The sequence below is a fragment of the Parahoeflea olei genome (assembly GCF_001703635.1).
Lineage (GTDB): Bacteria > Pseudomonadota > Alphaproteobacteria > Rhizobiales > Rhizobiaceae > Hoeflea > Hoeflea olei.
Window position 1 is genome coordinate 255,718 of the sequence record NZ_LQZT01000048.1, and the last position, 53,575, is coordinate 309,292.

The 53,575-nt window shown below is 65.3% G+C and carries 50 protein-coding genes (1 of these 50 cut by a window edge); 31 read left to right on the forward strand and 19 right to left on the reverse strand.

What is annotated here, in order from left to right; genetic code table 11:
• From AWJ14_RS19610 to polA, 3 genes are all read right to left on the reverse strand, one after another.
• Positions 1-280: the 5' end (the start) of an ABC transporter permease gene (locus AWJ14_RS19610; protein ID WP_066183406.1), read on the reverse strand. Its footprint begins 1,415 nt before the window's first position; 280 of the gene's 1,695 nt are visible here — the first part of the coding sequence; it begins with the start codon at positions 278-280; its stop codon lies beyond the left edge, outside the window.
• Positions 281-313: 33 nt separating this feature from the next.
• Positions 314-1,546, reverse strand: coding sequence for an ABC transporter substrate-binding protein (locus AWJ14_RS19615; RefSeq protein WP_425349662.1), 1,233 nt, complete (start codon positions 1,544-1,546; stop codon positions 314-316).
• Positions 1,547-1,688: 142 nt separating this feature from the next.
• Entirely contained in the window at positions 1,689-4,640 is a 2,952-nt protein-coding gene (polA, locus tag AWJ14_RS19620) for a DNA polymerase I (protein ID WP_066183410.1), read from the reverse strand.
• Positions 4,641-5,121: 481 nt separating this feature from the next.
• On the opposite strand from polA, the gene AWJ14_RS19625 reads away from it, so the two are divergent.
• The 12 genes from AWJ14_RS19625 to AWJ14_RS22465 all read left to right on the forward strand — a co-directional run bounded on the left by AWJ14_RS19625 (position 5,122) and on the right by AWJ14_RS22465 (position 18,601).
• The gene (locus tag AWJ14_RS19625; RefSeq protein ID WP_066183413.1) at positions 5,122-6,513 is read left to right on the forward strand and encodes a M20/M25/M40 family metallo-hydrolase; all 1,392 of its coding nucleotides are present in this window, start codon (positions 5,122-5,124) and stop codon (positions 6,511-6,513) included.
• A gap of 228 nt (positions 6,514-6,741) precedes the next feature.
• Positions 6,742-8,934, forward strand: coding sequence for a transglycosylase domain-containing protein (locus AWJ14_RS19630; protein WP_066183416.1), 2,193 nt, complete (start codon positions 6,742-6,744; stop codon positions 8,932-8,934).
• Between the two features lie 285 nt (positions 8,935-9,219).
• Positions 9,220-11,130 carry a molecular chaperone DnaK gene (gene dnaK / locus AWJ14_RS19635; protein ID WP_066183419.1) on the forward strand — a complete coding sequence of 637 codons (1,911 nt, stop codon included), beginning with the start codon at positions 9,220-9,222 and terminating at the stop codon, positions 11,128-11,130.
• 211 nt (positions 11,131-11,341) lie between these two features.
• Positions 11,342-12,478, forward strand: a complete 1,137-nt coding sequence (locus AWJ14_RS19640; protein ID WP_171904908.1) for an acyltransferase family protein — start codon at positions 11,342-11,344, stop codon at positions 12,476-12,478.
• 154 nt (positions 12,479-12,632) lie between these two features.
• Complete coding sequence (gene dnaJ, locus AWJ14_RS19645; RefSeq protein WP_066183425.1) at positions 12,633-13,766, forward strand: molecular chaperone DnaJ; 1,134 nt, start codon at positions 12,633-12,635, stop codon at positions 13,764-13,766.
• Between the two features lie 118 nt (positions 13,767-13,884).
• Positions 13,885-14,472 carry a phospholipid N-methyltransferase PmtA gene (gene pmtA / locus AWJ14_RS19650; RefSeq protein WP_083220388.1) on the forward strand — a complete coding sequence of 196 codons (588 nt, stop codon included), beginning with the start codon at positions 13,885-13,887 and terminating at the stop codon, positions 14,470-14,472.
• A 134-nt stretch (positions 14,473-14,606) separates the two neighbouring features.
• Positions 14,607-15,188: an NADPH-dependent FMN reductase gene (locus tag AWJ14_RS19655; RefSeq protein WP_066183430.1), complete on the forward strand. Its 582-nt coding sequence runs from the start codon at positions 14,607-14,609 to the stop codon at positions 15,186-15,188.
• Positions 15,189-15,269: 81 nt separating this feature from the next.
• A complete protein-coding gene (gene pyrF / locus AWJ14_RS19660; protein ID WP_139112711.1) occupies positions 15,270-15,998 on the forward strand; it encodes an orotidine-5'-phosphate decarboxylase in 729 nt (242 codons plus the stop codon).
• 11 nt (positions 15,999-16,009) lie between these two features.
• Positions 16,010-16,303 (forward strand): DUF1330 domain-containing protein, encoded by a 294-nt coding sequence (locus AWJ14_RS19665; RefSeq protein ID WP_066183433.1) that lies wholly within the window; start codon positions 16,010-16,012, stop codon positions 16,301-16,303.
• A gap of 140 nt (positions 16,304-16,443) precedes the next feature.
• Positions 16,444-17,424 (forward strand): complex I NDUFA9 subunit family protein, encoded by a 981-nt coding sequence (locus AWJ14_RS19670; RefSeq protein ID WP_066183437.1) that lies wholly within the window; start codon positions 16,444-16,446, stop codon positions 17,422-17,424.
• Positions 17,425-17,444: 20 nt separating this feature from the next.
• Entirely contained in the window at positions 17,445-18,206 is a 762-nt protein-coding gene (locus tag AWJ14_RS19675) for a sulfite exporter TauE/SafE family protein (RefSeq protein WP_342587274.1), read from the forward strand.
• Positions 18,207-18,445: 239 nt separating this feature from the next.
• A complete protein-coding gene (locus AWJ14_RS22465) occupies positions 18,446-18,601 on the forward strand; it encodes a hypothetical protein (RefSeq protein WP_171904909.1) in 156 nt (51 codons plus the stop codon).
• Between the two features lie 6 nt (positions 18,602-18,607).
• Here the strand turns inward: AWJ14_RS22465 and AWJ14_RS19680 are convergent, their stop codons facing one another.
• Positions 18,608-19,411 carry an undecaprenyl-diphosphate phosphatase gene (locus tag AWJ14_RS19680; RefSeq protein WP_066183439.1) on the reverse strand — a complete coding sequence of 268 codons (804 nt, stop codon included), beginning with the start codon at positions 19,409-19,411 and terminating at the stop codon, positions 18,608-18,610.
• A gap of 211 nt (positions 19,412-19,622) precedes the next feature.
• On the opposite strand from AWJ14_RS19680, the gene AWJ14_RS19685 reads away from it, so the two are divergent.
• The 17 genes from AWJ14_RS19685 (at position 19,623) to AWJ14_RS19765 (ending at position 37,916) form a co-directional block, all read left to right on the forward strand.
• On the forward strand, positions 19,623-20,315 hold the full coding sequence (locus AWJ14_RS19685; RefSeq protein ID WP_066183442.1) for a glutathione S-transferase family protein: 693 nt from the start codon (positions 19,623-19,625) through the stop codon (positions 20,313-20,315).
• Between the two features lie 3 nt (positions 20,316-20,318).
• Positions 20,319-21,512, forward strand: a complete 1,194-nt coding sequence (gene queG, locus AWJ14_RS19690; protein WP_066183444.1) for a tRNA epoxyqueuosine(34) reductase QueG — start codon at positions 20,319-20,321, stop codon at positions 21,510-21,512.
• Positions 21,513-21,525: 13 nt separating this feature from the next.
• Entirely contained in the window at positions 21,526-22,389 is an 864-nt protein-coding gene (locus AWJ14_RS19695) for an SDR family oxidoreductase (protein ID WP_066183446.1), read from the forward strand.
• 183 nt (positions 22,390-22,572) lie between these two features.
• Complete coding sequence (locus tag AWJ14_RS19700; RefSeq protein WP_066183451.1) at positions 22,573-22,944, forward strand: septal ring lytic transglycosylase RlpA family protein; 372 nt, start codon at positions 22,573-22,575, stop codon at positions 22,942-22,944.
• 63 nt (positions 22,945-23,007) lie between these two features.
• Complete coding sequence (locus AWJ14_RS19705) at positions 23,008-24,354, forward strand: acetylornithine deacetylase/succinyl-diaminopimelate desuccinylase family protein (protein WP_066183454.1); 1,347 nt, start codon at positions 23,008-23,010, stop codon at positions 24,352-24,354.
• The gene (locus AWJ14_RS19710; protein WP_066183456.1) at positions 24,351-25,841 is read left to right on the forward strand and encodes an ABC transporter substrate-binding protein; all 1,491 of its coding nucleotides are present in this window, start codon (positions 24,351-24,353) and stop codon (positions 25,839-25,841) included. Before AWJ14_RS19705 ends, AWJ14_RS19710 begins: the two co-directional genes overlap by 4 nt.
• Before the next feature lie 70 nt (positions 25,842-25,911).
• Positions 25,912-26,862: an ABC transporter permease gene (locus tag AWJ14_RS19715; protein WP_066183459.1), complete on the forward strand. Its 951-nt coding sequence runs from the start codon at positions 25,912-25,914 to the stop codon at positions 26,860-26,862.
• Positions 26,859-27,722, forward strand: a complete 864-nt coding sequence (locus AWJ14_RS19720) for an ABC transporter permease (RefSeq protein ID WP_171904910.1) — start codon at positions 26,859-26,861, stop codon at positions 27,720-27,722. The genes AWJ14_RS19715 and AWJ14_RS19720 overlap by 4 nt, the downstream gene beginning before the upstream one ends.
• Entirely contained in the window at positions 27,719-29,332 is a 1,614-nt protein-coding gene (locus tag AWJ14_RS19725) for an ABC transporter ATP-binding protein (RefSeq protein ID WP_066183461.1), read from the forward strand. The genes AWJ14_RS19720 and AWJ14_RS19725 overlap by 4 nt, the downstream gene beginning before the upstream one ends.
• 16 nt (positions 29,333-29,348) lie before the next feature.
• Positions 29,349-30,815: an aldehyde dehydrogenase family protein gene (locus tag AWJ14_RS19730; RefSeq protein WP_066183463.1), complete on the forward strand. Its 1,467-nt coding sequence runs from the start codon at positions 29,349-29,351 to the stop codon at positions 30,813-30,815.
• Between the two features lie 22 nt (positions 30,816-30,837).
• A complete protein-coding gene (locus AWJ14_RS19735; RefSeq protein WP_066183468.1) occupies positions 30,838-31,584 on the forward strand; it encodes an SDR family oxidoreductase in 747 nt (248 codons plus the stop codon).
• A gap of 200 nt (positions 31,585-31,784) precedes the next feature.
• Positions 31,785-33,077 (forward strand): RsmB/NOP family class I SAM-dependent RNA methyltransferase, encoded by a 1,293-nt coding sequence (locus AWJ14_RS19740; protein ID WP_066183470.1) that lies wholly within the window; start codon positions 31,785-31,787, stop codon positions 33,075-33,077.
• Between the two features lie 59 nt (positions 33,078-33,136).
• The gene (locus AWJ14_RS19745) at positions 33,137-33,601 is read left to right on the forward strand and encodes a TspO/MBR family protein (RefSeq protein WP_066183474.1); all 465 of its coding nucleotides are present in this window, start codon (positions 33,137-33,139) and stop codon (positions 33,599-33,601) included.
• Positions 33,602-33,677: 76 nt separating this feature from the next.
• Positions 33,678-34,127 (forward strand): PaaI family thioesterase, encoded by a 450-nt coding sequence (locus AWJ14_RS19750; protein ID WP_066183476.1) that lies wholly within the window; start codon positions 33,678-33,680, stop codon positions 34,125-34,127.
• A complete protein-coding gene (locus AWJ14_RS19755; protein WP_066183478.1) occupies positions 34,124-34,756 on the forward strand; it encodes a 5'-methylthioadenosine/S-adenosylhomocysteine nucleosidase in 633 nt (210 codons plus the stop codon). The genes AWJ14_RS19750 and AWJ14_RS19755 overlap by 4 nt, the downstream gene beginning before the upstream one ends.
• A gap of 9 nt (positions 34,757-34,765) precedes the next feature.
• A complete protein-coding gene (guaA, locus tag AWJ14_RS19760) occupies positions 34,766-36,340 on the forward strand; it encodes a glutamine-hydrolyzing GMP synthase (protein ID WP_171904911.1) in 1,575 nt (524 codons plus the stop codon).
• A 319-nt stretch (positions 36,341-36,659) separates the two neighbouring features.
• Positions 36,660-37,916, forward strand: a complete 1,257-nt coding sequence (locus tag AWJ14_RS19765) for a tyrosine-type recombinase/integrase (RefSeq protein WP_066183481.1) — start codon at positions 36,660-36,662, stop codon at positions 37,914-37,916.
• Here AWJ14_RS19765 and AWJ14_RS19770 read toward each other — a convergent pair.
• The 12 genes from AWJ14_RS19770 to trbB all read right to left on the reverse strand — a co-directional run bounded on the left by AWJ14_RS19770 (position 37,906) and on the right by trbB (position 47,962).
• Positions 37,906-38,178 (reverse strand): helix-turn-helix transcriptional regulator, encoded by a 273-nt coding sequence (locus AWJ14_RS19770; RefSeq protein WP_066183631.1) that lies wholly within the window; start codon positions 38,176-38,178, stop codon positions 37,906-37,908. The genes AWJ14_RS19765 and AWJ14_RS19770 overlap by 11 nt on opposite strands.
• 301 nt (positions 38,179-38,479) lie before the next feature.
• Entirely contained in the window at positions 38,480-38,695 is a 216-nt protein-coding gene (locus AWJ14_RS19775; protein ID WP_066183483.1) for a DUF2274 domain-containing protein, read from the reverse strand.
• 2 nt (positions 38,696-38,697) lie between these two features.
• The gene (locus AWJ14_RS19780; RefSeq protein WP_066183485.1) at positions 38,698-39,846 is read right to left on the reverse strand and encodes a TraB/TrbI/VirB10 family type IV secretion system protein; all 1,149 of its coding nucleotides are present in this window, start codon (positions 39,844-39,846) and stop codon (positions 38,698-38,700) included.
• Entirely contained in the window at positions 39,843-40,802 is a 960-nt protein-coding gene (gene trbG / locus AWJ14_RS19785; RefSeq protein ID WP_066183488.1) for a P-type conjugative transfer protein TrbG, read from the reverse strand. Before trbG ends, AWJ14_RS19780 begins: the two co-directional genes overlap by 4 nt.
• Positions 40,799-41,488, reverse strand: a complete 690-nt coding sequence (trbF, locus tag AWJ14_RS19790; protein ID WP_066183490.1) for a conjugal transfer protein TrbF — start codon at positions 41,486-41,488, stop codon at positions 40,799-40,801. Before trbF ends, trbG begins: the two co-directional genes overlap by 4 nt.
• Entirely contained in the window at positions 41,485-42,840 is a 1,356-nt protein-coding gene (gene trbL / locus AWJ14_RS19795) for a P-type conjugative transfer protein TrbL (RefSeq protein WP_066183494.1), read from the reverse strand. Before trbL ends, trbF begins: the two co-directional genes overlap by 4 nt.
• Positions 42,841-42,842: 2 nt before the next feature.
• Positions 42,843-43,130: a putative entry exclusion protein TrbK-alt gene (gene trbK-alt / locus AWJ14_RS19800; protein WP_066183496.1), complete on the reverse strand. Its 288-nt coding sequence runs from the start codon at positions 43,128-43,130 to the stop codon at positions 42,843-42,845.
• A 10-nt stretch (positions 43,131-43,140) separates the two neighbouring features.
• Positions 43,141-43,911 carry a P-type conjugative transfer protein TrbJ gene (gene trbJ, locus AWJ14_RS19805; protein ID WP_066183499.1) on the reverse strand — a complete coding sequence of 257 codons (771 nt, stop codon included), beginning with the start codon at positions 43,909-43,911 and terminating at the stop codon, positions 43,141-43,143.
• Positions 43,908-46,358, reverse strand: coding sequence for a conjugal transfer protein TrbE (gene trbE / locus AWJ14_RS19810; RefSeq protein ID WP_066183502.1), 2,451 nt, complete (start codon positions 46,356-46,358; stop codon positions 43,908-43,910). The genes trbJ and trbE overlap by 4 nt, the downstream gene beginning before the upstream one ends.
• 13 nt (positions 46,359-46,371) lie before the next feature.
• Positions 46,372-46,650 carry a VirB3 family type IV secretion system protein gene (locus AWJ14_RS19815; protein ID WP_066183505.1) on the reverse strand — a complete coding sequence of 93 codons (279 nt, stop codon included), beginning with the start codon at positions 46,648-46,650 and terminating at the stop codon, positions 46,372-46,374.
• The gene (locus AWJ14_RS19820; protein WP_066183507.1) at positions 46,650-46,982 is read right to left on the reverse strand and encodes a TrbC/VirB2 family type IV secretion system protein; all 333 of its coding nucleotides are present in this window, start codon (positions 46,980-46,982) and stop codon (positions 46,650-46,652) included. The genes AWJ14_RS19815 and AWJ14_RS19820 overlap by 1 nt, the downstream gene beginning before the upstream one ends.
• Entirely contained in the window at positions 46,979-47,962 is a 984-nt protein-coding gene (gene trbB, locus AWJ14_RS19825; protein WP_066183509.1) for a P-type conjugative transfer ATPase TrbB, read from the reverse strand. The genes AWJ14_RS19820 and trbB overlap by 4 nt, the downstream gene beginning before the upstream one ends.
• Before the next feature lie 237 nt (positions 47,963-48,199).
• On the opposite strand from trbB, the gene AWJ14_RS19830 reads away from it, so the two are divergent.
• Together AWJ14_RS19830 and AWJ14_RS19835 are read left to right on the forward strand one after the other, a co-directional pair.
• Positions 48,200-49,186, forward strand: a complete 987-nt coding sequence (locus AWJ14_RS19830; protein ID WP_066183512.1) for a phosphoribosyltransferase-like anti-phage protein — start codon at positions 48,200-48,202, stop codon at positions 49,184-49,186.
• A 4-nt stretch (positions 49,187-49,190) separates the two neighbouring features.
• Positions 49,191-49,871, forward strand: a complete 681-nt coding sequence (locus tag AWJ14_RS19835; protein ID WP_066183515.1) for an NADAR family anti-phage protein — start codon at positions 49,191-49,193, stop codon at positions 49,869-49,871.
• A 23-nt stretch (positions 49,872-49,894) separates the two neighbouring features.
• Here AWJ14_RS19835 and AWJ14_RS19840 read toward each other — a convergent pair whose 3' ends face one another.
• The 3 genes from AWJ14_RS19840 to AWJ14_RS22045 all read right to left on the reverse strand — a co-directional run bounded on the left by AWJ14_RS19840 (position 49,895) and on the right by AWJ14_RS22045 (position 53,362).
• Positions 49,895-50,338, reverse strand: coding sequence for a ribbon-helix-helix domain-containing protein (locus AWJ14_RS19840; protein WP_066183517.1), 444 nt, complete (start codon positions 50,336-50,338; stop codon positions 49,895-49,897).
• A gap of 10 nt (positions 50,339-50,348) precedes the next feature.
• Positions 50,349-52,334 carry a conjugal transfer protein TraG gene (locus tag AWJ14_RS19845; protein WP_066183520.1) on the reverse strand — a complete coding sequence of 662 codons (1,986 nt, stop codon included), beginning with the start codon at positions 52,332-52,334 and terminating at the stop codon, positions 50,349-50,351.
• A 128-nt stretch (positions 52,335-52,462) separates the two neighbouring features.
• On the reverse strand, positions 52,463-53,362 hold the full coding sequence (locus AWJ14_RS22045; protein ID WP_171904913.1) for a LysR family transcriptional regulator: 900 nt from the start codon (positions 53,360-53,362) through the stop codon (positions 52,463-52,465).
• Positions 53,363-53,575 lie beyond the last annotated feature (213 nt).

Genomic DNA, 53,575 nt, shown 5'->3' on the forward strand with positions numbered 1-53,575 from the left:
CGGTGGTCCCGAGATCGCTGGCGACGAAGCCGGCCACTGCGCCGAGCGCGACAAGCGTGGTCACAAGGCCGATCACCACCGACAGCCACGCCGAGCGCCAGATGCCGGGCACCGCAGCCAGTTCGGCGAAAGGCGCGATGGTCAGATGATTGCCACCCAGATCCGGCAGAAAGCCGAAGGCCGGCAAGGCGGTGCCGGCGAGACCGAACGTGAGCGGGCCGAGCAGGATCAGAAGCGTCAGCGGCGGCGCCAGCCGCGCCACGGGAACCCCGCCGGCCATGTCATAGCTTTCCGGTGCGCGGGGCCACGATCCTCAGTTGGCCGCCCCGTAGCGCTTGAGCCATTCGCCCTCGATATGCTCCATCCAGTCGGGATGCGGCTCGTCGAGCGCGGGACCGAGCTCGTCGGGTTTCAGCGTGGCGACGCCGAGATCGAGCGCCTCGAACGCGGCGCGATCGGCCGCATCGAGCTTGTCCATCGCCAGCACCGTCGGGTCGCCCCAGACAGCGGGGTCCTGCTTGCGCAGCTGCGCTTCCGGCGAAATCAGGAAATTGGCAAGCACCAGCGCGCCGGCCTTGTGGGCGGCGTTGTAGGGGATCGCCACGAAATGGGTGTTGCCGAGCGTGCCGTCGGTATAGGTGAAGGAGCGCACGGTATCGGGCAGTTCGCCCGCGGCGATGCCGGCCGAGGCTTCGGACGGGTTGAAGGCGAAAATGATGTCGAGCTCGCCGTCGGCGAGCTTCTGCTTCATGTCGGGATAGTTCTGCGGATAGGCCTTGCCGCTGCGCCACAGATTCGGGTGCAGCTCGTCGAGATAGGCAAACAGCGGCGCCACGTCGGCCTCGAAGCTCGCTTCGTTAACCGGCTTCAAGAGCTTTGCCGGATCGTCGATGGTCTCGATCAGCACCTGCTTGAGAAAGGACGAGCCGATGAAATCGGGCGGCTGCGGGTAGGAGAAGCGGCCGGGATTTTCCTTGGCCCAGGCGAGCAGTTCCGCCGAGGAATGCGGCACCGTGTCCGCGGGCGTGCGGGCGGAATCGTAGAAGAACACCATCTTGGCCCCGCCCCAGGGGCTTTCGAGCCCGTCGGTCGGAATGGTGAAGTCGGTCAGGATCGTCGGCTTGTTCTCGTGGTCGACATAGGCCCAGTTCGGCAAGCTTGTCGTCCAGTCCGGCGCCATCAACAGCTCCTGGCGCTTCATCGAGGCGAAATTCTCGCCATTGATCCAGATGAGATCGATCGACCCGCCCGCGTCGCGGCCGGCCGCCTTTTCGGCGAGCACCGTCGCCACCGCATTGGCGGTGTCGTCGAGCTTGACGTGAACCACCTCGACACCGAAGCGCTCTTTGAGCATCCGCCCGGCCCAGTCGATATAGCTGTTGATGTTCTCCGACCCGCCCCAGGCGTTGAAATAGACCGTCTGCCCCTTGGCCTCATCGAGCACCGCATCCCAGTTTTTCGGATCGGGATCGGCGGCGCGGGAGACCGTCGCGAAGGAAAGCGCCACAGTCAGGGCGCCGGCAAAAACACCGGCGAGCGGCAGGATGGGCTTGGGCATGACAGTCCTCCTCGAGCGATAGAATGGCCACCAGACACCATGGGGCTCCCGGAGGCGTCAATTCAAGTGGCAGGTGGTGCGCGTCACAATTTGGTGATGTGGTCCGGGCGAAGCGGGACCACCCCCGCCATCAATGCGCCTCATCCCAGTTCTTGGCCGCACGTGCGTCGACTTTCAGCGGCACCGCCATGTCGAGCGCGGGAAGGGCTGCGTTTTCCATCACCTCGACGATCAGCGGAATCACTTTTTCAGCTTCCGCCTCCGGCGCTTCGAAGATCAGTTCGTCATGCACCTGCAGCAGCATGCGGGTGTGGCCGCCGGCCTTTTCGAGTGCCGGCTCCATGCGCACCATGGCGCGGCGGATGATGTCGGCGGCCGAGCCCTGGATCGGCGCATTGATCGCTGCGCGCTCGTTAAAGGCGCGCATCTGCGGGTTGGAGGAGCGGATTTCCGGGTAATGCGCGCGCCGGCCGAAAATGGTGGTCACATAGCCCTTGTCGCGGGCCTCGGCCTTGGTCGCCTCCATGTAGTCCTTGATGCCGGGGAAGCGCTCGAAATACTTGCGGATATAGTCGCCCGCTTCCGAGCGCTCGATGCCGAGCTGGTTGGCAAGCCCGAAGGCGGAGATGCCGTAGATGATGCCGAAATTGATCGCCTTCGCGCGGCGGCGCACCTCCGACGGCATGCCCTCGACCGGCACGCCGAACATTTCCGACGCGGTCATGGCGTGGATGTCGACGCCGTCGGCAAAGGCCTGGGTCAATTGCGGGATATGCGCCACATGGGCGAGCACGCGGAGCTCGATCTGGCTGTAGTCCGCCGAAATCAGCACATTGCCGGGCTCGGCGATGAAGGCGGTGCGGATCTTGCGGCCCTCGGCGGTGCGCACCGGAATGTTCTGGATGTTCGGATCCGACGAGGAGAGCCGCCCGGTGGTGGTCGCCGCCATCGCGAACGAGGTGTGCACGCGGTTGGTCTCGGGGTTGATGAAGCCCGGCAGCGCGTCGGTATAGGTGGATTTGAGCTTGGTCAGCTGCCGCCAGTCGACGATCCGGCGCGGCAGTTCGTGGCCCGCGGCTGCCAGGTCTTCGAGCACCTGCGCCGAGGTCGACCACTGCCCGGACTTGGTCTTCGAGCCCCCCGGCAGGCCCATTTTGCCGAACAGGATGTCGCCCAGCTGCTTGGGCGAGCCGACATTGAAGCTCTCGCCCGCCAGTTCCTGGATTTCGGCCTCGAGTGCCGCCGCACCTTGCGCGAGTTCGCCCGACAGGCGCGACAGGATCTGCCGGTCGACGCGGATGCCGCGCCGCTCCATGTGCATCAGCACCTTGGCAAGCGGCCGCTCCAGCCGTTCGTAGACCCGGGTGAGCCCGTCCGCGGCGAGCCGCGGCTTGAGCACATGCCACAGCCGCAGCGTCACGTCGGCGTCCTCGGCGGCATAGGCGGTGGCCTTGTCGATGGCGACTTCGGCGAAGGGGATGGCGGATTTGCCCGATCCCGCCACGTCCTTGTAGGTGATCGGCTTGTGCCCGAGCCAGCGTTCCGAGAGCGCGTCCATGCCGTGGCCGCCGACGCCCGCATCGAGCACGTAGGACAGAAGCATGGTGTCGTCGAAGCTTTCGATCGAGACGCCGTAACGCGCCAGCACCAGCATGTCGTATTTGAGGTTCTGCCCGATCTTGAGGACCGACGGATCCTCGAGCAGCCCCTTGAGTTCGTCGAGCGCGGCGCGCAGCGGCATCTGTCCCGGCTGGTCGCCGCCACCGCCCAGCAGATCGCCCACGCCGTTGGAATGGGCGAGCGGCGCATAGCAGGCGCGCACCGTGAGATCGCCCGCCTCGGGGGCCGAGAGCGGAATGGCGAGCGAGAAGCCCACCAGATCGGCCTGCATCGCGTCGAGCGAGGTGGTTTCGGTGTCGAAGGCGACGATGCCCCGCTCCCGCGCCATCGCGCACCAGCTCTTGAGCTCCTCGATGTCGCGCAGCGTCTCATAGGCGCTGGTGTCGATCTTTGCGCCGACGGCAGCCTCCGCGCGTCGCTTCGCCAGGGCCTGCGGCGTGTCGAATGATGGACTGTCGCCGGCGCCCGCGGCTTCGCCAGCCGATTTCGCCTGTCCCGGGTCGAGGTCCGGGCCGCGCATCTCTTCCCCCGCGTCGATGGCGACTTCCGCGGCATCGACCGCGCCGGCATCGGTGTCGGTGGCTTCCGCCACCCGCCGCGTGAGCGAGGTGAACTCCATGCCCTTGAGGAAGGCCACGAGCTTCGGCCCGTCCGGGGGATTGAGCACCAGCGCGTCGAGCGGTTCGGGCACCTCGACATCGTCCCTGAGCCGCACCAGCTCGCGGCTGATCCGGGCCTTGTCGGCATGTTCGATGATGTTTTCGCGGCGCTTGGTCTGCTTGATCTCGCCGGCGCGCGCGAGCAGCGTGTCGAGATCGCCGAACTCCTCGATCAGCTGCGCCGCGGTCTTCGGACCGATTCCGGGGATGCCCGGCACGTTGTCGACCGAATCACCCGTCAGCGCCTGCAGGTCGATCATCTTTTCGGGCGGCACGCCCCATTTCTCGATCACCTCCGGCACGCCGATCTGGCGGTCCTTCATGCTGTCATACATCGACACCTGGGGGCCTACGAGCTGCATCAGGTCCTTGTCTGACGAGATCACGGTGACGTCGCCGCCCGCCTCGCGCGCAAGCCGCGCATAGGTGGCGATCAGGTCGTCGGCCTCGAAGCCCTCCATCTCGATGCAGGGCAGGTCGAAGGCGCGCGTCGCCTCGCGGATAATCGCGAATTGCGGCACCAGGTCTTCCGGCGGCGCGGAGCGGTTGGCCTTGTATTCGGGGTACAGCTCGTTGCGGAAGGTTTTCGACGAATAGTCGAAGATCACCGCGAAATGCGTGGGCGTGACGCCCACGGAGGTGTCGCGCGCCGACACCATCAGCTTCCACAGCATGTTGCAGAAACCCGAAACCGCACCGACCGGCAGGCCGTCGGATTTGCGCGTGAGCGGGGGCAAGGCATGGTAGGCCCGGAAGATATAGCCGGACCCGTCGACGAGGAAGAGATGATCACCGTGTTTCATGCCGCTACGATTAGCGCGCCGGTGCGACAAGGTCCATCAGCATCGCCGCCGAAAGCGGGGAAAGCCGTCGCCGGCGTCCGATCGCCAGGACCCGGCCCAAGACCCGGCATCGGTTCACGGCTTCGTTACAAAACTGTAATGTCCGTGTCCTTGAAAAGCCACATTCACGAGGCCAAATCACTCTTACCGGCGAATGAATAAGCCGATGTCTGGATTTGCGGCTCGTCCCCCGCCGCCACCCAGACCGAGGACAAGGGCCATCCCCCCCGCCCCTTGCGGCCCTTGTCCGACCAATAGGCCGCCATGACCGTCCCCTCTGGTCATGGCGGCTTTCTTTTTGTGCCTTTGCCTTTCCGGACCTCCGCCGCGATATCCCCGTGCGGCCTGTCGAAACGCTGGCCCGAATTTTTCCGTCCTGTCGGGTTCGGTCCGGGCGATTATGCAGTAGTCTTCGGATTTCTGATTCCATCCGGAGTTTTCGATGACGAACCTGACCGCCGCTCTTTCCGCCGCAGATGCCCAGTTCGAGCAGAGCCTCGAGCGCCTGTTCGGGCTCCTGCGCATCCAGTCGATTTCCACCGATCCCGCCTATGCGCCCGAGTGCCGCCGTGCCGGCCAGTGGCTGGTCGACGAACTGACCGAACTCGGCTTCGAGGCCAGCCTGCGCGACACCACCGGGCATCCGATGGTGGTCGCCCATCATCCGGGCGCCACGCCCGACGCGCCGCATTTCCTGTTCTACGGCCATTACGACGTGCAGCCCGTCGATCCGCTCAATCTGTGGACCGAGCCTCCCTTCGAGCCTGCGATCAAGGAGATCGAGCCTGGCCGCAAGGCGATCACCGGCCGCGGCTCGTCCGACGACAAGGGCCAGCTGATGACTTTCGTCGAGGCCTGCCGCGCCTGGAAGCAGGCGAGCGGCGTGCTGCCCTGCCGCATCACCATCCTGTTCGAGGGCGAGGAGGAATCCGGCTCGCCCTCATTGAAGCCGTTCCTCGAAGCCAATGCCGAAGAGCTCAAGGCCGATTGCGCGCTGGTCTGCGACACCGGCATGTGGGACGCCGAGACGCCGGCGATCGCGGTGGCCCTGCGCGGCCTGGTCGGCGAGGAAGTCACCATCACCGCGGCCGACCGGGACCTGCATTCGGGCCTGTTCGGCGGGGCGGCGGCCAACCCGCTGCATATCCTGTCGAAGATCCTCGCCGATTTGCACGACGACACCGGCCGGGTCACGCTCGAAGGCTTTTACGACGGCGTCGAGGAGACGCCCGCGCAGATTCTCGCAAGCTGGGAGAGCCTCGGCCGCACTGCCGAGGATTTTCTCGGCGAAGTCGGCCTGTCGGTGCCGTCGGGCGAAAAGGGTCGGTCGGTGCTCGAACTCACCTGGGCGCGCCCGACCGCCGAGGTCAACGGCATGTGGGGCGGCTACACCGGTGAGGGCTTCAAGACCGTGATTGCGGCAAAGGCCTCCGCCAAGGTCTCCTTCCGCCTGGTCGGCAAGCAGGATCCCGCCCAAGTCCGCGCCGCCTTCCGCGCCCATGTGGAATCGCGCCTTCCTGCCGATTGCACGGTCAGCTACGCGCCGCATGGCGGTTCGCCGGCGATCCAGCTTCCCTTCGATTCGCCGGTGGTGACCAAGGTGCGCGCGGCGCTGACCGACGAATGGCCGAAGCCCGCGGTGATGATCGGCATGGGCGGTTCGATCCCGATCGTCGGCGATTTCCAGACCTATCTCGGCCTGCAATCGGTGCTGTGCGGGTTCGGACGCACCGACGACCGCATCCATTCGCCCAACGAGAAATATGACCTGGCCTCGTTCGCGGGGGGCATCCGCTCCTGGGTGCGCATTCTCGACGGGCTGTCGACCCGGTAGCGGGGTTCGCCTGCCTCAATTGCCGTTTGCGGGGTGCGACCGAAGGGGCGGTTTCCTTAACCGCCCCTTAAATCGTCGCATTTAGGGTGTTGTGCGATCGCCGGGCAGTTTCGAAACGGGACAGTCTGTCTCCCGCGACGAAACTGCAGTGAACCCATCATCCGGATCGCCGATGCAATCACCGCGATTGCCGAGGCCGATCGGGGCCCAACCGCAACCGGATCCCTCATGGCGCGCAGGAAAACACCCCAGAACCGCATCGAGCCGTCCTTCGAGGGCGGCCGGTCGAGGGGCAATTCGAGGACCATCGCCGACGAGCGGGTGGCCGGAAAGCAGCCGCAGCCCGGCCGGCGCAAGCCGGCGGGCGCGAAGGCCCGCAAGCCCGCCGCGCACAAGGGCCGCGGCCGTTTCGCCACGCTGCTGCGCGGCATGCTCTACTGGTGCTTCGTGCTGGCGATCTGGGGCGGCATCGCCGTGGCCGGTATTGTCGCCTATTACGGCGCGCGCATGCCGAGTGCGGCCACCTGGTCGATCCCCGACCGGCCGCCCAACGTCAAGATCGTTTCCGTCAACGGCGAGACCATGGCCAATCGCGGCGCCACGGGCGGCGAGGCGCTGCTTCTGGGCGACATGTCGCCCTATATCCCGGAAGCCGTGATCGCCATCGAGGACCGTCGCTTCTACTCGCATTTCGGCGTCGATCCGATCGGGCTGGCGCGCGCCATGGTCTCCAATTTCACGGCCGGACGCATGGTCCAGGGCGGCTCGACGCTGACCCAGCAGCTCGCCAAGAACCTGTTCCTGTCGCCCGAGCGGACCATCGAACGCAAGGTCCAGGAAGTGCTGCTGGCGCTGTGGCTCGAACATCGCTTCACCAAGGACCAGATCCTGGAGATGTATTTGAACCGCGTGTTCTTCGGCTCCGGCGCCTATGGCGTGGAAGCCGCCTCGCGGCGCTATTTCCGCAAGCCTGCCCGCGACGTGTCGCTGGCGGAAGCCGCGCTGCTGGCGGGCCTGCTCAAGGCACCCTCGCGGCTGTCGCCGGCGCGCGATCCGAAGGCCGCCGAAGCGCGCGCGCAGGTGGTGCTTGCCGCCATGCAGGAACAGGGCGTGGTCACCGACAAGGAGATCGCAACCGCGCTCACCAGCCCCCAGGTGCGCGCCAAGAGCTACTGGAGCGGGTCGGAGAACTATGTCGCCGATCTGGTCATGCAGAGGCTGCCGGATCTGGTCGGCAAGGTCACCGAGGATCTGGTGGTCGACACCACGATCGATTTCGAGCTGCAGCGCGAGGCCGAACAGGTGTTGCGCACCGCGCTCGAGGACAATGGCGCCAAGCTCGGCGTCGGCCAGGGCGCGCTGGTCTCGCTTGATGGCACCGGCGCGGTCCGGGCGCTGATCGGCGGCCGCGAATATGCCACCAGCCAGTTCGACCGCGCCACCGACGCCCTGCGCCAGCCCGGCTCCGCCTTCAAGCCCTTCGTCTACACCGCCGCACTCGAACAGGGGCGCACGCCGCTGTCGATCCGCAACGATGCGCCGGTCAAAATCGGCAAGTGGACGCCGGAAAACTATGACGGCAAATATCGCGGCGAGGTGACGCTGTCGGATGCGCTCACCGACTCGCTCAACACCGTGGCCGCGCAGCTGGTGATGGAAGTGGGCCCCAAGACCGTGGTCCAGACCGCGCACCGGCTGGGCATCGAGGCGCCGCTCCAGGCCAATGCCTCGATCGCGCTCGGTACCTCCGAGGTCAGCCTGCTCGAACTCACCGGCGCCTATGCGCCCTTCATGAACGGCGGCTACAAGGCCACGCCGCATGTGATCCGCCGGATTTCCACCCAGGACGGCAAGGTTCTTTACGAAAACACCTATGACAACCCGCCGCGCGTCATCGACACGGCGGTGGCGGCGATGATGAACCGCATGCTGGTGCGCGTGGTCGAGGAGGGCACCGGCCGCAAGGCGCGGCTCGAGGGATGGCCCGCCGCCGGCAAGACCGGCACCACCCAGTCCTATCGCGACGCGCTGTTCGTGGGCTACACCGCAAACCTGGTGACCGGCGTCTGGTTCGGCAATGACGACGGCAAGCCCATGAAGAAGGTCACCGGCGGCGGCTTGCCGGCCGAGACCTGGCACGCCTTCATGAGCCGCGCCCATTCCGGCGTGCCGCCGGCGAACCTGCCGCTCGGCGGCCCGGTCCCGCCGGTGGCGATCGAAGGTCCCGCCCGCGCCAACGGCGATTCGGTGGCCGATCTGGTGCGCGGTCTCGATCCGGTGCCGGTTTCGCCCGATCCGACGGCGGCAACGGTCAACCAGGGTTCATCCGGTCCGGTGCCTCCTGGGGAGGTCGGCGCAAGCCAGCCCCGGCCCGCCGGGCCCAGGCGGACCACGCTTCTCGACCTGCTGATGGGCAATTGAGGCTCCGGCCCGCCTCGCGGCACCCATGGCCGCGGGCCGTTGCGGTCAGCCGGCTTGCAAAAAACAGCCCGCGACAGCCAATCCGCGCAATTGCGGACGCTTGCAGTCTGTCGGGGACATTCTTATATACGCCTCAACGCTTCCGGCGGGTGCCCTCAAAACCAGCCCCGCCAAGGGCGGCGGAAACGGATGATCCAGTTTCCTGTGTTCAGTAATGTCCCGTTAGGGGCTGTCGAATGGAACGCCTGACCGGGTCCCGGCAGCTCGCTTCAAGGAGAGAAAAGAATGGCGAAAGTAATCGGTATCGACCTCGGAACCACCAATTCCTGCGTCGCAGTGATGGATGGCAAGGACGCCCGCGTGATCGAGAACGCGGAAGGTGCCCGCACCACGCCGTCGATGGTGGCCTTCAACGAAGACGGTGAGCGGCTGGTGGGCCAGCCGGCCAAGCGCCAGGCCGTCACCAATCCGGAAAATACCCTGTTCGCGGTCAAGCGGCTGATCGGCCGCCGCTACGAAGACAAGGCCGTGACCAAGGACAAGGAACTGGTTCCCTTCAAGATCGTCCGCGGCGACAACGGCGACGCCTGGGTGGAAGCCAATGGCGACAAGTATTCGCCCGCCCAGATCTCGGCGATGGTGCTTCAGAAGATGAAGGAAACCGCCGAATCCTATCTCGGCGAGAAGGTCGACAAGGCCGTCATCACGGTTCCAGCCTACTTCAACGACGCCCAGCGCCAGGCCACCAAGGACGCCGGCAAGATCGCCGGTCTCGAAGTGCTGCGCATCATCAACGAGCCGACCGCGGCCGCCCTCGCCTATGGTCTCGACAAGACCGAAGGCAAGACCATTGCCGTCTACGACCTTGGCGGCGGCACCTTCGACGTCTCGATCCTCGAGATCGGTGACGGCGTGTTCGAGGTGAAGTCCACCAACGGCGACACCTTCCTCGGCGGTGAAGACTTCGACATGCGTCTGGTCAGCTATCTTGCCGACGAGTTCAAGAAGGAGCAGGGCATCGACCTGCGCAAGGACAAGCTCGCGCTGCAGCGCCTCAAGGAAGCCGCCGAAAAGGCCAAGATCGAGCTGTCGTCCGCCTCGCAGACCGAAATCAACCTGCCCTTCATCACCGCCGACGCCTCCGGGCCGAAGCACCTGACGATGAAGCTCAGCCGCTCCAAGTTCGAGAGCCTGGTCGACGATTTCGTGCAGCGCACGATCGCGCCGTGCAAGGCCGCCCTCAAGGATGCCGGCCTGCAGTCCGGCGAAATCGACGAGGTGGTTCTGGTCGGCGGCATGACCCGCATGCCCAAGATCCAGGAAGTGGTGAAGCAGTTCTTCGGCAAGGACCCCCACAAGGGCGTCAACCCCGATGAAGTGGTCGCAATGGGTGCCGCCATCCAGGCCGGCGTGCTGCAGGGCGACGTCAAGGACGTGCTGCTGCTCGACGTGACCCCGCTGTCGCTCGGCATCGAGACGCTGGGCGGTGTCTTCACCCGCCTGATCGATCGCAACACCACGATCCCGACCAAGAAGAGCCAGGTCTTCTCCACCGCCGAAGACAACCAGAACGCGGTGACGATCCGGGTCTTCCAGGGCGAGCGTGAAATGGCTGCCGACAACAAGCTGCTGGGCCAGTTCGACCTGGTCGGCATCCCGCCGGCCCCGCGCGGCGTGCCGCAGATCGAGGTGACCTTCGACATCGACGCCAACGGCATCGTCAACGTCTCGGCCAAGGACAAGGGCACCGGCAAGGAGCACCAGATCCGCATCCAGGCGTCGGGCGGCCTGTCGGACGCCGAGATCGAGGCGATGGTCAAGGAAGCCGAGCAGAACGCCGAGGCCGACAAGAAGCGTCGGGCCGTGGTCGAAGCCAAGAACCAGGGCGAAAGCCTGATCCATTCGTCCGAGCAGTCGCTCAAGGACTATGGCGACAAGGTTTCGGAAGCCGACCGCACCGCGATCGCCGACGCCATCGCAGCGCTGAAGGCTGCCGTCGAATCCGAAGATCCGGATGCCGACGACATCCAAGCCAAGAGCCAGACGCTGATGGAAGTCTCGATGAAGCTTGGCCAGGCGATGTATGAGCAGAGCCAGGCCGAGGCCGGTGAAGCCGGCGGCGCCGATGGCGACGAAAAGGTCGTCGACGCCGACTTCGAGGAAGTCAAGGACGACGACGAGAAGAAGTCGGCCTGACGCGCCGGTCCGAAAGCGGATTTTGATGGAAAGGGCCCCCTCGCGGGGCCCTTTTCGCGTTTACGATGAATCCAGACTTTGCTTGCGTGACGGGGGCTGCATTCCTTATCGATGCGGTGAGGCGGTGGTCGATCGCCGTCGCCGCGGGTCTGGGACCCGGCACACGGCATGGAGCCACGGCGGGCCGTGCACCTTGAAAAAGGAGCAGCGAGTGAGACAGACCTACAGATTGTTCGGAGTCTGGCGCCTTCTCGCCGCGCTGCTGGTGATGGCCTATCATTTCGCCCATTCGGCACCCGATCCGGATCCCGTGGTCGCCTGGTTCGAGCACATGCTGCCGCTGCTCGACATGTTCTTCATCATGTCCGGCTTCCTGATCTTCGAGCATTACGGCGGGATGAAGAACACCGGCGAGAACTATCTGGGCTTTCTGGTCAAGCGCCTGTCGCGGCTCTATCCGCTGCACCTGATCACGCTTTCGGTCTTCGTCGCCTTCGCGCTGATGGTGCATCTCGGCCTGGTGCAGTCCCAGGGCGCAGAGACGCGCTATGCGCTCTCCGCGCTGCCGGCCAACCTGCTCCTGATCCAGGGCTGGGGCGTCGATACCGAACTCACCTTCAACTACGTCTCCTGGTCGCTGTCGGGCGAATGGTTCGCCTATCTGATCTTCCCGGTGGTGCTGTTTGCCTTTGCACAGGGGCGGGCGGCGGGGTTGGCGCTGCTCGTGGCGGCGATCATCATCTGCCTCGAAATCGCCGACTATGGGGCGACCGAAAAATATGATTTCTGGTTCAACACCAAGCTGTGGGCCGCCTACCGCGTGGCCGCCGATTTCACCTTCGGCGCCTTCCTGTGCGTCGTCGCCCGCCGCTTGCGCGTGCCGCGGCACTGCCAGTGGCTCGCCTGGGCGGCGCTCGGCCTGGTCTTCGTCGCCATGTTCTCGGACGCCAACATCTATCTCACGCTGGCGCTGTTCGGCGTCGCCATCGTGCTTGCGGCGCTCTCGGACCGGACCGGGGCGGACGAAACCGCCTGGCTTGCGCCGGTGATGCCGGTCGCCGCCGTCTCTTTCGGCGTCTATCTGTGGCATCCGGTCATCGAATTGTTCGCCTATTCGCTGATCTGGAAGCGCGTGATCGGCATCGATGACCCGCTTTTCTTCTGGCTCTACATGCCGCTGCCGATGGCGGCGACCATCCTCGTGGCCCTGGTGTCGGCGCGCCGCTTCGAGCAGCCGGCCGGAAAATGGCTCGAAAGGACGCTTTCCGCGCTGCTGCGCCGTCGCGCGCCGGCCGGAAGCATCGTGGCCGGCGACGCCTCCCAGGGCGCGCGATCCACAGGGGGCTAGAATTTTACCCGGCGAGTGACTACATGACGCACACGCGCAATCTGGCGCGGGTCCCGCGCGGCCTTGTCCGTGGAGGGGAAAAAGGAATTCTTGTGCGTCCGTCGGGCAGACGCCCTCGCAACGGACGCTCCCGGAAGAGAGATTGACGGATACGATGGCCAAGCCAGACTTTTACGAAACGCTTGGTGTGGCGCGCGGAGCGGATGAAAAGGAGCTGAAGAGCGCCTTTCGCAAACTCGCGATGAAGTACCACCCGGACAAGAATCCGGGCAGTTCCGAAGCCGAGCACAAGTTCAAGGAAATCAACGAGGCCTACGAGACCCTGAAGGACCCGCAGAAGCGGGCCGCCTATGACCGTTTCGGCCATGCCGCCTTCGAGCAGGGCGGCCCCGGCGGAATGGGCGGCGGCTTCGGCGGCGGCGGCTTCTCCGACATCTTCGAGGATATTTTCGGCGAAATGATGGGCGGTCGTGGCGGCCGTCGCGCCTCGGGTGGCCGCGAACGCGGTGCAGACCTGCGCTACAACATGGAGATCTCGCTCGAGGAAGCCTATTCCGGCAAGACCGCGCAGATCCGGGTGCCGACCTCGATAACCTGCGATGTCTGCTCGGGCTCGGGCGCTAAGCCCGGCACCCAGCCCACCACCTGCGCCACCTGCGGCGGCGCCGGCCGGGTGCGTGCCTCCCAGGGCTTCTTCTCGGTCGAGCGCACCTGCCCGACCTGCCATGGCCGCGGCCAGACCATCACCGATCCGTGCAGCAAATGCGCCGGCCAGGGCCGCGTCACCGAAGAGCGCTCGCTGTCTGTCAACATCCCGGCCGGGATCGAGGACGGCACCCGCATCCGCCTTGCCGGCGAAGGCGAGGCCGGCATGCGCGGCGGCCCGGCGGGCGATCTCTACATCTTCCTGTCCGTGCGTCCGCACGCGGTGTTCCAGCGCGAAGGCGCGGATCTCTACTGCACCGTGCCGATCTCGATGACCACGGCGGCGCTCGGCGGCAAGTTCGACATCACCACCATGGACGGCGCCCGCTCGCGCGTCTCGGTGCCCGAAGGCACCCAGCCGGGCAAGGAACTCCGGCTCAGGGGCAAGGGCATGCCGGTGCTGCGCTCGGCCCAGTTCGGCGATCTCTATATCCGCATCTCGATCGAGACGCCCCAGAAGCTGTCCAAGCGGCAGCGGGAACTGCTCGAGGAGTTTCAGGAACTGTCGTCGAAGGACACAAGTCCCGAATCGACAGGCTTTTTTGCGCGCATGAAGGGCTTTTTCGACACCCTGACGGACTGATGGACAGTTCCTGCAGACCCGATGGCTTGGCGCGATTGAAACCATGTTCCGTGGCGACACACGCCACCGGCAGGGGGCGGGCCAAAGGGAGCGGCTACCGGGAGATGCAGCCTTGGGCATGACCATATCCAAACGCATCGCACGGCGTTTCGATGACGAGATCCGGTTCTTCAAGAGCTGGATCGACGGGCCCAGGGCCGTGGGCGCTATCATGCCCACCTCCACCGTCACCGCCCGCTCGATGGCCTCGGTCATCAATCCGCAGTCCGGTCTTCCCGTGCTCGAACTCGGACCGGGAACCGGCGTGATCACCCGGGCCATCCTGGCCCGCGGCGTGGCGCCCGAAAATCTGGTCTCAATCGAGTATTCGCACGAGTTCCACAGCCGGCTGCAGCATGATTTTCCCGGCGTGCGCTTCATTCGCGGCGATGCCTTCGATCTTGCCGGCACGCTTGCCCCGGTTCATGACGGCCTGTTCGACTGCGTGCTGTCCGGCATTCCGCTGCTGAATTTCCCCATGGCCCGGCGCGTGCGGTTGATCGAGGATCTGCTCGACCGCCTGCCGCGCGGCCGCCCGGTGATGCAGTTCTCCTACGGGCCGGTCTCCCCGGTCGCGGCCCGGGGCGCGAGTTTCACCGTGCTGCATCATGACTTCGTCATGCGCAACGTGCCCCCTGCGCGCCTGTGGGTCTACCACCGCCCCTGAGCCCGGTTCGCGCCGTTGCGCTCTGCGCGGAATTTGCCTGCACGCCCGGGAACGGCTAAGGATCAGGGCGTGCGAACAAGGGCGCGGGTCCGACCCTCGATGACGGGTCCGGCCGTCACCAGGCGGAGCAGTGCATGAACCCGAAGATCCTCGTCATCCCCGGCTCCAACCGCAGCGGTTCGTTCAACGTCTCGCTCGCCGCAGCGGTCTCGGTCGAACTGGCGCGGCAGGGCGCGGATGTCACCCGCATCTCGCTCATCGACTATCCGCTGCCGATCGTCGACGAGGACCTGAAGGCCGCCTCCGGCATCCCCGAAAACGCCATGAAGCTCGGCCGCCTGATCGCCGCGCAGGACGGCGTGTTCCTGTGCTGCCCGGAATACAATTCCTCGATCCCGCCCCTGCTCAAGAACATGATCGACTGGGTCAGCCTGATCTCGAAGGACGGTGACCGGCCGTTCAGGCCCTGGGCCGGCCGCTTCGTGGCACTCGGCTCGGCCTCCGACGGCAAGCTGTCGGGCATTCGCGGGCTCTATCATGTGCGTTCCGTGATGATGAATGTGGGAACCCAGGTGATCAGCGAGCAATGCTCGCTCGGCGGCGCATCGAAAGGGTTCGACGAGGACGGCCGCATCCGCGACGAGCGCACCCAGTCCATGCTGGAAAAGACCTGTGCCGCGCTGATCAGCCACTGCGTGCTGATGAACCGCCGCTGATGCGCGCGCCACGCTTCTGCGGCCATCCTCTTGCGGTTGCCCCGTCTTCATGCGAGGAGCGGGGCAAACAGGGAGTGCGTGATGTCAGACACAGTGCTTGAAACGGCCGGTCCTGCGGCCGGCAGGATTGATCCCCGCCTGATCGTGGCGCTCGATGTGCCGACGGTCGCGGAAGCCGAAAGGCTGGTGGCACGGATCGACCGCGAGGCGGTGTTCTTCAAGATCGGCTACCAGCTCGCCTTCGCGGGCGGCCTCGAGCTGGCTCGCGACCTCAAGGCCTCCGGGCGAAGCGTGTTTCTCGACATGAAGCTGCTCGACATCGACAACACCATCGCCAAGGGCGTGGAGAACGTGGTCCGGATGGGCGTCGACATGCTCACCCTGCATGCCTACCCGAAAGCGATGCGCGCAGCGGTGGAAGCCGCGCGCGGCAGCGACCTCTGCCTGCTCGGCGTCACCGTGCTGACCTCGATGGACGCGGCCGATGTTGCCGAGGCCGGCTATGCGATGTCGCCGGAAGAGCTCGTCAAGCGCCGCGCCGCCCAGGCGCGCGAGGCAGGCATGGGCGGTATCGTCTGCTCGGCCGCCGAGGCCGCGCAGGTGCGCGCCATCGTCGGGCCGGACATGGCGATCGTCACCCCGGGCATCCGCCCGTCGGGGGCCGATCACGGCGACCAGAAGCGGGTGATGACACCGGCGCTGGCGCTGTCGGCCGGCGCCACGCATCTGGTGGTCGGGCGGCCGATCACGGCAGCCACGGACCCCGCCGCCGCCGCCCGCGCCATCCGGCTTGAAATGGCTGACATCTGAAGGAGCCGATCATGGCGAAGGGATACTGGATCGGTCGTGTCGACGTGCACGACCCCGAGGCCTACAAGGCCTATATCGAGACCGCGACACCTGCTTACAAGGAATTCGGCGGCACGTTCCTGGTGCGCGGCGGCGAATTCGATCCGGTCGAAGGCGCGTCGCGGTCGCGCAACGTGGTGATCGAGTTTCCGAGCTACGAGGCGGCGCTCGCCTGCTACAATTCGCCGACCTACCAGAAGGCACGCGCGATCCGGCAGCAATTCTCCGATGGCGAACTGCTGGTGATCCGCGGCCACGAGGGATGACCGGGCTCGTCATCCCCATGGTCCATGTTCTTGCTCTTCACCTTGCGGCGGTTTTTGACTAAGAGCGTGGTTGGACTTCGACTTCGTCCGGCAGCCCATGCGGACCGGCCGGCTTATTGACCCTGCGAGGGAGTGCCTAGATGACATCGTTGAACCAACCCAAGCTCGTCACGGTATTTGGCGGGTCCGGCTTCGTGGGCCGCCACGTGGTGCGTGCGCTTGCCCGCCGCGGCTACCGCATCCGGGTTGCCGTTCGCCGGCCCGATCTTGCCGTCCATCTCCAGCCGCTCGGCGGCGTCGGCCAGATCATGGCGGTGCAGGCCAACCTGCGCAACCGCGAGTCGGTCGACCGCGCCGTCCGGGGCGCCGATCACGTGGTCAACTGCGTGGGCATCCTGTTCGAATCCGGACGCAACAGCTTTGACGCGGTCCAGGATTTCGGTGCGCGCGCCGTGGCCGAGGCCGCCCGCGCCGTGGGCGCCGGGCTGACCCATATTTCCGCGCTTGGCGCCGATCTGGCCTCGGACTCGCACTATGCGGCCTCCAAGGGCCGCGCCGATGCGGAAATTCTCAAGATCCTGCCGAGCGCGGTGATCCTGCGTCCCTCGATCGTGTTCGGTCCGGAGGACGACTTCTTCAACAAATTCGCCGAAATGGCCCGCTTCGCGCCGGCCCTGCCGCTGATCGGCGGCGGCAAGACCCGGTTCCAGCCGGTCTATGTCGGCGACGTGGCCGAAGCGGTGGCGCGCAGCGTCGAGGGACGCGTCGAAGGCGGCGCCATCTACGAACTCGGCGGCCCGCGGGTGATGAGTTTCCGCGAGTGCCTGGAAGAGGTGCTCAGGGTCACGCGGCGCCAGCGCAGCCTGGTGTCGGTGCCGTGGGGCATCGCCTCGCTGATCGGCCGGATCGGCTCGCTCATTCCGCTGATCGACCCGCCGCTGACCGCCGACCAGGTGCTTCTGCTCAGGAGCGACAACGTGGTTTCGGACGAGGCCACAAGTCAGGGCCGGACGCTTGCCGGGCTCGGCATTCCCCAGACCACGGTCGAGGCGGTGCTTCCGAGCTACCTCGCCCGTTACCGGCCGCATGGCCAGTTCAGCGGCACGGGACGCGAGGCCTGAGCGCTTTCGCCGATTCGCTGGTGCTTCTTCTCGCGCCGCCCGGACTTGAAGCCGGCGGCGCGCTTTTTCTGGTTGTCGCCAGCTTCTTCACCTCGGCCTTGACGATCTCGGTGGGCATCGGCGGCGGCGTGGCGTTGCTGGTGCTGATGGGTTACCTGGTTCCGGTCGCGGCCATCGTTCCCGTGCACGGCATCGTCCAGCTGGGTTCGAATGTCGGCCGCGCCGCGCTTCTGCGCAGCCATGTCGTATGGCCCTGCCTGCTGGCCTTTCTGCTGGGCGCGATCCCCGGAGCATGGCTCGGCGGCCTCGCGGTCGGCGCCCTGCCCGGCCCGGCGCTTCGGGCGGCGCTCGGCGCCTTCATCCTGCTCATCACCTGGGTTCCGGTCCCCCGGCTTGCGGCCATAAGGCTTCCGGGCTTTGCGCTGACCGGCCTCGTGACCACCTTTCTCACGATGATCTTCGGCGCGACCGGCCCCTTCAACGCGGCGGTCCTGTCCAAGACCTTCCCGGACCGGCTGCGGTTTCAGGCCACGATGGCGGCGCTGATGAGCCTGCAGCATCTCGTCAAGGCGCTGGCCTTCGCGCTGGCCGGTTTTGCCTTTGCTCCCTGGCTGCCGCTGATCGCGGCAATGATCGTGAGCGGGTTTGCGGGCACCTGGGTCGGCGCCAATCTCCTGCGCAGGATGCCCGAAAGCCGCTTTCGCATACTGTTCAAACTGTGCCTGACCGTGCTGGCGCTGGATCTGGTGCGGCGCGGTGTTGCAGGAATGGCGCATGCTTAGCAATGATTTAATTTTCTTGGGTTTAAGTAGGGGCCGAGCGGAAATCCGACTTGAACCAAGCCGAAGAGCCGCGTAGATCGCCCCTGCTTCTCGCGGTGCCTGGCACCGTCGGGGCAGGCATCTCCCGGAAGCGGGAATGCGCGGCATCTCAAGGCATGCCTTTGAACCAGAAACACATCGCACGCGTGCCCGGGCAGACCCCGGCGACAAGCGCAACCAGGTCGGGATAAAGATCAGCTATGGGTAAAACAGTCGTATCCGCATTCGCTTTTGCAATTGTGGTGATCCTGTCCGCGTCCGCCTTTGCGCCCCGCAGCGTCGCCCACTCCTCCAAGGGCTGCGCCCCGGCCTATGGCGTCGATCCCTGCGCGCAGCAGCAGCTCGTCAGCGAATAACGCGTCCTACCCGACCAGCCAGAGGCCCGCGAGTCCGGCCGCCCCGACAACGATGCGCCACCAGGCAAACAGCGCAAAACCGTGCCTGGAGACGAAATCGAGCAGGCTGCGCACCACGATCACGCCGGCAATGAACGCCATGACGAAGCCCACCGCGATGGTGACGACGTCGTCATAGGCGAGCTTGTCGTAATTCTTGTAGAGATCGAACGCGAAGGCGCCGGCCATGGTCGGCATGGCGAGGAAGAACGAAAACTCCGCCGCCGAGCGCTTGTCCGCACCCATCAGCAGCGCGCCGACAATGGTCGCGCCAGACCGCGAGGTGCCGGGCACCATCGCCAGGCACTGGAACAGGCCGATCTTGAAGGCCAGCGGCAACGGGTAGTCCATCACGTCGGTGTAGCGCGGCGTGAGCTTCATGCGGTCGACGAGCAAAAGGATCAGGCCGCCGCCGATCAGCACGCAGCAGATCAGTGCCGGTGATTCGAACAGCACCGACTTGATGAAGCCATGCGCCATTGCCCCGATCACGGCCGCGGGCAGGAACGCCAGCAGGATGGCGCCGACGAAGCGCCGCGCCTTCGGGCTCGACGGCAGGTCGAGTGCGAGCTTCCAGAGCCGGCCGACATAGACCGACAGGATCGCCAGGATGGCGCCGAGCTGGACCAGCACCTCGAAACTGTTGCCGGGGGAGGTGAAGCCCAGGAAATGGCCGGCCAGCAGCAGATGCGCGGTCGAGGACACGGGCACGAACTCGGTCAGGCCTTCGATCAGGCCGAGCAGGGCCCCTACGATTGTTGTCTCGTCCATGTCGCAAGCGTCTCCGTCGCGCGTGTCGTTGGCCGCTTTGCGGCGCGGGCGCCCATTTTCGCCACAAGCATCCGCCAAGGTCTCCCGACCGATGGAGTGATTCGCTTGTCTTGCGGTGGGCCAGTCCCTATAGCTCTATTTTCCGGAAACTGACCAGCCCCGCGCACCAGCCCTGCGCGCCGGCGCCAACGCAAAAACGTTCAGCAGGACGATGCCAGTTCTTCACCACCACACCGCCTCGACCGCGTCCCGATTCGTCAGGATCTGTTTTCACGAGATGGACTTCGCCGCGGAGCTGTCTGAGGAACTTCCCTGGGAAAAGCGCCCGGAATTCCTCCGGATCAACCCGGCCGGAACCTTGCCGGTGCTGGAGACCGACAACGGCCATGCCCTTTGCGGGCCGCACATCATCGCCGAATGGCTCGACGAATCCTTCGGCGTGTTCAAGCGCGACCGTCGCCTGCTGGCGGAGGATCCTTTCCGGCGCGCCGAAATCCGGCGTCTGGTGGAGTGGTTCCTGATCAAGTTCGAGCAGGACGTGGCCCGCCCGCTGGTGCATGAGCGCATCGTCAAGCTGATGAAGCCCTCGGGCAGCGGCGACAACGCCCCCGATCCGAAGATGCTGCGCACCGGCCGCGCCAATATCCGCCAGCACATGAAATACCTGTCCTGGCTCGCGGGCTCGCGCCCCTGGCTCGCCGGCGAGCGCCTGAGCTATGCCGATCTCGCCGCCGCTGCCGCGCTGTCGGTGATGGACTATCTGGGCGAGATCGACTGGAACGCCTTCCCCCAAGCGAAGGACTGGTACCAGCGCCTCAAATCCCGCCCTTCCTTCAGGCCGATTCTGGCCGACCGGATCCGGAACCTGCCGCCGGTTGCCCATTACGCCGATCTCGATTTTTGAGCCGTGGCCGGGTCCCGCCCAGACCCGACGGCGGCCGGCAGGGGAACCGATCGCCTCAAGTCCTTCCTCGCCGGCGAGGCACGGGCGCTCGGCTTCAGCGCACTGTCGGTCGCTGCGCCCGACACCGATCCCCTGCTCCGCTCCCGGCTCGAGCAGTTCGTGGCGCTGGGCCGGCATGGGTCGATGGGCTGGATCGCCGAAACATCCGACCGCCGCAGCGATCCCCGGACGCTCTGGCCCGAGGTTCGCTCGGTGATCATGCTGGCGATGAATTACGGGCCGGAAACCGACCCGCGCGCCGGTCTCGCCTGCCGTTCGAACGCCAATGTCTCGGTCTATGCGCGCAACCGCGACTATCATGACGTCATCAAGGGCCGGCTCAAGGAACTGGCCGGCAAGTTCGCCGCCCGCGCCGGCGGCGACGTCAAGGTTTTCGTCGACACCGCGCCGGTGATGGAAAAGCCTCTCGCCCAGGCGGCCGGTCTCGGCTGGATTGGCAAGCACACCAATCTGGTGAGCCGGGACCATGGTTCCTGGCTGTTCCTGGGCTCGATCTTCACCACCGTCGAGCTTGAGCCGGATGCGCAGAAGACCGATCACTGCGGCTCCTGCAGCGCCTGCCTCGCGAGCTGCCCGACGGAGGCCTTTCCGGCCCCCTACCAGATCGATGCGCGGCGCTGCATTTCCTATCTGACGATCGAGAACAAGGGGCCGATCCCGCAGGAGTTCCGCCGCGCCATCGGCAACCGGGTCTATGGCTGTGACGACTGCCTGGCAGCCTGCCCGTGGAACAAATATGCCGTCAAAGCCAGCGAAGCCAAGCTGATCGCCCGGCCGGACCTGCAGGCGCCGCCGCTGGCGCAATTCCTGGCCATGGACGATGCCGGGTTCCGGGCCTTCTTTTCGGGCTCTCCGGTCAAGCGCATCGGTCGCGACCGCTTCCTGCGCAATGTGCTGGTTGCGGCAGGCAACAGCGGCGACGCCGCGCTGGTGCCGGCTTGCCGGGATCTGATCGCGGATGCCTCGCCGCTGGTGCGCGGCGCTGCGGTCTGGGCCCTGTCGAACCTCACCGGCCTGGCCTATATGAGCGGTCTGGCGCGGCAGGCCGAAGACGAGACGGACGGTTCGGTCCGGGAGGAGTGGCGGCTGGCGCTCGCTTCCGGCGGAGACCGGACAGACGGCACACGACCGACGTGAAAGGAATGCGGACATGAAGCTGATGATTTTCGGCGCAGGCTTTTCGGGCCTTGCCATCGCGCGAGCGCTGGCGGGCGATGCGGCCTTTCTCGGCGGCACGACCCGTGGCGCGCTGCGGCTCGGCGACCTCGAGGCGGCAGGCCTCGCTCCCTTCGTCTATGCGGGCGGCCAGCCCTCCGCCGAACTCGGCGCGGCGCTTGCGGAGACCACCCATCTCGTCATGTCGATCGCGCCCGATTCGGGCGGCGATCCGCTGCTCGATGCTTTCCCCGACAGCTTCGGCGACGCCCTGCCCAGGCTCGAATGGATCGGCTATCTCTCCACCGTCGGCGTCTATGGCGACCATGGTGGCGACTGGGTCGACGAGGAGACGCCCTGCCGTCCGGTGTCGAAGCGCTCGGTGGCGCGTCTCGAAGCCGAACGGGGCTGGGCGGATCTGGCCGCCCGCGCGGGCGTCCCGCTCGCGATCGTTCGGCTCTCGGGCATCTACGGCCCTGGGCGCAACGCCATCCGTACGCTCGAACATGGCAACGGGCGGCGTCTGGTCAAGCCGGGGCAGGTGTTCAACCGCATCCATGTCGAGGATATCGGCGGCGCCGTGGCGCTGCTGGCGCGCAACCGGCTCGGCGGCATCTTCAACGTGACCGACGACATGCCGGCGCCGCCGCAGGATGTGGTCGAACACGCTGCCCGGCTGATGGGGATCGAACCGCCGCCGGAGACCGACTTCGAAACCGCGGAGCTTTCTCCCATGGCGCGCTCCTTCTATGGCGAGAACAAGCGGGTTTCCAATGCCAGGATCAAGGCCGCGGGCTATGCGTTCCGCTACCCCGATTATCGGGCCGGGCTCGAAAGCCTGATCCGCAGCGGCGGCTGACGCCGCTGCATTGCAACAATCGGCAACAACAAGTGATTTGGGCGGTCTCTTTCCTGCCCGGTTTCCCGTTCAGGACGCCGGCTGAAGCATTTCGCTGCCTGTTGGGGCGACGCGACGTCCGCGACCACGTGGATCCGCAAACCCGCTGCAGACCGATCTCTCCGTCTCAAGGAACCGTACCGCATGACAGTCAACACGGCCCGCCCCCGCGTCCGAACCCTCCTGCTTTGCTCCCTTCTCGGCCTGTCCGTGGCGAGCCCCGCGCTTGCCGCCAATCCCTCCTGCGGCCGCGCCTCCTGGTATGCGCTGACCTCCAAGACCGCCTCCGGCGAGCGCATGGATCCCGCCAAGCTCACCGCCGCCCATCCGCGGCTCCGGTTCGGCACCCGGGTCAAGGTCACCAATCCGCGCAACGGCAAGAGCGTGGTCGTGCGCATCAATGATCGCGGCCCCTTCGTCAAGGGCCGGATCATCGATGTCTCCAAGGCCGCCGCCGGACATCTGGGCATGATCAATTCCGGCGTGGCAAAGGTCTGTTTTCACGTCGTTTCCTGACCCGAACCATCTTGCCAGCCCTGCCGGCGCCGCTATGCTGGCGCGGCAGCAGGGAGGCAAGACATGGCGCACGCCGCCGCAGCGCCCGACAGGCAGGCGCAACTGGCCAGGGAGATCGCCGCACGGCGCGACGATCTCGTGGCGCTGACGCAGGATCTGATCCGCATTCCGACGATCAATCCGCCCGGCGAGTTCTATCGCGACATCTGCGACTATCTTGCCCGGCGGCTCGAAAAATCGGGCTTTGCCGTCAAGATGCTGCGCGCCGAAGGCACGCCGGGCGACAGCGAGCGGCATCCGCGCTGGAACGTGATCGCGCGGAAGGAAGGCGACCGGCCCGGCCCCTGCGTGCATTTCAACTCCCATATCGACGTGGTCGAGACCGGCTCGGGCTGGACCTTCGATCCCTTCGGCGGAACGGTGTCCGACGGCAAGATCTATGGCCGCGGCGCCTGCGACATGAAGGGCGGGCTTGCCGCCTCCATCGTGGCCGCCGAGGCCTATGCGGCGCTGTGGCCCGACCATCCCGGCGCGATCGAGATTTCCGGCACCGCCGACGAGGAGACCGGCGGCTATGGCGGCGTGGCCTGGCTCGCGGAACAAGGCTATTTCTCGCCCGAGCGGGTGCAGCATGTCATCATTCCCGAGCCCTTGAACAAGGACCGCATCTGCCTCGGCCATCGCGGCGTGATGTGGGCGGAAATCCGCGCCCATGGCCGCATCGCCCATGGCTCGATGCCGTTCCTGGGCGATTGCGCCGTGCGCCACATGGGCGCCGTGATCGCCGAAATGGAGGCCTCGCTGTTTCCGGCGCTGGCGGCCAAGCGCACCGCCATGCCGGTGGTGCCCGACGGCGCGCGCCAGTCGACCATGAACATCAATTCGATCCATGGCGGCCAGGCCGAGCCGGAACCCGGCTTCACCGGCTTCCCCTCGGCTTGCGTGCCCGACCAGGCGCGCATGGTGATCGACCGGCGCTACCTGATCGAGGAGCCGGCCGAGGAGGTGCGCGAGGAGATCGTCGCGCTGCTCGAACGGGTCAAGGCCGAGCGTCCCGGCTTCCGCTATGATTTCGAGGAACTCTGGCAGGTCAGCCCGACCATGACGCCTGCCGATTCGCCGGTCGTGGTGGCCGTCGAACGAGCGATCCGCGCAGCACTTGCCTGCGAGCCGGTGCATGTGGTCTCGCCCGGCACCTACGATCAGAAACATATTGACAGCATTGGTCGCTTGAAAGACTGTATCGCCTACGGACCCGGCATCCTCGATCTGGCGCACCAGCCGGATGAATATGTCGGGATCGACGACATGATCGATTCGGCGAAGGTCATGGCCTTCGCCCTGGATGATCTTCTGCATGGACATGCGCAGGACGCGTCCGCTTTAACGGGAGGGAAGGAACAGACATGACCGGGAAATCGATTGCGGCCGCGGCTATTTCGCTATTGGCGCTGAGTGTGGCTTTCGTGCCCGCGCCGGCCTTCGCCGCACGCACCGACGCCAGCATCGGTATGCAGCTCGAGCCACCGAATCTCGATCCGACCGGCGGGGCCGCGGCGGCGATCGACGAGGTGGTCTATGCCAACCTGTTCGAGGGCCTGACCCGCTTCGGCTCGGACGGCGCGGTTCTGCCGGCGCTGGCCGAGAGCTGGGACATCTCGGAGGACGGTCTTGTCTATACCTTCCATCTCCACACCGGCGTGAAATTCCACGACGGCTCGGCATTTGACGCCGAGGACGTGAAGTTCTCGCTCGACCGCGCCCGCGCCGACGAGTCCACCAATGCGCAGAAGGCGCTGTTCGCCGACATCGCCTCGGTGGAGGTGGTGGACCCGGCGACCGTGAAGGTGACGCTGTCCAAGCCGAACGGCTCCTTCCTGTTCAACATGGCTTGGGGCGATGCGGTGATCGTGGCGCCCGAAACGGCGGCCGACAACGCCTCCAAGCCGGTCGGTACCGGACCCTTCAGCTTTGGCCAGTGGGTCAAGGGCGACCGCGTCGAGCTCGAGCGCAATCCCGATTACTGGGGTGAACCGGTCAAGCTCGAAAAGGTCACCTTCAAGTTCATTTCCGACCCGACGGCTGCCTTTGCCGCCATGATGGCGGGCGATCTCGATGCCTATCCGGCCTTTCCGGCGCCCGAGAACCTGAGCCAGTTCGCCGCCGATCCACGCTTCGAGGTGATCATCGGCTCCACCGAGGGCGAGACCATTCTTGCCATGAACAACAAGAAGCCGCCGCTCGACAACATCAAGGTGCGCCAGGCGATCGCCCACGCCATCGACCGGCAGGCGATCATCGACGGGGCGCTGTTTGGCTACGGCACGCCGATCGGCACGCATTTCGCCCCCCACAACCCGGCCTATGTCGACCTGACGGCGCAATCGGCCTATGATCCCGAGCAGTCCAAGGCGCTGCTGGCCGAGGCCGGCGTCTCCGACCTGACGCTCAGCCTGAAGCTGCCGCCGCCGAGCTATGCCCGCCGGGGCGGCGAAATCATCGCGGCACAGCTGCGCGAGGTCGGCATCAACACCGAGATCACCAATGTCGAATGGGCGCAGTGGCTCGAGGACGTGTTCAAGGGCAAGAATTTCGACCTGACCATCGTCTCGCACACGGAGCCGATGGACATAGGTATTTATGCCCGTGACGATTATTACTTCCAGTATGGCGACCCGGATTTCAAGGCGATCATGGCCGATCTCGCCAATGCCACCGATCCCGACAAGCGCACGGAGCTCCTGCAGGCGGCGCAGAAGAAGATCGCCGACGACTATGTCAACGCCTATCTGTTCCAGCTTGCCCGCGCCGGCGTGGCCAATGCCAAGCTCAAGGGACTGTGGACCAATTCGCCGACCCCGGCCAACGACATGACCGGTGTCTACTGGGAAGAGTGACGTCTGACGCCGGCATCGGGGCGGGAGATCCCGCCCGTCCCGATCCTGCCCTGCTTGTGGATTCCGCCCGATGACCGCCTATCTGTTCAGGCGCCTGGTTTCGCTGTCGCTCAGCCTCGTGGCGGCGAGTCTGGTGATCTTCCTGGTGATGGAAGTGGTGCCGGGCGATCCGGCCTCCTTCATGATGGGCATCAATGCCGATCCGGCCGCGGTGGCGGCCCTGCGCCAGCAAATGGGCCTCGATGAGCCGCTGGTGTTGCGCTATCTCGGCTGGGTCGCGGGCCTGCTCACGGGCGATTTCGGCACCTCCTACACCTACCGGGTCCCGGTCTCGGAGCTTGTCGCCGAGCGCGTGGTGATCTCGCTGCCGCTCACGCTTTATGCACTTGCGCTTTCCACGCTGATCGCCTTTCCGGCCGGCATCCTCGCCGCCGCCCGGCGCAACAGCGCCGCCGACCTCTCGGTGATGGGCGCGACCCAGCTTGGCGTGGCAATCCCGAATTTCTGGTTCGCGATGATTCTGGTTCTGGTCTTTGCGGTCAATCTGCGCTGGTTCTCCGCCGGCGGCTTCCCGGGCTGGGAGGCGGGCGTCTTCCCGGCGCTGAAGGCACTGACCCTGCCGGCGATCGCGCTCGCCCTGCCGCAGGCCTCGATTCTCGCGCGGGTGATGCGTTCCTCGCTGATCGACACGCTCGACGAGGATTTCATGCGCACAGCGCGCGCCAAGGGATTGAGCCGCGGACAGGCGCTGTGGCGGCATGCGCTGCGCAATGCGCTGATCCCGGTGCTGACCATTCTCGGCCTCCAGTTCTCCTTCCTGCTCGCCGGCGGCATCATCATCGAGAACGTCTTCTATCTGCCCGGTCTCGGGCGGCTGGTGTTCCAGGCCATCACCCAGCGCGACCTGATCGTGGTGCGCTCGGTGGTGATGCTCCTGGTCTTTGCCGTCATTCTCGTCACCTTCGTGGTCGATCTCGCCTATGCAGCCGCCGACCCGCGGCTCAGGAGGGCGCGCCGATGAGCAGGTCCGTTGCCGGCGAAATATCGCTCTTGCGCATGGCGCTCGGCCACCCGGCCTTCGTCGTGGGCTTTGCGCTCTCGGCGCTGTTCGTCGCCCTCGCGCTCCTTTCCTTCGTCTGGACGCCCTACGATCCGACCAAGCTCGCCATTGCCGACAAATTGCAGGTGCCCTCGCTCGCGCACTGGTTCGGCACAGATCATTTCGGCCGCGACATGTTTTCCATGATCATGGTCGGCGCGCGGGTGTCGATCGCGGTGGCCTTCGTCGCTGTCGGCATCGGCATCGGGCTCGGCGTACCGCTCGGGCTCTATGCCGCCGCCCGGCGCGGCAGCCTGGTCGACGAGATCATCATGCGCGGCAACGATCTGGTCTTCGCCTTTCCCTCGCTGCTGCTCGCGATCATGATCACCGCCGTGTTCGGCCCCGGCGCGATCAACGCCATCATCGCCATCGGCATCTTCAACGTGCCGGTCTTCGCCCGACTCGCGCGCGGCGCGGCGCTGGCGCTGTGGACGCGGGACTTCATCCTCGCCGCCCGCGTCGCCGGCAAGGGGAAGGTCCGGATCTCGGCCGAACATATCCTGCCCAATATCGCCAACCTGCTGATCGTCCAGGGCACCATCCAGTTCTCGCTCGCGATCCTCGCCGAAGCGGCGCTCGCCTATGTCGGGCTCGGTGCGCAGCCGCCGCTGCCGAGCTGGGGCCGGATGTTGGCCGATGCCCAGACGCTGATTTCGCTTGCGCCGCACATGGCGCTGTTTCCGGGCTTTGCGATCATCGTCACCGTGCTCGGGCTCAACCTGATGGGCGACGGGTTGCGCGACCTGTTCGATCCAAAACTCAGGCGGGGGCGCTCATGACCGCGCTCACCGTCTCCAATCTGAAGGTCGACATTCACGGCAACACCGTGCTGCACGACATCGATCTGTCGCTGGAGGCGGGCCGGATCCTCGGCGTGGTCGGTGAATCGGGCTCGGGCAAGTCCATGACGGCGCTGTCGGTGATGCAGCTTTTGCCGCGCGGCAGCCGCTGGAGCGGCGAGATCCGGGTCGGGGGCATGGAGATCGCCGGCATGGAGGAAGAAGCCCTCTGCGCGATGCGCGGCCGCGACGTCGGCATGATCTTCCAGGAGCCGATGACCGCGCTCAACCCGGTACGCACCATCGGCGACCAGGTGGCCGAAACCGTGCGCGTGCACACCGGGGCGAGCCGGCGCGAAGCACTGGCTGTCGCCCGCGAAATGCTCGACCGGGTCGGCCTGCCCGCCTCGCGCTTTCCGCTCGACCGCTATCCGCACGATCTCTCCGGCGGCCAGCGCCAGCGGGTGGTGATCGCCCAGGCGATTGCGCTCAGACCCAAGCTGCTGATCGCCGACGAACCCACCACCGCGCTCGACGTGACGACGCAGGCGCAGATTCTCGACTTGCTGACCGGGCTCGTGCGCGAAGAGGACATGGGGCTGATGCTGATCACCCATGATCTCGCGGTGGTTGCGGGCCTGGCCGACACCATCGCCATCCTGAAGGACGGCGCGGTGGTCGAGGCGGGGCCGACCCGCGAGACCTTCACCGCGATGCGCCACCCCTATACCCGCGCGCTGTTTTCGGCCTCCGCCCATGTGCCATCGCGCATGAGCAAGCCCGAGCCCCGCTCGGTGCCGGTGCTGTCGCTGAGCGGCGTGGTGCGCGACTACCCGCAGCCGCGGCGCAACCTGTTCGTCCGTCCCCCGCCGTTCCGCGCCGTCGATCGTGTCGGCTTCGAGATCGCGCATGGCGAGAATGTCGGGCTGGTCGGCGAATCGGGCTGTGGAAAGTCGACGCTCGCCCGTGCCATCCTGGCGCTCGATCCGCTTCAGGGCGGCGAAATCCGGCTGAACGGGGAACTGGTGTCGAGCGCCGGCGAGGGGCCGCACCCGAAGCTGCGTGCGGGCATGCAGGTGGTGTTCCAGGATCCCTACGGCTCCTTCAACCCGCGCCACAAGGTTCGCCGGCTGGTGACCGAGCCGTTCCATCTGCTCGCCGCCCCGCCGCGTGGCGCGGAGCTCGAAAAGCGGATCGACCGCGCGCTCACCGAAGTCGGGCTCGCGCCTGCCGACAAGGACAAATACATCCACGAATTCTCGGGCGGCCAGCGCCAGCGCATCGCCATCGCCCGGGCGCTGATCATCGAGCCGTCGCTGATCGTGCTCGACGAGGCGGTCTCCGCGCTCGACGTGTCGATCCGCGCGCAGATCCTCGATCTGCTGGCCGATCTTTCGGACCGGCTCGATCTCTCCTATCTGTTCATCTCCCATGATCTCGCCGTGGTGCGGGCGATCACCGACCGGGTGCTGGTGATGAAGGACGGGCGCATCGTCGAGCAGGGCGAAACCGAAAGCGTGTTTCGCGATCCGCAACATCCCTATACGAGGGAACTGGTGGCAGCGACGCCCTCGCTCGAGGCGGCGCTTGCAGCCACCGGCTCCCGTTGAGACGAAAGGAAGATCCGTGAGCGAGACTCTTGATGCCGGATTTGACACGAGCCAGTGCCTGATCGGCGGGCGATGGATCGGCGCAAGCGGCGGCAAGACGCTGCCGGTGGAAGATCCGTCGACCGGCCATGAGATCGGCCGCATCGCCCGCGGCGGCAAAGCCGAGATCGAGGCCGCCGTCGATGCTGCCCGGATGGCGCTCGACAGCGAATGGGGGCGCATGCCCGCCGCCGAACGCGGCCGATTGCTTGCCCGCATCGGCCGCGCGGTCGAAGAACACGTCGAATGGCTCGCCATGCTCGAAGCCCATGACGTCGGCAAGCCGCTGTCGCAGGCTCGCGCCGACGCGCGCGCGCTGGCGCGCTATCTCGAATTCTATGGCGGGGCCGCCGACAAGCTGCACGGCGAGACCATCCCGTATTTGAACGACTACACGGTCTTCACCCTGCGCGAGCCGCATGGCGTGACCGGCCACATCATCCCCTGGAACTACCCGATGCAGATCCTCGGCCGCTCGGTCGGGGCGGCGCTGACCATGGGCAATGCCGCGGTCTTGAAACCCGCCGAGGAGGCCTCGCTCACGGCGCTGGCCTTCGCGCGGATCGCCGTCGAATGCGGATTGCCGGCCGGCGCGCTCAATGTGGTGCCGGGGCTTGGCGAAGAGGCCGGCGCGGCGCTGTGTTCGCATCCGGATGTCAATCACCTGTCCTTCACGGGCTCGCTCGAAACCGGCCGCAAGGTGCAGGCGGCGGCGGCCGAGAACGTGGTCCCGGTCACGCTCGAACTCGGCGGAAAATCGCCGCAGATCGTCTTCGCCGACGCCGATCTCGACCGCGCGCTGCCCTTCCTCGTCAATGCCGGCATCCAGAATGCGGGCCAGACCTGTTCCGCCTCCTCGCGCATCCTGGTCGAGGCTTCGCTGCACAAGGAGGTGGTGCGGCTGATGAGCGAGCGCTACAAGGCGCTGACCGTGGGCGCCGCCATGGAGGATCAGGCGGTCGGGCCGCTGATTTCGGGCCGGCAGAAGAACATCGTCCAGGGCTTTCTCGCCGAGGCCGACGAGGACGGGCTTGCGCCGATTGCCGAGGGGCAGATGCCGAAATCCGCGCCCATGGGCGGCCATTATGTGCGCCCCACGCTCTATGGCGAGGTCGATCCCGGCCATGCGCTCGCCCGCGACGAGATCTTCGGTCCGGTGCAGGTGATCATCCCGTTCCGCGACGAGGAAGAGGCCGTGGCGATTGCCAATGCCACCGATTATGGCCTGGTCGCCGGCGTCTGGACCCGGGACGGCGGCCGGCAGATGCGCATGGCGCGGGCGATCCGCTCGGGCCAGGTCTTCGTCAACAATTACGGCGCCGGCGGCGGGGTGGAGCTTCCCTTCGGCGGCGTCGGCAAGTCGGGCCACGGCCGCGAAAAGGGGTTCGAGGCGCTGTACGGCTTCTCGGTCTTGAAGACCGTCGCCGTCTGGCACGGCAACTGATCGGAAATTCAGGGAGAAACTGATGAGACTTGAAGGCAAGACCGCGCTGGTGACCGGCGGTGCATCCGGCTTCGGCGCCGGCATCGTCCGCAAATTCCTGGCCGAGGGCGCGCGCGTGGCCATCGCCGATGTCAACGGCGCTGCCGCCGGCGAATTCGCCTCCACCCTGGGCGACAAGGCTTTCGCGGTGACTGTGGACGTGGCGCGCAACGACAGCGTTGCGGCCATGGCCGAGATGGTGCTCGGCCGCTTCGGCCATCTCGACATCCTCGTCAACAATGCCGGCGTCACGCATCTGCCGGCGGCGCTCGAAGAGGTGAGCGAAGAGGATTTCGACCGGGTGCTCGCGGTCAATGCCAAGTCGGTCTATCTCACCGCGCGGCATTTCGTGCCCGGCATGAAACAGCGCGGGGCAGGCGCGATCCTCAATGTCGCCTCCACCGCCGGCGTGAGCCCGCGGCCGCGGCTCAACTGGTACAATTGCTCCAAGGGCTGGATGATCACGGCGACCCGGACCATGGCGGTCGAACTCGCGCCGTCTGGGATCCGCGTCAACGCCATCAACCCGGTGGCCGGTGAAACCCCGCTGCTCAAGTCCTTCATGGGCGAGGACACGCCGGAGATCCGCGCGAAGTTCCTCTCGACCATTCCCATCGGCCGCTTCTCCACGCCCGAGGACATGGGCAACGCCGCCTGCTTCCTGTGTTCCGACGAAGCCTCGATGATCACCGGCGTCGCCATGGAGGTCGATGGCGGCCGCTGCATCTGAGCCTCGCCCGCGCGCTCCAAGCTGCGTTCAGGCGGGCCGGCAATTGGCTTGCCATGGGGGAGGCGACCGGCTAGCAGGGGCCAAGCACAGAAAAACGCCCGCGCGCCCGGTGGCAAACAAGCCTGCCGCCGACCGCCCGGGCCATCATGCAGCCGCGCCGACACCGTCGACCAGCGCGCCGTGCATCGGGAGACCTGATCATGCGCCTTGGCGGACGCCTGCAAGCAGCCATTGAAGTCCTGACGGACATCGAAACCCGGCACCGGCCGGTGCCGGACGCGCTCAAGGACTGGGGCCTGTCGCACCGCTTTGCCGGGTCCGGCGACCGCGCGGCGATCTCCAACCTGGTGCATGACGCGCTGCGCATGAAGCTGTCGCATGCTTACGTGATGGACGGCGATGGCCCCGCCGATCTCGCTATCGCCACGCTGCTGCGGCAATGGGGCGTGAGCCCGGAGGACCTGGTCGCCACGCTCGACGGCGACAAGTTCGCGCCCGAGATTCCTTCCGCCGAACATCTCTCGGCCTGCCTGGCGCGCGATCTGTCCGCCGCACCCGCTTATATTCGCGCCGACATCCCCGACTGGCTGACCGGTGCCTTCGAGCAGGCCTTCGGCGCGGACTGGGAAGCCGAGGCGCAGGCCCTGACAGAGCGGGCGCCGCTCGACCTGAGGGCCAACACGCTCGTGACGGACCGCGCGCAGGTGCTCGCAGCCTTTGCCGACCAGGGCGCCGAGCCCACCCGGCTCGCGCCCCATGGCGTGCGCATTCCCGCAGGCCAAGGCCCGCAGCGCCAGATCGCGGCGACCTCCGAGGTAAGCTTCGCCCGCGGCTGGTTCGAGATCCAGGACGAGGGCTCGCAGCTCGCGGCAAGCCTTGCCGGGGCCGCGCCGGGCGAAACCGTGCTTGATTATTGCGCGGGCGGCGGCGGCAAGTCGCTGGCCTTCGCGGCGATGATGGAAAACGCGGGCTCGATCCATGCCTATGACGCCGACCGCCGCCGGCTCGCGCCCATGGTCGAGCGCATCCGCCGCGCCGGCGCCGAGATCATCGACATCCGCGAGCGGGTGGCCGATCTCGCCGGGCTCGAGGGACAGATGGACCGGGTGCTGATCGATGCACCCTGCTCGGGCACCGGCACCTGGCGGCGCAGGCCCGACGCCAAATGGCGGCTGTCGGCCAAGAACCTTGCCGACCGCACCGCGGACCAGGACAAGGTGCTCGATGCGGCTGCGGCATATGTACGCCCCGGCGGCGAACTCGCCTATGTCACCTGCTCGCTGATGCCGGAGGAAAACACCGACCGCACCAAGGCCTTCCTGCAACGGCACCCGGAGTTTGAAACCATCAGTCTCAAGCAGCGTTGGCGCTCCGTCGTCGCCGATCCGGAAGCGCCGGTGCCCTATGCGACGGCCAACCTGGGCCTGCTGATGTCGCCGCACCGCACCGGCAGCGACGGCTTCTATTTCATGGCGTTCCGGCGCAAGCTATAATGGGCCCGGATCCGGCCGCGGCGCGCGGGACGGCGGGGTGCGAAAGTCGAGGCGACGAGATGGGCAAATCGAATGCAGTGATACTGATCCTGTTCGTGGTGCTGACTTTGGCCGGCGGCAGCCTGGTGGGTTATGTTTCGGCCCCCGGCCCCTGGTACCAGACGCTGGAGAAGCCCTGGTACAATCCGCCCAACTGGGTGTTCGGCCCGGTCTGGGCGGTGCTCTACGTGATGATCGGCATTGCCGGCGCGCGTGTCTTCATCCATGACCGGCGCGGCCCGCTGCCGAAGATCTGGTTCGTTCAGATCGTGCTCAACTATCTCTGGCCGCTCACCTTCTTCACCCTGCAGCGCCCCGATCTGGCGATCGTGATCCTGGGCGGCATGCTGGTTTCGATCATCGCCTTCATCGTGCTCGGATGGCGGCGCGAGCGTCCGTCCGCGCTGATGTTCGTTCCCTATGCGCTCTGGGCCAGCTTCGCGGGCCTGCTCAATTACGCGATCCTGTCGCTCAATCCCGCTTGAGCGGGGAGGGCCGCGAGAAAAGGCTTGCTGTTTGGCGGAGCGCTTGGCACCTTCGCAGTCGCGAAAGGATTGCCGCATGGACGAAGTGCCCGACCAGAATTTCCGCGAACGCGTTACCGGCAGTTTCGCGCGGCAGGCTGCCATGCGCACCATCGGCGCGTCCCTGACCAAGGTCGATTACGGCGTGGTCGAGATCGAGATGCCGTTCCGTGAGGATCTGACCCAGCAGCACGGGTTCCTGCATGCCGGCATCCTGTCTGCCGCGCTCGATTCGGCCTGCGGCTATGCGGCGCTGAGCGTGATGCCGGAGGACGCCGCGGTGCTGACGATCGAGTTCAAGATCAACCTGTTGTCGCCCGGACGCGGCGACCGGTTCCTGTTTCGCGGCGAAGTCACCAAACCGGGCAACACCATCATCGTCAGCGACGGGCGCGCCTATGCCATCGCCGACGGGCCCGCCAAGCTGATTGCCTCGATGACCGGCACCATGATGGTGGTGCGCGGGCGTGAAGGGATCGACGGATGAAGGGCGAAGTCAAACCTGTCGGCGGCCGGCGGGTTCTCTATGTGATGGCGGCGGAGGCCGAATACGGCCCGCATCTGAAGGCGCGGTTTGCGCCGCTGTTCACCGGGGTGGGCCCGGTCGAGGCCGCGGCGGCGGTCGCGCTCAGGCTGTCGGCGCTGGCGGGCAACCCGCCCGATTGCGTGGTCTCGCTCGGCTCTGCCGGCTCGCGGCTGCTCGAGCAGACCGGGATCTACCAGGTTTCGTCGGTGAGCTACCGCGACATGGACGCAAGCGCGCTCGGCTTCGAGAAGGGCCGGACGCCGTTTCTCGACCTGCCGGCCAAGCTCTCGCTGCCGGTGATCGCCGAAGGCGTGCCTTCGGCCAGCCTCTCGACCGGTGCCAATATCGTCTCGGGCGCAGCCTATGACGGCATCGATGCCGACATGGTCGACATGGAAACCTTCGCGATCAAGCGCGCCGCGAGCCTGTTTTCCGTGCCGGTCCTCGGGTTGCGCGGCATTTCCGACGGCAAGCAAGACCTCAACCACGTCGACGACTGGACCGAATATCTCCATGTTATCGACGAAAAACTGGCCCATGCGGTGGATCTGCTCGAAGCGGCGATTGCATCCGGCGCGGCTTTGGCCTAATCGCTCGCCATGAACGACATCATCCTCGAGACCACCCACCCCGATTCCATCCTGATTATCGATTTCGGCAGTCAGGTCACACAGCTCATTGCCCGCCGGGTCCGCGAAGCCGGCGTGTATTGCGAGATCGTTCCGTTCCAGCTGGCGGCCGAAGGCTTCGAGCGGCTCAAGCCCAAGGGCGTGATCTTCTCGGGCGGCCCCGATTCGGTCACCCGCGAGGGCTCGCCGCGCGCGCCCGAGGCGGTGTTCGAATCCGGCGTGCCGATCCTCGCCATCTGCTACGGCCAGCAGACGCTCTGCACCCAGATCGGCGGCGAGGTCGAGGGCGGTCATCACCGCGAGTTCGGCCGCGCCGATGTCGAGATCCTCAAGCCCTCGCCGCTGTTCGAGGGCTTCTGGGAAGTGGGCAAGAAATATCCGGTCTGGATGAGCCATGGCGACCGGGTAACCCGGCTGCCGGAAGGCTTCGAGGTGATCGGCACCTCGCCGAACGCGCCCTTCGCCATATCGGTCAATGAAGACAAGCGCTACTACACCACCATGTTCCACCCCGAAGTGGTGCACACGCCCGACGGGGCGAAGCTCCTGTCGAACTTCGTGCACAAGATCGTCGGGCTCAAGGCCGACTGGTCGATGGCCGCCTACCGGGCGGAGATGGTGCAGAAGATCCGCGACCAGGTGGGCGACGGCAAGGTGATCTGCGCGCTCTCCGGCGGGGTCGACTCCTCGGTGGCAGCGCTCTTGATCCACGAGGCGATCGGCGACCAGCTCACCTGCATCCTGGTCGACCATGGCCTGATGCGCATGAACGAGGCCCGCGACGTGGTTGCCATGTTCCGCGAGCACTACAATCTCTCGCTCAAGCTGGTGGATGCCTCCGACCGCTTCATCTCGGCGCTCGAGGGCGAAGCCGATCCGGAAGTCAAGCGCAAGACCATCGGCCGGCTGTTCATCGAAGTGTTCGAGGAAGAGGCGAAAAAGATCGGCGGCGCGGATTTCCTGGCCCAGGGCACGCTCTACCCCGACGTCATCGAAAGCGTCTCGTTCTCGGGCGGTCCCTCGGTCACCATCAAGTCGCACCACAATGTCGGCGGGCTGCCCGAGCGCATGAACATGCAGCTGGTCGAGCCGCTCCGCGAACTGTTCAAGGACGAGGTGCGCGTGCTCGGCCGCGAGCTCGGCCTGCCCGACAGCTTCATCGGCCGCCACCCGTTCCCCGGGCCGGGGCTCGCGATCCGCTGCCCGGGCGGCATCACCCGCGAAAAGCTCGACATCCTGCGCCAGGCCGACGCGATCTATCTCGACGAGATCCGCAAGGCCGGGCTCTACGACACCATCTGGCAGGCATTCGCCGTGCTGCTGCCGGTACAGACGGTGGGCGTGATGGGCGACGGGCGCACCTATGAATTCGTCTGCGCCTTGCGCGCCGTCACTTCGGTCGACGGCATGACCGCCGATTTCTATCCCTACGACATGGATTTCCTCGGCCGCACCGCCACGCGGATCATCAACGAGGTCAAGGGCATCAACCGCGTCGTCTACGACGTGACCTCCAAGCCCCCCGGCACCATCGAGTGGGAATAATTCGCGCCTACCCAAACGCCGCCGATAACCGCCGATTACGCTCCATAAAGCGCTGAAAATAAAGAATTTTCTTTCCGGCGTCTTTCGCCGTCAATCGCTGGGAAAGCCTCGCGATCGACGGCGGAACTGACGGTATGGGGCGTCTTGTGACATCGCGGAATTGCATATACCGTCATGGCTTAGAGAGCTTGTGACGGTATTTTTTTGACCTTTATTCCATTGAAAATAAAGGAAAATTCGCCGCCAGGATTGGTCGATTTTGGCCTGACGGTATTTTCAGGGGCTCTCTGGCGTTTTTTGAACGATCTAGGAGGGTCCGATGCTTACCGATGCGGCAATCAAAGCACTGAAGCCAAAGGACAAATTATACAAGGTCACTGACCGTGACGGTATGTATGTCGTCGTGAACCCGTCGGGCGCCGTCGTGTTCCGCTATGACTACCGTATGCACGGTCGACGCGAGACCTTGACCCTCGGCCGATACGGGCCAGCGGGCCTTTCTCTCGCCCGCGCTCGGGAAAAGCTTATCGACGCACAGCGCTCGATTCAGGAGGGGCGGTCGCCCGCCCAGGAGAAGCAGCGCGAGAAGCGCCGCATCAAGGAAGCAAAAAGCTTTGGCGAGTTTGGCGAACGCTGGCTGCAAGAGCACCGGATGGCCGAAAGCACTCGCGCGATGCGCCGCTCGATCTACGAGCGCGATATACTGCCGACGTTCCGCAATCGGTTGCTGACGGAAATCACGCCCGAAGATCTTCGGGCGATGTGCGACAAGGTGAAGAAGCGGGGAGCGCCGGCCACGGCGGTCCATGTTCGTGACATCGTGAAGCTCGTCTTCGCCTTCGCGAAGCTGCACGGGGAGAAGGTGTCGAACCCCGCCGAAGAGGTCGGGCCGGCGTCGATCGCGACGTTCGTTCCCAAGGACCGCTCGCTCTCGCCCGCCGAAATCCGGGTTATGCTCGGCCAGCTTGAGCATGTGGCGACGTTGCCTACCATCCGGCTCGGCCTGAAGCTGATCCTGCTGACGATGGTCCGCAAGAGTGAGCTGCAGGACGCGGTGTGGGATGAGGTCGACTTCGAGAATGCGGTGTGGTCGATCCCGAAGGAGCGGATGAAGCGTTCCAAGCCGCACAACGTCTATCTGTGCGAACAGTCGCTCGACATCCTCGTCGCGCTCAAGACCTGTGCCGGCAATTCGCGCTACCTGCTGCCATCGCGCTACGACGCGGATGCGCCGATGTCGCGCGCGACCTTCAACCGCGTCACCTCGGCGGTCGTCGTGCAGGCCAAGAAGGCGGGGTTGCCGCTGGAGCCGTTTACCGTGCATGACCTTCGCCGCACGGGCTCGACGCTGCTCAACGAGCTGGGCTTCAACAGCGACTGGATCGAGAAGTGCTTGGCCCACGAGGATGGGCGCTCTTCGCGCGGCGTCTATAACAAGGCCGAGTATGAGCACCAGCGCCGCCACATGATGCAGGAATGGGGCAATCTGATCGACGCATGGGTCGGCGGTCAGAAATACACCCCAACGCTCTATCCGGCCTCCATGGACCTTCTGGCCCCGGAGCCTAACCTTTGACCGGACGGGTCTTCCTGAGCGTTACGTCGGGTGCGGGGGCACGCTTGGCGGTCTTCGCCTTGGAGGCTCGACGGCGTTCTTCAAGCCAAGCCTCCACTTCGCCGAGGTCCCATACGACGGTTCGAGATGTCAGATAGAAGCGCTGCGGAAACTCGCCGCGCTGCTCCATGTCGTAGATGGTCGTGTCAGCCAGGGGAACGATCTGTCGAAGCTGGTGCCTGCGGATGGTGCGTTTGTTGAGAGGGGCCGGTGTCTGGCTCATCGCCCAGCCCCACCGTTTGCGATCCTGTCGTTCCATGTGTTCATGCCAAACCTCCTTTAATGTGGCCGGGGTAGCGACTTGGCTGCATTCTCGGCGTCTGGCGAACCATGGCGAAGGATCGGCCGCCGGTAGCGTGCCGCATTCGCGTTCGCTCGCGCACGGCACCCCAACCGGGTTCGCATGACGTGTGCGGTGATAGGGGCGCTAATCACCGCATATCGTACGATGATTATGCTGGTGAGAGCGGAATGGGCGCGGCGGGAGCATAACAGCATCGCCGGTACGACCCGCGGGCATGGGCTCAGCCGATGCTGCGCCGGGCCTTAGCGAAGCCGCGATCGGTCGAGATGAAGCGTTCGAGCATTGGCACGATCAGCTTAGCGGGCTCGATGGGTTCGCCGCCCTCGGCTAGCAGGCGGCCGTATTCTGTAAGATCGCGATGGAGCGCGGCGGGCAGCTCCAAGGCGACCTTCACAGGTTTGTCGTCGGCGATCGGGCCGAGTTTCAGCTTGGCCATAGTCAGTTCCTGTAGGGTTCGAGCACCAAATCCTTGGTGACAATGACTCGGACCGGAAAGCCGGGCCGGATGGTCAGCGTCGGCGCGACCTGCAATTGGCGCTGGACAATCTGCTGGCCGGCCTGGTTGATCGTGTCCTGCGCGCCGTCGCGGATGGCGCGGATCAGCCGGTCATTGTCGTCGGTCGCGAGTTCCGCGCCGACGCCGAGCAGGGTCGAGAGCGCGGCGGCCTTAGCGAGATCCCACCAGTGATAATCGACACCATCCTCCAGGCCGGCATAGCCCTGGGCATCGGCGCCTGGCTGGCGCTCGAGAACGATCGAGCCCCCGTTAGGCATGATGAGGCGGTTCCAGACGAGCAGCACGCGGCGCTGACCGAACTGCACCGCGTTGTCATACTGACCGATCAGCCTAGTGCCTTGTGGCACAAGCAGGATGCTGCCCGTCGGGCTGTCATAGATGTTTTCCGTGACCTGCGCCGTGATCTGTCCGGGAAGATCGGAGCGGATGCCGGTGATGAGCGCCGCCGAGATGACCGCTCCCGCCTGAAGCACGAAGGGCGATGCCGGCGGCGAGACGCGATCGGGCGTCACGGTGCGCCGGTCGGCTGCGGCGTTGAGAAAGGCAAGCTGCCGGTCCTGGGTGGTCGATTGCCCTGCCGCGGCGCTGCCGGGGTCGAATCCGGCGAGGCCGGGCATGGCCCCCGGCGTCGCGGCCGCAGTCGATCCCTGCCGTGACTGGAAGAACACGGCGCTGAGGCGCGCGGCTTCTTCCTCGGCGCGGCGGCGTTGCTCGGCCTCATCGACGCCCGGCGTCGGAACGACAGGCGGCACGACGGGCTGGCCGGCATTCTGCGCGGACAGGATGGGGCCTCCCAGATCGCCCGGCAACGCTGGTCCAAGAATGGGACCTGTATAGTCGCGCGGCAGTCCGGCAAGACCATCGGCGGGCTGGCGGTTGGACGTAGAATATAGCTCCTGACCGTCATCGCCGCCCGTGCGCGTCTGGAGCGCATAGATCAGCGCGCCGCCGATCCCGACCATGGCGACGGCCGCAAAACTGGCTAGCATCTTGCGTGACAGGCGCGTGACTCGGGGCGCTTCGGCACGCAGGCGCATCGGAGCGGTGTTGGTGTTGTCGGGATCGCTCATGACTGCGGCCTCCCATCTGTGCGGACAATCCTGACGGTCTGCTGGCTTTTGCCACCGCCAAGACGCAGCTCGGCCGCGCCGAACAGGCGATCGACGATCAGGATGTGTTGGTAGATGCGGGTATTGGCGATCTGCGCCTCGCCCTCGGCTCCAATGACGAAAATCGGCGGCATCTCGCCCTGCACGATGCCACGCGGGAACTCGACATAGACACGGCGGCCGTCGTCATAGACGGCGACCGGCTTCCAGGGCGGATTGCTGCTGCCGGTCAGGCCATAGCGGTAGTTGCGCGCGGCCACCGCCGGGATGATCGGCATTGCCGGAACGGCCTGCCGCCCGCCTCTAGCCGACTGCGGATAGGACCAAGCGACGGCCGGCATATAGGGCTTCTCGCCGGAGCGCAGTTCGACCATGTAGGTGCGCCGGTCGGTGGTGATGACGAGATTGGTGGTAATGTCGGCACGCGTCGGCTTCACCAGCACATGGACGCGGCGAGCCACGCCGGAGCCGGATTCCGTATCGCCGATGATCCAGCGGGCGGTGTCGCCGGCCGCGATCGGGCCTGCGCCTGTCAGGCTCTCGCCCGGTTCGAGCGCGATGTTGGTGATCTGGCCAGGAGCGGCATAGACTTGATAGAGGGCGCCTTCCGACCACGGATAGACCTGAATGGCGTTGAAGTAGCCTTCGCGGCGCGGCTGCACGCGCGCTGCGGCGTTGGCATTCTCGACACGGCCGGTTGCCGTGCTGGCGGTCTGACCGCCGCGCGCCACGGTCCAGGCCGGAGGCACATGCAGCGGCTTCAGCCGCTCGTCCGTCACCGCTGCGGGAATGGCCGGCAGCGGCGGGACGCTGTTGTCATAGCTGATCTGCGGCGGCTTAGTGGAGGCGCAGCCGGTGAGCATGGTCGCCGAGAGCATCGCAGCCGCGATTGCGGGTTTGCGGATTGCGCGGTTCATTGGCCCATCTCCCGCGACCAGTTGATGGCGTTGACATAGATGCCGAGCGGATTGGCTTTCAGCCGTTCGGCGTCTCGGGGCGGCTGGAGGGCGATGGTGAGGATCGCGGTCCAGCGCTCCGTGCCGGAGAGCTGGCCGTTCTCGAAGTGCCGTTCCGTCCACGCGACGCGAAAACTGTCCGGCGAAGCGCGGATGACGCTGGAAACGTCCACGGCGATCTGCTGCTTGCCGACCTTGGTGAAGGGGTCGTTGGTGCGGGCGTAGTCGTTGAGCGCGCCCGCGCCGCGATCGGTGGTCCATTCATAGGCGCGAAGCCAGTTCTGGCGCACGATGATCGGATCGGCGGGAATGCTCCTGACCTGCTCGATGAAGCGGGCGAGATGCCAAGCGATCTGCGGATCGGTCGGCCCATAATCTGCGGTCGCCGGCGCGACGGTCTGGGCCTGGCCGAGCTTGTCAACCTGCACCACCCAGGGAACGACAGTTCCCTGCACCGATTGCCAGACAAGTGCGGCGGCAAAGCCGCCAGAGAGAACCAGCGAGCCGAAGGCCATGTATCGCCAGTTCTTGGCCTGTACGCGGGCGGAGCCAATGCGCTCGTCCCAGACCTGCGCGGCCTTCTGATAGGGCGTCTCGGGTTGCGGGGTTTTGCCGTAATGCGTGGCGGGGCGTCGAAAGAGGTTCATGAGCGGTCACTTTCAGAGAGGTTGACGGAAGAGCCGGAGCCGTGGCCGTCGCCGGAGCGGACGGCGTGGGTCGTGGTCTGGACGCCGTGCGAGAGACGCTGCGAGCGCTGCATTCGCTTCGCCCAATCGGGTTGGCCCTTGGCGGTGTGGGTGGCGGAAGCGGCGTCGGCTGCCGCATCGGCGGAACCGCCGACTGTCCCCATGGTCGAAGAACCGCCGGTCACGCCGAAGCCGCCCTTCACGCCCTCGGAAAAGCTGGACTTGACGATGGCCGCTGCACGGCGCAGCGGCGACATGGCGGCGGAACCTGCTGCCCGCCCCATGCCACCCATGCCGGATGCAGCACCTGCTGCACCGGACTGGCCGAGCGAACCGAGGCTGAAGGCGGCGGATGCCGCGCCGGCTGCGGTCGCGCCACCACGCACGGCGGCAGCGCCGGTGGAAAGCGCGGCTGCACCGCCCTTGGCGGCAAGGCCAGCAGCACCAGCGCCGGCCAGCACCATGCCGCCCGCGGCAAGGCCAGTGCCAACGGCAGCGCCCGCGCCGAGCTGCGGGCCGCCGGAGACGAGGCCGTTGGCGATGCCGGGGCCGAAGATGCCGAGGCCGAGAAGCGAGAGAGCGGCGAGCACGACGGCCATGGCTTCGTCGATGCTCGGTGTCTGGCCGCCGAACCCTTGCGTGAACTGTGAGAACAGCGTCGAGCCGATGCCAATGATGACGGCCAGCACCAGAACCTTGATGCCGGACGACACCACATTGCCCAACACCTTCTCAGCCATGAAAGCGCTTTTGCCCCAAAGCCCGAAGGGGATGAGGACAAAGCCGGCGAGCGTCGCCAGCTTGAACTCGATCAGGGTGACGAAGAGCTGGATCGCCAGGATGAAGAAGGCGAGGATCACCAGCGCCCAGGCGAAGAGCAGGCACGCGATCTGGATGAAGTTCTCGAAGAAGGCGACCCAGCCCATCAGGTCAGAGATGGATTCGAGCAGCGGTCGGGCGGCATCGAGGCCGGTCTGTGCGACCTCGCCGGGGCGCATCAGGTCGGCGGCCGAAAACCCGGTCCCGCTCGCCTTCAATCCCAGCCCGGCGAAGCTGTCGAAGACGATCTTCGCCAGGTTGTTCCAGTTGCCGATGAGATAGGCAAAGGCCCCGACAAACAGCGTCTTCTTGACGAGGCGCGCGATGATGTCGTCATCGGCGGCCCAAGACCAGAACAACGCGGCCAGCGTCACGTCGATGACAATGAGCGTGGTGGCGATGAAGGCGACTTCGCCCGACAACAGGCCGAAGCCGGAGTCGATATAGCGGGTGAAGACCCCAAGGAAATTGTCGATGACGCCAGCGCCGCCCATGATCAATTGCCCTCGGTTCGGAGGGGCGAGGACGGCGCGGGCGTGCGGCCGAGAAAGCGGTCGCGCGTTTCCGCCCAGACCCGCATACACTCGCCATCCTCGGCAGCTTTCTGGCCGAGCTGCTGGCAACGGCGCTGGCCTTCACGCAGCGGGTCGGATGCGGGTTGGTGAAGGCGCACCGGCGAAGATGCCGACGCGTCCTCCTTGCGGGTCAACTCGATCACCGTCGCCGTTAAGGCAACGGCGACGAAGACGATAGCGCCGAGGCGTGCCAGCATCTTGCCGTCCATGTTCACGACCTCAGTTGCCGTTGTTGAACATCCGCGCGCTGCCTGCCTGGTAGCCCGGGCCGGGCGTCAGGAAGCGGCGGCGCTGTTCGCGGCCCTGTTCGGCGGCGGCGGCACGCTCGGCCTCGGTGAGTGCGCTCGCGCGGCCGTTGGAGGCGAGCAGCGCGACGAGATCGGAGAGCTGCTGCGACTGGAGCGCGAGGATCTGATTGCCGGCCTGCGTCGCTTGAAGCGCCCCGGTCGCGCCTTGGCTCTGGTTGACCAGCGCCGACATCTGCGTGCGGTTGCTGTCGATATTGCCCACGACGCCGGCCTGCACACGCATGGCATCCTGCAAGCCGCCGACCGTGTTCTTCCAACGGTCGCGGGCATTGGCGACGAGCTGCTGGTCTGTGGTCGACATCGAGACGTTGCCGTACTGGCTCTGGAACGCCTGATCGATCTTCTGGACGTCGAAGGCGATGTTCTGCGCCTGCCCAAGAAGCTGCTGGGTCTTCCGGACGTTCTGTTGCAAGGTCTGGAGGGCAGAAAACGGCAGGCTGGCTAGGTTCTTCGCCTGATTGATGAGCATCTGCGCTTCGTTTTGCAGGCTCGTAATCTGATGGGTGATCTGTTCCAGCGTGCGCGCCGCCGTCAGGACGTTTTGCGCATAGTTCGTCGGGTCATAGACGATGCGCCAAGCATTGGCCGGCGTCGCCATCATCGGCGAGAAGGCCACCGGTACCGCGGCGAGCACGGTTGCGGCAATCGCCACGGCGCGCGAGCGGATAAAACTGTTTTTCATGGTGCAGTCTCCTTTTGGGCGTGGGGAATCGCGAAGGTCGGGATGAGGTCGGCGGCCCAGCCGACGTCGCGGGCGCGCAGCCACGCGGCGAGGAAACCTTCGCGGCCATGCTCGACGACGAGATTCGCGATCAGGGTCTGGTCGGCTTTGGAAGATGCGACGCAGAGCGCGAGGCCAACCTCGCTCAAGCCCAATTCGAACAGGCGGTTGCCGCGCCGCGACTGGCAGTAATAGTCCCGCTTGGGCGTGGCCCGCGCGAGAATTTCGATCTGCCGGTCGTTGAGGCCGAAGCGCCGATAGATCGATGTGATCTGCGGCTCGATCGCGCGTTCGTTCGGCAGAAGCAGCCGCGTCGGGCAGCTCTCGATGATGGCCGGCGCGATGCTCGAATTGTCGATGTCGCTGAGCGACTGCGTGGCGAAGATGACGGACGCATTCTTTTTTCTGAGCGTCTTCAGCCATTCACGGAGCTGGCTGGCGAAGCCTTCATCGTCCAGGGCTAGCCAGCCCTCGTCGATGATGAGCAGCGTCGGCCGCCCGTCGAGCCTGTTGCCGATGCGGTGGAAGAGATAGGAAAGCACGGCCGGCGCTGCGCCGGTGCCGACCAGCCCCTCGATCTCGAACGCCTGCACGTCGGCCGAGCCGAGATGTTCGGTCTCGGCGTCGAGCAAGCGACCGTGAGCGCCACCGACACAGTAGGGCCGGAGCGCCTGCTTGATGTCATTGGACTGGAGCAGGACCGCAAGGCCGGTGATGGTGCGTTCCTCGACCGGCGCGGAGGCGAGCGAGGTCAGCGCGGTCCAGATATGCTCCTTCACCTCGGGCGTGATGGAGATACCCTCACGCATGAGGATCGCGACGATCCAGTCGGCCGCCCAGGCGCGTTCATAGGTGTCGTGGATGCGCGCGAGCGGTTGAAGCGAGACGGAGAACTCGTCCCCGTCGGTCAGCCCACCGCCGAGATCGTGCCAGTCGCCGCCCATCGCGAGCGCCGCGGCCCGGATCGAACCGCCGAAGTCGAAGGCGAACACCTGGGACCGCTCGTAGCGCCGGAACTGGAGCGCCATCAGCGCGAGCAGGACGGATTTGCCCGCGCCGGTCGGGCCGACGACCAGGGTGTGGCCCACGTCGCCGACATGGAGACTTAACCGGAACGGGGTCGAGCCTTCGGTCTTGCCATACAGCAAGGGGGGCGCACCGAAATGCTCGTCCCGTTCCGGCCCCGCCCACACTGCAGAGAGGGGGATCATGTGGGCGAGATTGAGCGTCGAGACCGGCGGCTGGCGGACGTTGGCATAGGCATGTCCGGGGAGCGAGCCGAGCCAGGCATCGACGGCATTGACGGTTTCGATCATGGCCGTGAAGTCGCGGCCCTGTATGACCTTCTCGACGAGACGCAGTTTCTCGTCTGCAAGGCGAGGATCGGCATCCCACACCGTGATGGTCACGGTGACATAGGCCATGCCGGCGACATCCTGGCCGAGCTCCTGCAAGGCCATGTCGGCGTCGGCGGCCTTGTTCGCCGCATCGGTGTCTACGAGGACGGATGCCTCGTTGGTCATCACTTCCTTGAGGATCGCGGCGATGGACTTCCGCTTGGCGAACCATTGCCGCCTGATCTTGGTCAACAGCTTGGTCGCGTCGGTCTTGTCGAGCAGGATGGCCCGCGTGCTCCACCGATACGGAAAGGGCAGCCGGTTGAGATCGTCGAGCAGCCCCGGCGTCGTCGCGGTCGGAAAGCCGATGATGGTGAGGACACGCAGATGCTGATCGCCAAGGCGCGGCTGCAGCCCGCCGGTGAGTGGCTGATCGGCGAGCAGCGCATCGAGATAGATCGGCGTCTCGGGGACCCGGACGCGATGCCGATTGGTTGAGACGGTCGAATGCAGATAGGTCAGCGTCTCGCTGTCATCGAGCCAGTCGCATTCGGGCATGAAGCCATCGAGCAGGGCCAGCACGCGCTCGGTGCGATCGGTGAAGGCGCGCAAGATCTCATGCGGATTGACGCCGGAGCGCTCGCGGCCTTCGTATAGCCAGGTCTCGGCGCGGGCGGCTTCCTCGGCCGGCGGCAGATAGAGGAAGGTCAGGAAGTAGCCGGAGACGAAGTGAACGCCTTCTTCCTCGAAATCGGCCTTGCGCTCTGCGTCGACGAGGCCTGATGCGGCGTCGGGGAATTGGTTCGCCGGATAGATCGCGGCCTCGTGGCGCTGAGCTTCGACGAAGATGCTCCAGCCAGAGCCGAGACGGCGGAAGGCGTTGTTGATGCGGCCGGCGACGGCGACCAGCTCGGCCGCGACGGCGCTATCGAGATCGGGACCGCGGAACGACGCGGTGCGCTGGAAGGAGCCGTCCTTGTTCAAGACGATGCCGGGGCCGACGAGGGCAGCCCAGGGAAGGAAATCGGCAAGGCGGCTGGCGCTGCGGCGATATTCGGCAAGGTTCATCATGGGGTGGGCTCCCTCAGACCGACAGGTTTGCGGGGATGCGTAAGTGCCGGCGGCCGACCTCCACGAAGAGCGGATCGCGTTTCGCGGCCCAGACGGCGGCGAAGTGGCCGATGGCCCAGATGGCGAGGCCGACCAGCCACAGGCGCAGGCCAAGGCCCACGGCCCCGGCCAGCGTCCCGTTGAGGATCGCGATGGAACGCGGTGCGCCGCCGAGCAGGATGTGCTCGGTCAGCGCGCGGTGGACCGGCACGGTGAATCCCGGCACGTCCAGTTGCTCGAAGGCGACCGCCATCAGACGAGCGCCCCGCCGCCGAACGAGAAGAACGACAGGAAGAAGCTCGACGCGGCGAAGGCGATCGACAGGCCGAACACGATCTGGATCAGCTTGCGAAAGCCGCCGGACGTATCGCCGAAGGCGAGCGCCAAGCCCGTTGCGATGATGATGATGACGGCGACGATCTTGGCCACGGGGCCTTCAATCGACTGAAGGATTTTCTGAAGCGGCGCTTCCCACGGCATCGAGGAGCCGGAGGCGTGCGCAGCAGGAACGAGGACGAGATTGACATAGGTGACGGCAGCAGCGGTCGCGATCGCGCGACGTACGCGCATGGTGGTGGGGATCATGAATTATCTCCTGTGCTGGCGGGGATTGCGGGGCTGATGCGGTAGCCGCCGTCCGGGCCGAGTCCCTCGACACGGGCGAGTTCGGCGAGCCGGCGCGCGGAGCCGCGGCCGGAGAGGACGGCCACAAGGTCGATCGTCTCGGCGATCAGCGCGCGCGGGACGGTGACGACGGCCTCTTGAATGAGCTGTTCGAGTCGGCGCAGCGCACCGATGCCGGTGCCAGCGTGGATCGTGCCGACGCCGCCTGGATGGCCGGTGCCCCAAGCTTTGAGGAGGTCGAGCGCTTCAGAGCCGCGCACCTCGCCGATGGGGATGCGGTCCGGGCGCAGGCGCAGCGATGAGCGGACGAGATCGGAGAGCGTGACGACGCCCTCCTTGGTCCGCATGGAGACAAGGTTGGGCGCGGCGCATTGCAGCTCGCGCGTGTCCTCGATGATCACGACGCGATCGGCGCTCTTCGCCACTTCGGCCAGCAGCGCGTTGGTCAGCGTGGTCTTGCCGGTCGAGGTGCCACCCGCGACCAGGATGTTGGCGCGCGCCGCGACGGCTTCGCGCAGGGTCTCGGCCTGATCGGCGGTCATGATCCCGGCGGCCACATAGTCGTCGAGTGTGAAGACCGCGACGGCGGGTTTGCGGATCGCGAAGGCTGGGGCGGCGACGACAGGCGGAAGAAGCCCCTCGAACCGCTCGCCCGTCTCCGGCAATTCCGCCGAGACGCGCGGGGATCGCGCGTGAACCTCTGCGCCGACATGGTGCGCGACCAGGCGCACGATGCGCTCGCCATCGGCGGCCGACAGCTTCTCGCCAGTGTCCGACAATCCTTCGGAGAGACGGTCGATCCAGATGCGCCCGTCGGGGTTCAGCATCACTTCAACGACGGCGGGGTCTTCCAGAAAGCGTGCGATGGCGGACCCAAGCGCCGTGCGCAACATGCGCGCGCCGCGCTGAATCGCCTCTGGTCTCTGATGAGAAGAAGTCATGCCGTCCCCGCAGTTCGAAGGGGACGCAACAGTCAGTTCCCCGATTGGGGATGATTAAAAGAGCCCGAAATCGGGCCTGTTCAACAACAATCGAGAGATGTGCGGTTATCGGCGGGCATCGACGGCAAATCGGATGGTTTAATAACAAAGGTATTTGCCAGAACGACTTATCTGCTGACAATAAAAAGCGGCAGTTCGTGATTCGCGCTAAACGCGAACAACAATGAGGGGGTGGAGATGGTAACGAGAAATGAACGCCTAGACGCGGTGGTCGAAAAGATTTCCGACTATCGGGAGGGCGAGATTGCTCCGATGAACGCCGCGCATGTTGATCGGTGGGTCCAACAGTTTCCAGAAGGCGTGCAGGAGCCGCTCCTCGCGGAACTTGCCCATGTCTTCGACAAAACGTACTTCACCCGCAAAAAAGTGAACCAGTTCCTTTCCGCCGTTGCGGTCAACGAACGGCTGACCGCTGGGAATCCAGCTGAATTCTGGAAGAAAACAACTGTTCTCGACATTCAAACTTCGGGCAATAGCCAGCATGAAATGCTCGCGACCTTTGACACTGTCTTGCAGAAAGCATGTGGGATCAGTCTGAGCGAGTGCGGGCAGGCTGGCGGTAGCTCGTATGTCTATATTGATGATGTTCTGTTTTCCGGCGGTCGGATCAAAAACGACATAGTCCGCTGGATCAAAGACGCAGCGCCCCAGAACGCAAAGCTCGTCATCATCACGATCGCCTACCACCGTTTGGGTCAATGGCGAACAGAGAACGATATTCTCGAAGCGGCAAAGGCTGCGGGCAAGAAGATCGAGCTTTCCTGGCCGCACGTGTTCAAGGTCGAGGATCGCAAGAAATACATCGATAATTCCGATGTTCTTCGCCCAACCGCTATTCCGGCTGACAGGGCCACGGCTGAGTACGTTGCAGGGCTTACGATGGACCCTGTGTTTCGCACGCCGGGGCAACTGGGGGATCTGGGCTTTTTCTCCACCGAAGCCGGGCGCTCTCTGCTGGAGCAACAATTTCTTGTTTCTGGTGTCCAGGTACGCGGCCTATGCCGGCACCTGAACACGTATATGCGGCCATTGGGTAACAGCATGATGGGAACCACGGGCTTCGGCTCGATGATCGCTACCTATAGGAATTGCCCGAACAACGCGCCGTTGGTGTTGTGGGCTGGTGATCCGTGGTATCCTCTGTTTCCGAGGAAGACCAATTGACCCTATGAGCCAGGCTGAATTCAGAGAGTACGAACGCGATCAGGTTGTCAGCTTCCGTAAGACGACGGAGGATTTTGGCGGCCTTTCGAACATGGCTCCAGGCTATCCAATCTACATTCTTGGCTTAAGAGTCCGTACATCTGAAGCATTGTACCAGGCGTGCCGTTTCCCGCATCTTCCGCAAGTTCAGCGGATGATTGTCGAGGAAACAAGCCCGATGACGGCGAAGATGCGTTCCAAACCTTATCGTGACGATTCCCGCGCGGATTGGGAAGAGGTGCGTGTTAAGGTCATGCGATGGTGCTTGCGAGCAAAATTGCTTCACAATTGGCCAGCTTTTTCCAAGCTTCTGCTTGCGACGGGTGATCGCCCTATTGTTGAGGACTCGCGCAAGGACGATTATTGGGGCGCCAAAGGCGGCGAAGACAATTTGCTCGCGGGCAGAAATGTGCTCGGCAGGTTACTAATGGAGCTGCGAGAGATTGTTCGTAGCGATCCGGCGCGGTTAGAAGAGCTGTATCCGCTGGATATTCCGAACTTTCTCCTTCTAGGCGACACGATCCCGATGCTGACAAGACGGGGGCAGCATCATAGCGAGCGCGGCATACACGACGTAAATCCTGAACGGACCAAATCTGTTGCCACCAAGGCAGTAGATGAGCCTGTTCAAGACCGCCTTCTCTAGAAGGCTGGTGTTTCGCGTCTGTGTCACTGGTGATCGCCAGTTGAAGCATTGGGGCCTCGCCCTTCAATGTCGCGCGAAAGCTCTTTCAAGAATCTGTCTCCGGTCGCCAGTCGCTTGCCGAGCGTCTGCATGAAGCCCTCGAACCGCTCCAGCCCCTTGGCACGGCCTGAGGCTTGCGTCGCGTCGGGCAGGACTGGCGTGAAGGTCAGCCAATAGCGGACGAACAGCGAGATGGCCTCGCCGAGCACGGCGAGATCTTCGTCGATCGTATCGATCTGACGGCCGAACTTGTCGAGCCGCCGCGACATCGCCGCCTCCAGCCTCTCGGTCGTATCGCCGGAGAGGAACGATGCCACGGCGGCTTCGATGATGGCGGATTTGGAGATGTTCCGGCGCAGTGCCAGCGCCTCGACCTGTTTGAGCAGGGCTGGGTCGAAATAGACGTTCATGCGCGTGCGTGGTGTCATGGCGCGCTCCTCAAAGCTCTATGCCGTCGCCGGGATCGAGCGAGGCTTGCCGCGCGACCACCCGCATTCGCGCACGCATTGCATTGGCTTTGGCGGCATCGACATCGGGTTCGTCGTCCAGAAGCTCGAACTCCTGCGCGGGCGATGGCGGCGGAGGCAGGATTTCTTCATGCTCGTGCAATTCCGGCTCACGGCGGATGCCGGCATTGGCGGGATCGCCGCCATCGCCGCCGACGCTCGCCGCGCCGGCATGGCCCGCCGCTGCGACGACACGGCCCGACCAATCATCGGTCGTCGGGGCATTCGAAGGCCCGACCGCCAGCTCGGACGGCGCGATGATGCGTTCCTTCAAGCGCGCGTCCTCGAAATACTTCGCCTTGGTCGCGCGGATCGGCGGCGTGCCCGCGACCATGACGATTTCCTCATGTGGCGGGAGCTGCATGATCTCACCCGGCGTCAGCAGCGGGCGCGCGGTTTCCTGCCGTGAAACCATGAGATGTCCCAGCCAGGGCGACAGCCGGTGACCGGCATAGTTGGTGGAATCGCGCAGCTCGGTCGCGGTGCCGAGAGCGTCCGACACGCGCTTGGCGGTGCGCTCGTCGTTCGTGGCGAAACTGACGCGGACATGGCAATTGTCGAGGATGGCGTTGTTCGGCCCATACGCCCGCTCGATCTGGTTGAGACTCTGGGCGATCAGGAAGCCCTTGAGGCCGTAGCCCGCCATGAAGGCGAGCGCAGATTCGAAGAAGTCGAGCCGACCCAGCGCCGGAAATTCGTCCAGCATGAGCAGCAGCCGATGGCGTTCTCCGGAGGTGGTCAGCTCCTCAGTCAGCCGGCGGCCGATCTGGTTGAGGATCAGGCGAATGAGCGGCTTGGTGCGGTTGATGTCGGAAGGCGGCACGACAAGGTAGAGGCTGACGGCTTTCCTGCTGCCGACGAGATCGGCGATGCGCCAGTCGCAGCGTGCAGTCACACGCGCCACCACCGGATCACGGTAGAGGCCGAGGAACGACATGGCGGTCGACAGCACGCCCGACCGCTCATTGTCGGACTTGTTCAGCAACTCGCGGGCCGACGAGGCGATGACGGGATGAACGCCGGCTTCGCCGAGATGCGGCGTGTCCATCATCGCGCGCAAAGTGGCTTCGACCGGGCGGCGCGGATCGGAGAGGAAATTGGCGACGCCTGCGAGCGTCTTGTCCTTCTCCGCATAGAGAACATGCAGGATCGCGCCGACCAGCAATGAATGGCTGGTTTTTTCCCAATGGTTGCGCTTGTCGAGCGAGCCTTCGGGATCGACCAGGATGTCGGCGATGTTCTGGACGTCGCGGACTTCCCATTCCCCTTGCCGGACCTCTAGCAGCGGATTGTAGGCGGACGATTTCGCATTGGTCGGATCGAACAACAGGACGCGACCATGCTTGGCTCGAAAGCCAGCGGTCAGGCCCCAATTCTCGCCCTTGATGTCGTGGACGATGCAGCTTCCCGGCCAGGTGAGCAGGGTCGGGACGACGAGGCCGACGCCCTTGCCCGATCGGGTCGGGGCGAAGCACAGCACGTGCTCGGGGCCGTCATGGCGCAGGTAGTCGCAATCATAGCGACCGAGCACGACGCCATCTGGACCGAGCAGGCCGGCGGCGCGGATTTCCTTGTTTTCGGCCCAGCGTGCCGATCCGTAGGTCGCGACATTGCGCGCCTCGCGCGACCGGATGATGGACATGGTGATCGCGGCAACGATGGCGAAAAGGCCGCCGGATATTGCGATGATGCCGCCCTCGGTGAAGATCGCGGGGGCATAGGCATCGAAAGAGAACCACCACCAGAAGAAGGCGGGTGGGTAATAGATCGGCCATCCCGCCAGCTCGAACCAGGGGCTTCCAAGCTGCGCCTGAAAGCCGAGCCGCCACGCGGTCCATTGGGTCGCCAACCACATCATCACGAACACGATGGTCAGGACGACGGCAATCTGACCCCAGAGAATTCGGCCTCCACGCATACGAGCTCCAATCGGCAAAATTGTTGGAGCCGATCAAAGAATGCGGGATTTCGGAAGGAGCAACAGTTAAGACGATGCTGGAGGGCGGCCGGATACTGTCGACGGCGAATAGGATGGGCGCGTCAGATCTATTCTGCGCACGCCGTGGTTTCTGTTCGCCGCATCTTCGATGCCAGTGTGAGCAGATTTCGTAATGCGGCGCCGCGATTGTTCGGTGACCAGACCGCCGAGAAAACCACGGGATCAGGTTCATCAATGATCGGAACAAGCGCGACACCGAACGTAGGAGAAAGCTGGCTCGCAGCTCCTAACAGCGTGATTCCGAAGCCCTGCGCTACCATGGATAGAAGTGTGCCGCGCTCAACCGCGAATCGATGGATGGCAGGCGGCGGCCACCCTCGGGCAAGCCGCAAGATAATATGGTCGTGAACTTGTGGTCCGGTCCCACCATGGCGGACAAGAAAAGTCTCGGCAGCGAGATCAGTCCACTGGACACCTACCCGGCCGGCCAGTCTATGCTTTGACGGGAGCGCGACGACGAGCGGCTCAGTCCATATCGGTCGGGAATGGCAATCGGGCAGCTCAAAAGTGCCAACAAGGAACGCCACGTCGAGCTGACGGGCGCGTAGTTGCGTAATGGCGTCGCGTGCCGATCCTTCGGCCATATCAAGTGCTATGGCCGGATATTGCTCACGGTATCGCGTCAGCAGGCGATCGAGAAAGCTGCCTGCTATCAGGCCGTGAACACCGACGCGCAGGCGGCCGGATTCTCCCGATGCCGCCAAGCTTGCGGATTTCACAGCATTCTCAAGGTGGTCGACGCCGGCTGTCACGCGTTCGACAAAATAGCGTCCAGCTTCCGTCAGGCGAACGCCGCGGGTATTGCGCTCGAAGAGCGGAGTGCCAAGCTCATCTTCCAGCGCCTTTATGCGAGCGCTGACACTTGACTGGCTGGTGCCCAATGCTTTCGCCGCGTGGTGAAAGTTGAGATGCTCCGCAACGGCAATTGCTTGAATCAACGAGGCCATAGAGATGCGGTTGCGCAGGATCGCACAGCAGGTCAATGGTTTCGGTTCTGCTTCTGTTGACCTATTCGTTTGCCCGGCCTTGTTAGCGACGGCCATGGAATGCGCTCCTCCGTGCTCGCTTCACTCGTGGCCATCGCACTCGAAAATGAGGAATCCATCTAAAGCGTGTCGCAGCTTTTCAGATTCGGAATTCCCTGATTGATTTATTTGTGA

Excerpts from the sequence above, each read along its gene's own strand:
- polA (WP_066183410.1), bottom strand. The coding sequence starts at position 4,640 with ATGAAACACGGTGATCATCTCTTCCTCGTCGACGGGTCCGGCTATATC.
- AWJ14_RS19625 (WP_066183413.1), top strand. The coding sequence starts at position 5,122 with ATGACGAACCTGACCGCCGCTCTTTCCGCCGCAGATGCCCAGTTCGAG.
- AWJ14_RS19630 (WP_066183416.1), top strand. The coding sequence starts at position 6,742 with ATGGCGCGCAGGAAAACACCCCAGAACCGCATCGAGCCGTCCTTCGAG.
- dnaK (WP_066183419.1), top strand. The coding sequence starts at position 9,220 with ATGGCGAAAGTAATCGGTATCGACCTCGGAACCACCAATTCCTGCGTC.
- dnaJ (WP_066183425.1), top strand. The coding sequence starts at position 12,633 with ATGGCCAAGCCAGACTTTTACGAAACGCTTGGTGTGGCGCGCGGAGCG.
- pmtA (WP_083220388.1), top strand. The coding sequence starts at position 13,885 with ATGACCATATCCAAACGCATCGCACGGCGTTTCGATGACGAGATCCGG.
- AWJ14_RS19655 (WP_066183430.1), top strand. The coding sequence starts at position 14,607 with ATGAACCCGAAGATCCTCGTCATCCCCGGCTCCAACCGCAGCGGTTCG.
- pyrF (WP_139112711.1), top strand. The coding sequence starts at position 15,270 with ATGTCAGACACAGTGCTTGAAACGGCCGGTCCTGCGGCCGGCAGGATT.
- AWJ14_RS19665 (WP_066183433.1), top strand. The coding sequence starts at position 16,010 with ATGGCGAAGGGATACTGGATCGGTCGTGTCGACGTGCACGACCCCGAG.
- AWJ14_RS19670 (WP_066183437.1), top strand. The coding sequence starts at position 16,444 with ATGACATCGTTGAACCAACCCAAGCTCGTCACGGTATTTGGCGGGTCC.
- AWJ14_RS22465 (WP_171904909.1), top strand. The coding sequence starts at position 18,446 with ATGGGTAAAACAGTCGTATCCGCATTCGCTTTTGCAATTGTGGTGATC.
- AWJ14_RS19680 (WP_066183439.1), bottom strand. The coding sequence starts at position 19,411 with ATGGACGAGACAACAATCGTAGGGGCCCTGCTCGGCCTGATCGAAGGC.
- AWJ14_RS19685 (WP_066183442.1), top strand. The coding sequence starts at position 19,623 with ATGCCAGTTCTTCACCACCACACCGCCTCGACCGCGTCCCGATTCGTC.
- AWJ14_RS19695 (WP_066183446.1), top strand. The coding sequence starts at position 21,526 with ATGAAGCTGATGATTTTCGGCGCAGGCTTTTCGGGCCTTGCCATCGCG.
- AWJ14_RS19700 (WP_066183451.1), top strand. The coding sequence starts at position 22,573 with ATGACAGTCAACACGGCCCGCCCCCGCGTCCGAACCCTCCTGCTTTGC.
- AWJ14_RS19705 (WP_066183454.1), top strand. The coding sequence starts at position 23,008 with ATGGCGCACGCCGCCGCAGCGCCCGACAGGCAGGCGCAACTGGCCAGG.
- AWJ14_RS19710 (WP_066183456.1), top strand. The coding sequence starts at position 24,351 with ATGACCGGGAAATCGATTGCGGCCGCGGCTATTTCGCTATTGGCGCTG.
- AWJ14_RS19715 (WP_066183459.1), top strand. The coding sequence starts at position 25,912 with ATGACCGCCTATCTGTTCAGGCGCCTGGTTTCGCTGTCGCTCAGCCTC.
- AWJ14_RS19720 (WP_171904910.1), top strand. The coding sequence starts at position 26,859 with ATGAGCAGGTCCGTTGCCGGCGAAATATCGCTCTTGCGCATGGCGCTC.
- AWJ14_RS19725 (WP_066183461.1), top strand. The coding sequence starts at position 27,719 with ATGACCGCGCTCACCGTCTCCAATCTGAAGGTCGACATTCACGGCAAC.
- AWJ14_RS19735 (WP_066183468.1), top strand. The coding sequence starts at position 30,838 with ATGAGACTTGAAGGCAAGACCGCGCTGGTGACCGGCGGTGCATCCGGC.
- AWJ14_RS19740 (WP_066183470.1), top strand. The coding sequence starts at position 31,785 with ATGCGCCTTGGCGGACGCCTGCAAGCAGCCATTGAAGTCCTGACGGAC.
- AWJ14_RS19745 (WP_066183474.1), top strand. The coding sequence starts at position 33,137 with ATGGGCAAATCGAATGCAGTGATACTGATCCTGTTCGTGGTGCTGACT.
- AWJ14_RS19750 (WP_066183476.1), top strand. The coding sequence starts at position 33,678 with ATGGACGAAGTGCCCGACCAGAATTTCCGCGAACGCGTTACCGGCAGT.
- AWJ14_RS19755 (WP_066183478.1), top strand. The coding sequence starts at position 34,124 with ATGAAGGGCGAAGTCAAACCTGTCGGCGGCCGGCGGGTTCTCTATGTG.
- guaA (WP_171904911.1), top strand. The coding sequence starts at position 34,766 with ATGAACGACATCATCCTCGAGACCACCCACCCCGATTCCATCCTGATT.
- AWJ14_RS19765 (WP_066183481.1), top strand. The coding sequence starts at position 36,660 with ATGCTTACCGATGCGGCAATCAAAGCACTGAAGCCAAAGGACAAATTA.
- AWJ14_RS19770 (WP_066183631.1), bottom strand. The coding sequence starts at position 38,178 with ATGAGCCAGACACCGGCCCCTCTCAACAAACGCACCATCCGCAGGCAC.
- AWJ14_RS19775 (WP_066183483.1), bottom strand. The coding sequence starts at position 38,695 with ATGGCCAAGCTGAAACTCGGCCCGATCGCCGACGACAAACCTGTGAAG.
- AWJ14_RS19780 (WP_066183485.1), bottom strand. The coding sequence starts at position 39,846 with ATGAGCGATCCCGACAACACCAACACCGCTCCGATGCGCCTGCGTGCC.
- trbG (WP_066183488.1), bottom strand. The coding sequence starts at position 40,802 with ATGAACCGCGCAATCCGCAAACCCGCAATCGCGGCTGCGATGCTCTCG.
- trbF (WP_066183490.1), bottom strand. The coding sequence starts at position 41,488 with ATGAACCTCTTTCGACGCCCCGCCACGCATTACGGCAAAACCCCGCAA.
- trbL (WP_066183494.1), bottom strand. The coding sequence starts at position 42,840 with ATGGGCGGCGCTGGCGTCATCGACAATTTCCTTGGGGTCTTCACCCGC.
- trbK-alt (WP_066183496.1), bottom strand. The coding sequence starts at position 43,130 with ATGGACGGCAAGATGCTGGCACGCCTCGGCGCTATCGTCTTCGTCGCC.
- trbJ (WP_066183499.1), bottom strand. The coding sequence starts at position 43,911 with ATGAAAAACAGTTTTATCCGCTCGCGCGCCGTGGCGATTGCCGCAACC.
- trbE (WP_066183502.1), bottom strand. The coding sequence starts at position 46,358 with ATGATGAACCTTGCCGAATATCGCCGCAGCGCCAGCCGCCTTGCCGAT.
- AWJ14_RS19815 (WP_066183505.1), bottom strand. The coding sequence starts at position 46,650 with ATGGCGGTCGCCTTCGAGCAACTGGACGTGCCGGGATTCACCGTGCCG.
- AWJ14_RS19820 (WP_066183507.1), bottom strand. The coding sequence starts at position 46,982 with ATGATCCCCACCACCATGCGCGTACGTCGCGCGATCGCGACCGCTGCT.
- trbB (WP_066183509.1), bottom strand. The coding sequence starts at position 47,962 with ATGACTTCTTCTCATCAGAGACCAGAGGCGATTCAGCGCGGCGCGCGC.
- AWJ14_RS19830 (WP_066183512.1), top strand. The coding sequence starts at position 48,200 with ATGGTAACGAGAAATGAACGCCTAGACGCGGTGGTCGAAAAGATTTCC.
- AWJ14_RS19835 (WP_066183515.1), top strand. The coding sequence starts at position 49,191 with ATGAGCCAGGCTGAATTCAGAGAGTACGAACGCGATCAGGTTGTCAGC.
- AWJ14_RS19840 (WP_066183517.1), bottom strand. The coding sequence starts at position 50,338 with ATGACACCACGCACGCGCATGAACGTCTATTTCGACCCAGCCCTGCTC.
- AWJ14_RS19845 (WP_066183520.1), bottom strand. The coding sequence starts at position 52,334 with ATGCGTGGAGGCCGAATTCTCTGGGGTCAGATTGCCGTCGTCCTGACC.
- AWJ14_RS22045 (WP_171904913.1), bottom strand. The coding sequence starts at position 53,362 with ATGGCCTCGTTGATTCAAGCAATTGCCGTTGCGGAGCATCTCAACTTT.